This is a genomic window from Pseudoalteromonas sp. OF5H-5 (genome assembly GCF_021530695.1).
Taxonomy (GTDB): Bacteria; Pseudomonadota; Gammaproteobacteria; order Enterobacterales; family Alteromonadaceae; genus Pseudoalteromonas.
In genome coordinates this window covers 1-57,671 of record NZ_JAKGBF010000013.1, presented here as the reverse complement: position 1 = coordinate 57,671, position 57,671 = coordinate 1, and the positions used below count along the sequence as shown (strand labels likewise).

Annotated in this window: 41 protein-coding genes, 3 pseudogenes and 2 CRISPR repeat arrays (1 of these 46 running past the window's edge); of the genes and pseudogenes, 20 read left to right on the top strand and 24 right to left on the bottom strand. The window is 44.0% G+C overall.

Annotated features, from left to right (window positions below; all coding sequences use genetic code 11):
* Together L1271_RS17865 and L1271_RS17860 are read right to left on the bottom strand one after the other, a co-directional pair.
* Positions 1–801, bottom strand: the 5' portion of a protein-coding gene (locus L1271_RS17865; RefSeq protein WP_235368428.1) for an amino acid deaminase. It extends 426 nt beyond the left edge of the window; 801 of the gene's 1,227 nt are visible here — the first part of the coding sequence; it begins with the start codon at positions 799–801; its stop codon lies off the left edge, out of view.
* 106 nt (positions 802–907) lie between these two features.
* Entirely contained in the window at positions 908–4,126 is a 3,219-nt protein-coding gene (locus L1271_RS17860) for a TonB-dependent receptor (protein WP_235368427.1), read from the bottom strand.
* A 911-nt stretch (positions 4,127–5,037) separates the two neighbouring features.
* Between L1271_RS17860 and L1271_RS17855 the strand changes: the two genes are divergently transcribed.
* Positions 5,038–5,397, top strand: coding sequence for a hypothetical protein (locus tag L1271_RS17855; RefSeq protein ID WP_174169676.1), 360 nt, complete (start codon positions 5,038–5,040; stop codon positions 5,395–5,397).
* A 19-nt stretch (positions 5,398–5,416) separates the two neighbouring features.
* Here L1271_RS17855 and arfB read toward each other — a convergent pair whose 3' ends face one another.
* The 6 genes from arfB to L1271_RS17825 form a co-directional block, all read right to left on the bottom strand.
* Positions 5,417–5,830, bottom strand: coding sequence for an alternative ribosome rescue aminoacyl-tRNA hydrolase ArfB (gene arfB / locus L1271_RS17850; RefSeq protein WP_102058239.1), 414 nt, complete (start codon positions 5,828–5,830; stop codon positions 5,417–5,419).
* Positions 5,831–5,909: 79 nt separating this feature from the next.
* A complete protein-coding gene (locus L1271_RS17845) occupies positions 5,910–7,118 on the bottom strand; it encodes an ABC transporter permease (protein ID WP_102058238.1) in 1,209 nt (402 codons plus the stop codon).
* Between the two features lie 10 nt (positions 7,119–7,128).
* A complete protein-coding gene (locus L1271_RS17840) occupies positions 7,129–8,460 on the bottom strand; it encodes an ABC transporter permease (RefSeq protein WP_010603939.1) in 1,332 nt (443 codons plus the stop codon).
* 9 nt (positions 8,461–8,469) lie between these two features.
* Entirely contained in the window at positions 8,470–9,159 is a 690-nt protein-coding gene (locus L1271_RS17835) for an ABC transporter ATP-binding protein (RefSeq protein WP_010603940.1), read from the bottom strand.
* Positions 9,160–9,170: 11 nt separating this feature from the next.
* Positions 9,171–10,442 (bottom strand): efflux RND transporter periplasmic adaptor subunit, encoded by a 1,272-nt coding sequence (locus L1271_RS17830; RefSeq protein WP_010603941.1) that lies wholly within the window; start codon positions 10,440–10,442, stop codon positions 9,171–9,173.
* 243 nt (positions 10,443–10,685) lie between these two features.
* Positions 10,686–11,489 (bottom strand): hypothetical protein, encoded by an 804-nt coding sequence (locus L1271_RS17825; protein ID WP_010603942.1) that lies wholly within the window; start codon positions 11,487–11,489, stop codon positions 10,686–10,688.
* Between the two features lie 92 nt (positions 11,490–11,581).
* Here L1271_RS17825 and L1271_RS17820 point away from each other — a divergent pair, with 92 nt between their 5' ends.
* Positions 11,582–12,481 (top strand): response regulator, encoded by a 900-nt coding sequence (locus tag L1271_RS17820; RefSeq protein ID WP_010603943.1) that lies wholly within the window; start codon positions 11,582–11,584, stop codon positions 12,479–12,481.
* Here the strand turns inward: L1271_RS17820 and L1271_RS17815 are convergent.
* Positions 12,473–12,898, bottom strand: coding sequence for a hypothetical protein (locus tag L1271_RS17815; protein ID WP_010603944.1), 426 nt, complete (start codon positions 12,896–12,898; stop codon positions 12,473–12,475). The two genes, L1271_RS17820 and L1271_RS17815, sit on opposite strands and share 9 nt — an antisense overlap.
* Positions 12,899–13,024: 126 nt before the next feature.
* On the bottom strand, positions 13,025–13,330 hold the full coding sequence (locus L1271_RS17810) for a hypothetical protein (protein ID WP_227388010.1): 306 nt from the start codon (positions 13,328–13,330) through the stop codon (positions 13,025–13,027).
* A 178-nt stretch (positions 13,331–13,508) separates the two neighbouring features.
* On the opposite strand from L1271_RS17810, the gene nhaR reads away from it, so the two are divergent.
* Complete coding sequence (gene nhaR / locus L1271_RS17805) at positions 13,509–14,399, top strand: transcriptional activator NhaR (protein ID WP_010603946.1); 891 nt, start codon at positions 13,509–13,511, stop codon at positions 14,397–14,399.
* A gap of 9 nt (positions 14,400–14,408) precedes the next feature.
* Here nhaR and L1271_RS17800 read toward each other — a convergent pair whose 3' ends face one another.
* On the bottom strand, positions 14,409–15,125 hold the full coding sequence (locus tag L1271_RS17800) for a LytR/AlgR family response regulator transcription factor (protein WP_010603947.1): 717 nt from the start codon (positions 15,123–15,125) through the stop codon (positions 14,409–14,411).
* Between the two features lie 280 nt (positions 15,126–15,405).
* Between L1271_RS17800 and L1271_RS17795 the strand changes: the two genes are divergently transcribed.
* The 4 genes from L1271_RS17795 to L1271_RS17780 all read left to right on the top strand — a co-directional run bounded on the left by L1271_RS17795 (position 15,406) and on the right by L1271_RS17780 (position 21,929).
* Positions 15,406–18,249, top strand: coding sequence for a TonB-dependent receptor domain-containing protein (locus L1271_RS17795; RefSeq protein ID WP_010603948.1), 2,844 nt, complete (start codon positions 15,406–15,408; stop codon positions 18,247–18,249).
* 223 nt (positions 18,250–18,472) lie between these two features.
* The gene (locus tag L1271_RS17790) at positions 18,473–20,272 is read left to right on the top strand and encodes a tetratricopeptide repeat protein (protein ID WP_235368426.1); all 1,800 of its coding nucleotides are present in this window, start codon (positions 18,473–18,475) and stop codon (positions 20,270–20,272) included.
* 17 nt (positions 20,273–20,289) lie between these two features.
* A complete protein-coding gene (locus tag L1271_RS17785) occupies positions 20,290–21,450 on the top strand; it encodes an aspartyl/asparaginyl beta-hydroxylase domain-containing protein (protein WP_235368425.1) in 1,161 nt (386 codons plus the stop codon).
* A 203-nt stretch (positions 21,451–21,653) separates the two neighbouring features.
* Positions 21,654–21,929, top strand: coding sequence for a SelT/SelW/SelH family protein (locus L1271_RS17780; RefSeq protein ID WP_010603951.1), 276 nt, complete (start codon positions 21,654–21,656; stop codon positions 21,927–21,929).
* A 141-nt stretch (positions 21,930–22,070) separates the two neighbouring features.
* Positions 22,071–24,906: direct repeats of the CRISPR family, unit length 29 nt; unit sequence CGGTTTAGCCCCGTGCGTACGGGGAACAC.
* A gap of 156 nt (positions 24,907–25,062) precedes the next feature.
* Here the strand turns inward: L1271_RS17780 and cas2e are convergent.
* The 9 genes from cas2e to L1271_RS17735 all read right to left on the bottom strand — a co-directional run bounded on the left by cas2e (position 25,063) and on the right by L1271_RS17735 (position 37,411).
* On the bottom strand, positions 25,063–25,371 hold the full coding sequence (gene cas2e, locus L1271_RS17775) for a type I-E CRISPR-associated endoribonuclease Cas2e (RefSeq protein WP_235368424.1): 309 nt from the start codon (positions 25,369–25,371) through the stop codon (positions 25,063–25,065).
* Positions 25,368–26,297 (bottom strand): type I-E CRISPR-associated endonuclease Cas1e, encoded by a 930-nt coding sequence (gene cas1e / locus L1271_RS17770; protein ID WP_102058229.1) that lies wholly within the window; start codon positions 26,295–26,297, stop codon positions 25,368–25,370. Before cas1e ends, cas2e begins: the two co-directional genes overlap by 4 nt.
* A gap of 66 nt (positions 26,298–26,363) precedes the next feature.
* Entirely contained in the window at positions 26,364–27,041 is a 678-nt protein-coding gene (gene cas6e, locus L1271_RS17765) for a type I-E CRISPR-associated protein Cas6/Cse3/CasE (RefSeq protein ID WP_235368423.1), read from the bottom strand.
* Positions 27,034–27,705, bottom strand: coding sequence for a type I-E CRISPR-associated protein Cas5/CasD (cas5e, locus tag L1271_RS17760; protein WP_235368422.1), 672 nt, complete (start codon positions 27,703–27,705; stop codon positions 27,034–27,036). Before cas5e ends, cas6e begins: the two co-directional genes overlap by 8 nt.
* A complete protein-coding gene (gene cas7e, locus L1271_RS17755; RefSeq protein WP_235368421.1) occupies positions 27,702–28,859 on the bottom strand; it encodes a type I-E CRISPR-associated protein Cas7/Cse4/CasC in 1,158 nt (385 codons plus the stop codon). The genes cas5e and cas7e overlap by 4 nt, the downstream gene beginning before the upstream one ends.
* A gap of 14 nt (positions 28,860–28,873) precedes the next feature.
* Positions 28,874–30,961, bottom strand: a complete 2,088-nt coding sequence (gene casA / locus L1271_RS17750; protein WP_235368420.1) for a type I-E CRISPR-associated protein Cse1/CasA — start codon at positions 30,959–30,961, stop codon at positions 28,874–28,876.
* Positions 30,962–31,435: 474 nt separating this feature from the next.
* Positions 31,436–34,318: a CRISPR-associated helicase Cas3' gene (gene cas3, locus L1271_RS17745; protein WP_235368419.1), complete on the bottom strand. Its 2,883-nt coding sequence runs from the start codon at positions 34,316–34,318 to the stop codon at positions 31,436–31,438.
* A gap of 106 nt (positions 34,319–34,424) precedes the next feature.
* Positions 34,425–35,258 carry a transcriptional regulator gene (locus L1271_RS17740; protein WP_206471713.1) on the bottom strand — a complete coding sequence of 278 codons (834 nt, stop codon included), beginning with the start codon at positions 35,256–35,258 and terminating at the stop codon, positions 34,425–34,427.
* 384 nt (positions 35,259–35,642) lie between these two features.
* A CRISPR array of direct repeats spans positions 35,643–36,771; the repeat unit is 29 nt; unit sequence CGGTTTAGCCCCGTGCGTACGGGGAACAC.
* A gap of 157 nt (positions 36,772–36,928) precedes the next feature.
* Positions 36,929–37,411, bottom strand: coding sequence for a GNAT family N-acetyltransferase (locus L1271_RS17735; protein WP_010603960.1), 483 nt, complete (start codon positions 37,409–37,411; stop codon positions 36,929–36,931).
* 144 nt (positions 37,412–37,555) lie between these two features.
* Between L1271_RS17735 and L1271_RS17730 the strand changes: the two genes are divergently transcribed.
* The 4 genes from L1271_RS17730 to L1271_RS17715 all read left to right on the top strand — a co-directional run bounded on the left by L1271_RS17730 (position 37,556) and on the right by L1271_RS17715 (position 41,393).
* Complete coding sequence (locus tag L1271_RS17730; RefSeq protein ID WP_235368418.1) at positions 37,556–38,077, top strand: chalcone isomerase family protein; 522 nt, start codon at positions 37,556–37,558, stop codon at positions 38,075–38,077.
* Between the two features lie 107 nt (positions 38,078–38,184).
* Positions 38,185–38,715, top strand: coding sequence for a DUF3833 domain-containing protein (locus L1271_RS17725; protein ID WP_235368417.1), 531 nt, complete (start codon positions 38,185–38,187; stop codon positions 38,713–38,715).
* 231 nt (positions 38,716–38,946) lie between these two features.
* Positions 38,947–41,088 (top strand): prolyl oligopeptidase family serine peptidase, encoded by a 2,142-nt coding sequence (locus L1271_RS17720; RefSeq protein WP_235368416.1) that lies wholly within the window; start codon positions 38,947–38,949, stop codon positions 41,086–41,088.
* A 65-nt stretch (positions 41,089–41,153) separates the two neighbouring features.
* A complete protein-coding gene (locus L1271_RS17715) occupies positions 41,154–41,393 on the top strand; it encodes a Rho-binding antiterminator (RefSeq protein ID WP_235368415.1) in 240 nt (79 codons plus the stop codon).
* Here the strand turns inward: L1271_RS17715 and L1271_RS17710 are convergent.
* Positions 41,382–41,843, bottom strand: a complete 462-nt coding sequence (locus L1271_RS17710) for a GNAT family N-acetyltransferase (RefSeq protein WP_010603965.1) — start codon at positions 41,841–41,843, stop codon at positions 41,382–41,384. The genes L1271_RS17715 and L1271_RS17710 overlap by 12 nt on opposite strands.
* Positions 41,844–42,794: 951 nt before the next feature.
* The gene (locus L1271_RS17705) at positions 42,795–44,525 is read right to left on the bottom strand and encodes an ABC transporter ATP-binding protein (RefSeq protein WP_268831099.1); all 1,731 of its coding nucleotides are present in this window, start codon (positions 44,523–44,525) and stop codon (positions 42,795–42,797) included.
* Positions 44,526–44,650: 125 nt separating this feature from the next.
* On the opposite strand from L1271_RS17705, the gene L1271_RS17700 reads away from it, so the two are divergent.
* A complete protein-coding gene (locus tag L1271_RS17700) occupies positions 44,651–45,541 on the top strand; it encodes a TetR/AcrR family transcriptional regulator (protein WP_010603967.1) in 891 nt (296 codons plus the stop codon).
* 63 nt (positions 45,542–45,604) lie between these two features.
* Here the strand turns inward: L1271_RS17700 and L1271_RS17695 are convergent, their stop codons facing one another.
* Positions 45,605–46,054: a nuclear transport factor 2 family protein gene (locus L1271_RS17695; protein ID WP_206471703.1), complete on the bottom strand. Its 450-nt coding sequence runs from the start codon at positions 46,052–46,054 to the stop codon at positions 45,605–45,607.
* A 329-nt stretch (positions 46,055–46,383) separates the two neighbouring features.
* On the opposite strand from L1271_RS17695, the gene L1271_RS17690 reads away from it, so the two are divergent.
* Positions 46,384–49,122, top strand: coding sequence for an ATP-binding protein (locus tag L1271_RS17690; RefSeq protein ID WP_010603969.1), 2,739 nt, complete (start codon positions 46,384–46,386; stop codon positions 49,120–49,122).
* A complete protein-coding gene (locus L1271_RS17685; protein WP_010603970.1) occupies positions 49,119–49,475 on the top strand; it encodes an Hpt domain-containing protein in 357 nt (118 codons plus the stop codon). The genes L1271_RS17690 and L1271_RS17685 overlap by 4 nt, the downstream gene beginning before the upstream one ends.
* On the opposite strand, the gene L1271_RS17680 is transcribed toward L1271_RS17685, so the two are convergent.
* On the bottom strand, positions 49,472–50,245 hold the full coding sequence (locus L1271_RS17680; protein ID WP_235368413.1) for an MBL fold metallo-hydrolase: 774 nt from the start codon (positions 50,243–50,245) through the stop codon (positions 49,472–49,474). The two genes, L1271_RS17685 and L1271_RS17680, sit on opposite strands and share 4 nt — an antisense overlap.
* A gap of 232 nt (positions 50,246–50,477) precedes the next feature.
* Between L1271_RS17680 and L1271_RS17675 the strand changes: the two genes are divergently transcribed.
* The 6 genes and pseudogenes from L1271_RS17675 to L1271_RS17660 form a co-directional block, all read left to right on the top strand.
* The gene (locus tag L1271_RS17675; protein WP_235368412.1) at positions 50,478–51,446 is read left to right on the top strand and encodes a DUF4097 domain-containing protein; all 969 of its coding nucleotides are present in this window, start codon (positions 50,478–50,480) and stop codon (positions 51,444–51,446) included.
* Between the two features lie 1,470 nt (positions 51,447–52,916).
* Positions 52,917–53,819, top strand: a pseudogene (locus L1271_RS24870) (contractile injection system protein, VgrG/Pvc8 family); the annotation flags it as partial.
* 1,911 nt (positions 53,820–55,730) lie between these two features.
* A pseudogene (locus L1271_RS24975) lies at positions 55,731–55,989 on the top strand (polymorphic toxin type 15 domain-containing protein); the annotation flags it as partial.
* A gap of 164 nt (positions 55,990–56,153) precedes the next feature.
* Positions 56,154–56,525, top strand: coding sequence for an HNH endonuclease (locus L1271_RS24970; protein ID WP_442960422.1), 372 nt, complete (start codon positions 56,154–56,156; stop codon positions 56,523–56,525).
* Between the two features lie 9 nt (positions 56,526–56,534).
* Positions 56,535–56,996 carry an SMI1/KNR4 family protein gene (locus L1271_RS17665; RefSeq protein WP_102058210.1) on the top strand — a complete coding sequence of 154 codons (462 nt, stop codon included), beginning with the start codon at positions 56,535–56,537 and terminating at the stop codon, positions 56,994–56,996.
* Positions 56,997–57,064: 68 nt separating this feature from the next.
* Positions 57,065–57,671: pseudogene (locus L1271_RS17660) on the top strand (contractile injection system protein, VgrG/Pvc8 family); the annotation flags it as partial.

Genomic DNA, 57,671 nt, shown 5'->3' with positions numbered 1-57,671 from the left:
GTGAATAAGGTAGCAGCCGGGACGGATCACAAAACGAAATTGCTGAGCCTGTTCACTTTTGTTTAGTGTCTTTGTCACAACATCGTACCAAGCAGACCCCGCCCCCGTGATAATAGGTAACGCCTTTGAAAACACGTTTTTTTGTCGTAAATCTGCCGCCGTTTTTATTACTGAACTAACGAATGTGGCAATCCTTTGCTCGGCATTATCACCGTGGATCACGCCTTCATAAAATCCAATACCTGCTACCTCTAAGCTAGCATACTGTTGGCATACATTGACCAGCTGCACTATCGTTGCAAGATTGCGCCAACCAGCGCGACCACCTTCAACTCCCACCTCGAGTAAAATGGAAATGCGCAGCGAATGCTGAGTAAAAAATGTGCCTAAGGCATGGGCATTTGCAATAGAGTCAACAAAACAATAGAGCTCAACGTCAGTATCAGTAAGCATGTTTGCAACTTGCTTCATATGATATTCGCCAACAAGTTGATTCGCTAAGATCACTCGTTTTGCGCCCGCGACTATGGCTACGGAAACTTGTGGCACGGTCGCTACCGTGATAGCCCATGCGCCATGTTCAAGCTGTAGTGTAAATAGCGCTGGAGACATCGTCGTCTTGCCGTGGGGTGCCAATAATACTTGGCTTTCCTTTGCAAAATTCGCCATCCAATTCGCGTTGTGGTTGATGGCGTCTTGCTTTATCACTGCAACTGGCAAACTGACCTGCTCTGCGAGAATATCCCAGCCGCTATCTTCTAGTTGCAGTGGGTCGCCAGTGCCTTTCGCTAATATTGTCATCGTTTATTCAAATCCTTGAGTTTAAACATTAATTCTCCACGTCAAAATAGCGTATTGACTTACTGCGATTGGTATCAGGCCAAGCTGCACTTGGCCTTTGCTGACGTTAGAAAGTCGCACGGACGCTCAATGCAAAACGTCTATCCGTAGTAAAGTTGAGTGCCTGCGTTTTTGTCCCAGCTTGGTCCATCTGATACTTGGTTTTGGTTTCCGTATCCAATAAATTGCTGGCTTCAAAACCCACTTTCCAATGGTCGTTGATGGTGTAATACAAGCTTGCATCCATCATACCTGACGCCTCTGCATAGGCAGGGACGTACTCTTCAGATTCCCTAAGTGTGAGCAAATACTCAGAGCGCCAAGTGTATGCAAGGCGAAAAGAAATATCCTCGTACTCATACATACCAATGATATTAAAGTTTTGGTCAGAGTAACCTTGTAGCGGCAAACCTCCAAACACTCGGAAGGTATTCCGATTATCGGTTAGCGGGTTACCATTTTCATCGAAACCAAGCGTGCCTTTAGAGACTTCATTTGGATCTTCAAGTCCATCTTGATCGATATAGGTAAAGTTAAGTTGCAAACCTAAACCGCTCCATGCACCCGGTAACATGTCGTAGAATTGTGAGTAGGAAAACTCCATCCCACGAATGGTGCCAGAGCCCGTGTTAGCGGGGCCATAAGCAGAGACATCATAATCTTCACCACCATAAGACACATCAAGATCAAAGGCGCGGCTACGGATTATATTATCTAGCTTTTTGTGGAATAGCCCTACCGTCACGTAACCTGCGGACGCGAAATAGCATTCGGTAGTTAAGTCAGTATTGATCGCTTCTTCAGGCTCTAAATATGGATTCCCAGAAAGTGCGGTTAGACTGATATCGTCTAGCCCAACAACGGGGTTCGTTGCCTCGTCGTAATCAGCGCCGGGGGTTTGTAGCACGCGAGTGTAATCCAAGTTAAGAATACTGATATTTCTGGCATCAACTAAACTTGGGTAATACAGCGCTTTTGACGCACCAAATCGCACCACTACGTCTTCTGATACACCAAAACTCAAATTTAAGCTCGGAAGCAAAGTGCTGTAATCTGTGCCATCAACGGTACTGAGTTCGGACTCTCCTCCAGCAATGTCGTAATATCGCTTATACTCTGCTTGTTGCATCACATTATTAAGTGATGTCCCCTCTTCACCACGTTTGATGAGGGCGGGTTGCACCAAAGCGCCCGTAGACTCTAGTTGATAGTTTACATAGCGCAGGCCAACGTTACCCACCACTGGAATGTCTTGAAACTCGAAGTCAAAATCACCGCGAATGTAAAATTCAGTACGCTTCTCGTTGGTCGAACTTATATTGTGTGCGGCGAATGGGCCTTCAACGCGATTGGGTTTGTCTGCATAAGGTACATAAGTGCCAGAGCATGTACCGTTGTTTGCCGCACTGTTGGTGGCATTGTGCCAACCATCACGACAACCTTGGCGCAAAGAGTCGGCGTAGTTTTTCACCAGATCCATACTTGGGAACAAGAAGTTATTGACTGGCCCCTGTAATACCTGACCATTGTAATAATCTGAAAAATCAACGCGCTCAAATAATTCTGGACGATTTACCGCCGCGGCGGCATTTCGGTCATCTTGGATCCAAGGGGTGCCAATTGCAGACCAGCCCTCGTAAGCGGTATCTCGCACCGTTAGGTCTTTATCTGACATATAAAAACCGGAACTGACACTCGTGAAATGACCGTCTAGCTCATACTTAAAATCCAGTTTAACGCTGTCTGATTCTGCCGTATTGCGCTCAACCTGCTCCATACCGCTGCCCAAAAACAGGTTAGGCACAGGTCCATTCCAATCTTCATTGGGTGACCAACCTGCCGTTAGAATATTGTCACTGAGAAACTCTACTGTCGGCCTTGAGCCACGCATATCGAGGAAATAAGGCGAGACAACGTGGACATGGTTCCCCCGTGTTTGACCCGACATACTGTAGTTTTGCACTTCTTTGTCGGAGTCGATCCGCTGGTAATCAAAATCGACCGTCAATCTATCTATTGGTTTTAACGTTAGTTTAAATGAAGTGTCCTTCACGGTATTTTCGTTGTAATTCCAGCGACTACGATAGAAGAATGGCGTTTCGGGGCTCACGCCAAGTGCAATACCGGAAGTCACAAAACCATCATCTGTAGTTAGTGGGAGGCCACTTTCCGTATTTTCAGTCCAATTTTGTGAAGACCCCATAAAACCTTTAAACCCTTGAGCTGCTTGTCCTATTTGCCGCTCGTTCCACTCAAGAGACGCTTCTGAGCGAATGTGCTCTAATGTCGCAACTATGGTCTCATCAGCATTTGCCCACTGCAGTGAAGAGGTTAAGCCGGTACGTTCACGGTCATTAGTTGCCGTGCTCATATGGATAGCGACAGGCACATGCCATACACTGCCAGCTGGTTGCCCTGGTAAAGCGGGGCCATCCACAGGCGATGATGGATCAACACCGGTTATGCCACCCCATTGATCCAAGGTAGGAATAAAGGAATCGCCTCGAGAGTGGAAATTGCCAAGGCCAACACCATCTCCTCGAGTCTGATATTCTGATGAGGAAGCCGCAATTAAGAATCCGAACTTACCTGCACTGGTTTCCCAACTGTCGGAAAACAACGCTGAAAACGAAGGCGTCACTTCTTCTCTAAAGTCGCCATAGTTGGCCTTTGCATTGAACGAGATAAGCCGGTCGTCAGAGTCAAATGGTTTGCGGGTGATAAGGTTCACCGTGCCAGATATACCGCCTGAAATAAGATCCGCAGTTTGGTTTTTAACCACTTCTACCGCACCTAGCAATTCAGCAGGAAAGTCTTCATAGCTCAGACCGCCTGACGGATTTGCACTAAAAGCGTCTCTGCCATTCACCTCAGAGCGAACCCTGTCTAGGCCACGAACCAACACGCCTGTACCTTCATCAGCATAATGTTTAGGGTCATCGGACGATGCAAATCGCTCAATCGTAACACCCGGTACACGTTGCAGCGCTTCAGTCACCGATTTGTCTGGTAATGCCCCGATATCTGACGCCGTGATCACGTCTTTGACCGTATCAGCGAAGCGCTTGATGTTTTGGGCACTATTGATACTGCCTCGGATCCCACGAACTTCAATGACTTCAACCGCTTCGTTCTCAGTCGCAGATTTGACATCGCTGTCATTTTGACCCACAGTTTCGGCGGCAACCCAAAGTGGAGAAAACCCAAGAAGTACAGATGAAACCACAAGGCTCAGTTTGCTTCGTTTAGGGTTATGTTTACCAATACCGGTGACTAGTTTTGACATTTTTTTGTTCCTTTCTTCTTTTTAAAAACCAGTGAAAAAGCCAGCAATGCCATCTCTAGCACCACAGCCCAAAAACCTACCACACAGTGACGTGCTCTAAACGCCCCTAACACATCACATGTTACTTACTAACAAAAACCAAAGATTACACTGTTACTTTTTAACATTACAGACTAAAAAGCAAACACTTTTTATGAAAACATTGACGAAATATGCTATTGCATTGAAATAAAAAGCAATAAAATAGATTTTTCTTTGGAGGAAAGTAACGAGCTTGGGGACCACTCAGAGCGACTTCAAAGTAAATCAGCACCCCCTTCGAGACAAATAACTATGAATCTATTTAACCTGAGGTTTGGATAAGGAATGTTCCAACTCATTGTTGCTAAAGCACAACTTAGTTTTTTCCTTGTCTAGCCAGAGAGTTTTAGGGAAAACAAGGCGAATTTACGCGCCAATAGCTGGCTATTGGAAGTGAATTCAACGCAGTTAGCACTAAAACAGGCTGCTAGAAAGGCATTAATTATCCACAGCTCAGGTTATTTAACCTGAGGTTTGGAAAAGGAATGAGTTAACTCATTGCTGTTAACGCACAACTTAATTTACCTCTTTGTCTAGCCAGAGAGTTTTAGAGATAACACCGCTTCTGCGTCCTGCTCTCACTAAGGTACCTACTTCCTGTAGGCAAGACGAATTTACGCAGTTAGCGCTAAAACTGGCTACTAGGAAGGCATTAATTATCCGAAGCTCATGTTATTTATTGAGATGATCTGTCGGCAAAACATGTTTTGCCAAATTAGCACCAATAATTGTAGTATTATTCTTAGATTTAGGATCCCAGTAAAAACGCCAAACGGTGTTACTTTTGGGGAAGAGCAATCTGCTTAGCGATATACACTCAAGAGGACATTATGAGTAAATTTTTAAATTCTGTAGCTTTGTTACCGATGCTTGGTTTCATCGTAACAATGATTTACACCATTGTTGTGAAAGAGGAAGCCTTTTCAAATTATCATTGGTTTATAGTAGCGCTAATATCACTGTCAGCCTCTTCTGAGCGATTAAAACATGCTAATACAGTAGCTGTAACCATCTTTGTGTCGAGTATTCTTTCCAATATACTTCTACTAATAGCATCCAGTGTTGATTTAAAAATCACCTCATTTACTTTCATATTGTTTTTGGGTTATTTAAGTATTGGGTTTTTAATTTTGATGGCAAACCTTGCTTTTATTAGATACAAGAAAAACGAAACCATCCTCAACAACTAGGCTAAGTTCAATTAAACCCTTACCAATTGACCGACCCCCTCAATGATTTGGTTTGGCCCCGTTTGGTCTTTTGATTCAGGCGTTTCTTTTGCGAGCTTTTTGTTGGCTTGGTAGCTCTGCGTGTTTTTTCAACTTTGGTGGCCGCGAGGATCAGTGTTTTTAGCCGCTCCAGGGCATCTTCTTTGTTTTGCTCTTGGGTGCGAAAGCTCTGTGCTTTAAGCACAATGACACCTTCTTTGGTAATTCTTGAGTCTTTAAGTGCAAGTAGCCGCGATTTGTAAAAATCAGGCAATGTTGAGCGGTTGATGTCAAACCTAAGATGAATGGCACTGGAGACTTTATTGACGTTTTGTCCACCCGCACCTTGTGCGCGAATAGCGGAAATATCGATTTCCCACTCTGCAAGCGTGACGTTATTTGAGATTTTAAGCATAGTCTTTTCAAGCCTCCGTTTACCATTTTAGCAAAGTAACTGAAGGCTTGAAATAGCAGCAACGAGCACTGAAAACTGATTATGCTGTACGAGTTGCAATAGCAGGTGGTACTTTTGCAGCAACCATTGCGGGGTAAGTAACAGCTAACTGACCAGCAACGAGCATAATAATCGCACCAACAATCAAATAATCACCGGGTACACTGGTGAGCCCAAAGTAATTAACCAAGTAAATATTCGCAGTGATTGCGATGATTATACCCAGAGTAATACCAAATAAAGACACCACCGCATTTTCAATCATAAAGTAGCGTAGAATATCGGCCTGAGTCGCCCCGAGCGCGCGTCGAGTACCGATTTGCTTGCGACGTTTATGAACGGTGTATCTTGCCTGACCAAATATTCCTAATATAGTAACGCATGCCAACGCGGCAATTACCGCCTTTAATGTTTGGCTCACTGCATAATCGGCCTGCAAGTTCTCTGTCTTTATTTGTTCAAAGGACTTAAACGCATCAACCTGGCGACCAGGCTTTTTAAGTAATAATGCTTGAACTTCAGCCATTGCTGTTTCTCGCTGGTCTGGTTTCGCTCTAACAACAATAATTGTTTCTTCATAATGCTCTCTAATAGATCCAATCACAGTCATATCGTACGCATACCAGAACCGCCAAGGAGACTTCATAGTTTCAACGATACCCACAACCTTTTGCGGTACAGATTCAACATAAATAGTTTCTCCAACCACGCTACGCCAATCATTCGGGCGAATTTTATGCGCTAAAGCTTGCGAGACTAAAACACTTGCGGACTCAGAGTGACCATCAAAGTATTTGTGTATCACGTCATTATATTTAAAATTTCTTCCTGCTACGACACGCAATCCGAGTGTATCAACGATGGTGTCATCCGAACCATAGTAGCCTGCGTGAGTTATCCTTTCATCTTCCTCAGGGGTGAAACCAACATCTAGTGAGCGACCCCAATTAGTAAGCGGCATACTAGTAATCGTACTTGCACTCTCAACACTGGCTAACGCACGAATGTCTGCAAGATCAGTATCAAGCGCCGCATTTTTTTCTTCATCAGTACCTTCAAGATTAGTGCTAAAACTAAACAACTGCTGCTCCGTAAGCCCAGTAGGCTTTGTCAGTTCTTGCTCTTTAATTACCATCATATATATGGTGTTTACTAGAATGGTAAATGTCAGCGCAATCTGCAGGACGAGCAACAATGGCGATGCTTTATTTTTGCTTAAAGTTTTTAAAATTGGCAATAAATCTCTCATTGGAAGACTCCTACAGGCATTTCAGCTGACTTGATGGCTGAACTTTTGCCGCACGTAGCGTCGGTAGCAGGCCAAAAGTAACCGCACTTATTACCGCAAGTACAATCGTCATAACAACAATACTTAGTGTCATTTCCAACATTTCAGCATATAAGTGACTATACAACTGCGCAGTTATACTCAACCCAATCTGAGCCAATATCAAGCCTAACACCCCTCCCACTAAGCCAATAATGAAGGTTTCAACAGTAAATTGAGCGATAATATGTTGCTTGGAAGCACCAACTGCCCTGCGAAGCCCAACTTCGCCAGACCTAGCATGGAACTTGGCAACCATCATAGCCATACAGTTCAGTAAACAAACAATCAGAAATGCAAATGCCAACCAAACCGCCACATTGCCATCATCCTTAATGATTTTTCTTTCAATAAGCTGCTCTTTAACATTGAATAGTTGATGTAGAGGTTCTCGTAAAAACCGGCCATATTCTCTTTGTTCCATCGAATAGTTAACCAAAAAGTCCATATATTGATTTCTCGCTGCGGCTGAGCTTAACTCTACCCAATATGAGACCCAAACACATTCAGATGCCAAAATAGCCGAAAAAGAGTCATCAGCGGGTTCTTTCCAACACTGGTAAGAAACATCAGAGCTAGTCCAATGTTGATTATTTATCTGTGCCTGAAATGGAATAATAATGTCCCTTGGTTTATTAAAGGCACGGGTCCTGTTGTCAAAAAATTTGGGAACTGGATACCAATCGTCAGTCACTCCAACGACGCGGTATTGCAAATCACCTATCAGCAACGACTTACCTATTGAGTTTTCTCCATTAAATAACTTGTTATTTAATTCATTGCTTATTACAGCAACTTGCAGACCGTCTTTGTCAGCAGTCTCATCCCATGCACCTCCAAATTTAAATGGCACCTCAAACATACCGAACATGTCACGATAAGCACTTCTTATTAACGTCATCTTTGCATCAGTAATAGGCTGCTCGGTCGCTCGAGACATCATCTTGAAACTAGCAAGAGGTGTTTGCCTCACACCACGTTTAGCATTTTGCAAATTTATCGCATCTTGGTAGCTAAGAATAAAAGGTGGGACTTCCTTTCCTTGAGAAATATTGAAAGGTTTATCAGGTCCATAACTATTTAGGCGAACATTAAACAGTTTGTCGCTTTTAGAAGGAATAGGGTCTTTTGCCAATAAATAACTAACCGTATAAGTCGTCATTGCAGCACCTATTCCAACGGCAATTGTGACCACCATTAAAAATGATAAAAACGGCGTTTTTCGCAATGAAATAAGTGCCAATTTAAGATAGTAGCCAAACATAACTTATCCCTAAGCAATCGCTTTGTTACAGTGTTTACGCTCAATTATCACGCCATCACGGATCTCAATAATGCGCTGTGCTTTGGCTGCTTGATGCGTATCGTGCGTTACCATCACTACACTCGTTCCTTGTGTATTAATATCCATGAGCAATTCCATAATACTATCTGCCATTTTGCTATCTAAATTACCCGTTGGTTCGTCAGCAAGTAAAAATGAAGGTTTACCAGCTATTGCACGAGCAATCGCGACCCTTTGCTGTTGACCTCCTGATAGTTGCGATGGGTAATGCTCCTTACGTGAGGCAAGGCCCACCTTATTCAACGCATCCATGATCCTTTCATGACGTTCTTTTGAAGATAATTTACGATAGCGAAGAGGCATATCAACATTGTCGTAAAGATTGAGGTCCGGAAGTAAGTTAAAGCTCTGGAAAATAAAACCGATCTTTTCATTACGTAGTTTAGATTTAGCTTTGTCACTTAACTTTTCAACATTGATGCCATCTAGCTCATAACTCCCGTCACAAAAATCCTCTAACAGACCTGTAATGTTTAAAAAAGTCGTTTTTCCTGAACCCGATGGGCCGACTACTGAAACAAACTCCCCCTGCTCTATACGTAAGTCAAATGGCTGCAAGGCTTGAGTTTTTATTGTATCGGTATAGTAAGCTTTGGATAAGTGACGCATGGATAGCATATTACAGCTCCTTATTGAATTATTTTCACACTGGGAGCGTCTTTAAAGATTCGCGCGTCAGAGGTAATCACCTGATCGCCAACATTAAGCCCCGAAAGTACTTCTACTTGCCCAATACTTCTTAATCCGATTTGTATTGGTGTTTTTATTGCAGAACCCTCTTTTACTACGTAAGCAAACTGTCCGTTATAGGCTTCTATGTATTGCCCGTGTGGTAGATAGGCAATATTTTGCTTTTGTTCAATCACAATTCGACTCGTTAACCTTTGGTTCTGCCTTAACCCCTGAATGGTGTCGTCTTTAAATCGAATTTTCCCTTCAACTCGACCATTTTCAATTTCTGGAGAGATAGCAACTATTTCTCCGCTATACACTTCTCCATTAAGACTTATCTCAGCCAACATTCCCAGCGCAAGGTCGTCTGAATAGCTTTCTGGGATTTGCACCTCTATCTCATACTTTGAGAGATCCACCACACTAAGTAATGGCTGATTTTTGGCGACTGTATTTTTTTGCTCTACCGTCAAGTTACCAACTAATCCACCTACCGGCGAAAGTACTTTTAAAGCAGCGACTTGCCTCTGAAGCTCCACCACTTTTACTTTTTGCGCCTCAAACTCTAACTCTTTGGTACGGATCTCAAATTTTTGGCTTTCTTTTTGTAACTCCACTTCTTTAATTGCTAGGCGATATTCACGCTCTGCGTTTTCGAGATCATCTTTGGCTTTTTGATAGTCAATGTCACTTACAACTTGCGTTTTCAAACCGTTCTCAGAACGGCGCATCTCCCGCTTTGCTGCATTTAACACAACAGTCGCTTTACCTAAATAATTCTCTTGTGCTAAGTCTTGCTTTTTGGCTTGAATAATTTGCCTTTGAAGTTCCGTTTCTAACTTGTTTAACTGTGCTTGATGTTGTGCAAATTCGCTTTTCAACTCAGGACTATCTAGAACGGCGAGGACTTGTCCTTCCACCACACTGTCACCAGACTCTACCAAGTAGGTAACCGTTCCCTGAGCAGGGCTATATATAGTGGGGCGCCGCGCTGCCACGACTTTACCTTGAACAGAAATATCGCGGATGAAGTCACCTCGCTTCACTGATGCTATGTGAACTTTATCGCTAGAAACAGCTGTTTGACCGCTTGCCCACTGTGTAAAAATGGGGGTCATAAAAAAAACAGCAATTAATATAAAAATACCAATTACTATTATGAATAATCTATTTTTCTTTGGTCTTTCAACCACCGAGTCTTGAGCGCTCGTATCTGGAATATAGGCCATGAAATAATCCTTTTACCACTGCCTTAGCTATTGAGTACTATCGTATTTTTGGAGCATTATTACTAACTATTCCACCACAATCACATCTCTTCGTTTAATTATTAGAAGCCAACAATTTAATACCAAAGCATGAATTATCTAGCGAAGTAGACCTCAAAAGCTTAAAACAAATCTGGTAACCTGAGTGCCTAAACCTTACACAAAGCCAAGACTAATGTCACGAGAAATAAAACATTTTGTTAACTATTTGGTTTGATTTTTGACAACCTCTAAGTACCGACTCTCGATAAACTTTTTTTCTTTAGACAAGTGCTCTAATGCTTCTCGCGTTTGTTCCAACTCTTTTTGGATAGCCTGAAGCTTTGGCCCATCTTCTACTTCTTGCTCTTGCACCATTAGCTGTTGCAAAGCCTGATTTTGTTCGGCTATTTGTCGTTTGTATTCATTAATTGTTAGAGACATATCTTGACGCTCCTTCTCAAAGGTAGCGACCAATTGCTCCAATTCTTGCTCGGACGTACCTCCCATCGCTTTAGAAGCTTCCAACTGCTGCTTTAATGTGTCATTTTCTTTTTGTAATTCCTCTGTAGATTCATATTGGTCATAAAGTTTTCTTCTTGTTTGCTTCAGTCGCTCTAAACTCTTCGACAGATCCCCCCTAAGTTTCTTTATTAATCGATGCGATTTAAGTAGCTTACTGTTTAAATCGTCCATGCGAGTTTGTTCTTCGGTCGAGATATGATCCTGTGTAGAGCGTTTAACCTCTGCTAATTGCTGCTCTAAATGGACTTGTAAATTAGCCAACTCTTGAATGGTATGTTGATTATCTTCAACAAACTTCATCGACTTATCTATCGCTTCGCGACAATGTTGGAGTAGATACTGTTGCTCTGGGTTGGATGTCCCAGCTCCGCCAGCAGCCTTTGCAAAGAGCCTAAACTCTCGGAGGATTAACAGCAAAATATAGAACCAAAAAGCCAATATCAGCAGCCCGATATTCACCGCCATATAGATAAATACATCAATTGGTAGTTTACCTAGAAACATATTGCACACTCATTATTTTCTTACTTTCATTTTAGTATTGGTTAAAAATCGTGCCTATAATAAATCTATATTTTTCAATAAAGTGGTAATTTGTGAAGATATTGCTCGTGGATGACAGTGCGGCAACACTTGAGATTATTCGTCGCGGTTTAGTACGTTTTAGATATCGCAAGTTGTTGATAAAGAAAGCACAAAGTGCAAAAGAAGCCCTGAAAATCATCGGCTCTTGGCATCCTGATATTGTATTAACTGACTGGCATATGCCTGATATTTCGGGACTCGCATTAGTTAAAGCTATCAAACAGAAACAACTGGGTGTGACCATGGCAATGGTAACCACTGTCGACGACCGCGAGCAAATAAAGCTAGCCCTTGATTACGGAGCGGCATTTGTGCTGTCTAAACCATTTGCAGATGATGACCTCCACAATAAAATCATGCCCTTGGTCAAAGCCGCAGAGGAAAGCTCAAAAACAAGGGAAATTCATACTCTGCACAAAGGCGTTCCTTTGCCTCAAGTTGGACAACTTGAAAAACTTATGAATAAACATATCGACACTGAACTGAGGCTCTATCAGATTAATCAAATGGAGTATGATCCTGATAACCTGCCTTGCGTCATGGTTGCATACGAGGATCCTAGTAGTCAGAAGGTACGCGCAATAGGGATATTTGATGTGTATTCAGTTTGTGTGCTCGCCGCTTCCACTGGAAATTTAACAGATCAGGCAGGATTTGAAGCCATTCATCAACACCAGATCACAGAGCACATGTTAACCGCTTGCCACTCAGCATTAAACTCAACTTCTTATGCGTTTTTGGATGGAATAACAAGAAGAAGTCTAAGAGTAAAAGCCCTACAGCTAGTCACTAAACCTTTTCCTAAATTGAAGCGTCTGTATAAAACTGCTTCAAATATGAGGATAGATATATGCTGCCAACGCCCAAACATGGCGCAAGGGAAAATCCTATTGGTCGGACTTTTAAGCTAGTGCTTTTAACAAGACCCCCGGATCGCTGATCCCGGCTTCTTTTAGCGCTTCTTGAATATTTTTCGTCAACTCAACAACTTGGCTCTGCATGCGCAGTATAAATTCAAGTTTTTGTGTCACCAACTCAGCTTTCATTTCATCAGAATAAGAGTCACTTGCCTTTAATTCATCAAGTAATTTTTGTTCCTCTTTAATTTTTTCTCTTAACTCTTCGAGCTTTTCAACCATTTTTTGGATATGCGGAGGCAGTGCGGCTTCTTCTTGCTCTTCCTTTACCTCTTCTCCAGACAATTTAGACATATCTTCTTCAGATAACCTAAGAGGCCTGGGCGAGTTCGTCTCTTCAACTTTGGCTTCCTGCTCATTCTGACTCGTAGCTGATTGAATTGGGGAGTGAATTAAAAAGTTAACGTTCATTGTTGTTTGGCCAACATGATTCCTTTGACCTACATATCGGTAATTTATCGAATATCTTTAGTAAAAAATTGCGCGGCATCCTTGCCGCTGCAAGTGCTTGGGAATGGAATCACTCAGCCTCAAAAACTAACTGAGCTTAAAATAATTCTGTTTTAAGATTTGCTTACAATTGCTTAATGCACGGTTTAACGCTTGCAGCAGGGTTTTACCTTTGGTCTTAACCTTTAACGTCGGTAATCCAGGTAACAAAAGCTCAACTTGGCATAAGGTAAGCCTGCCAACCTGCTTATCCACCTGTTTTTCAATTCGTACATTTATCTTTCGAATATTGTTTGTATAACCACTTAACGCTGCATTTATCGCTTTAGTGAAAACCACTTTACTTGACACCGCTATAGGTTCATTTACACCAACAAGGTTCAGTTTCATCATTACCTCAGACAATCGCATCAAATATTACTGTATTGGAAACTTAGAATGACTCGAATATCAAAGCGTTTTCGCTACATTCTCTCAACTTATACTTGCGCCGTGAGATCAAATCTACTAATGTTCACCAAAAGAGAAAAGCTGATTATATCTAACCTAAAGTAAGATTTTTACGAACAATATGAATATAAACTTCAATCACCTTTACTATTTTTGGCAAGTAAGCAATGAAGGCAGTATTGCTGGTGCAAGCAAAGTCCTTCATTTGACACCTCAAACAATTAGTGCGCAACTATCTAGTTTGGAAGCACGCCTTGGGAAACCTCTATTCATAAGAGAAGGAAGAGGTCTCAGATTGACTGACTTCGGCATTTTAACCAAACAGTATGCGGATGATATGTTTTCGATTGCAAAAGAGTGGTTGGAGACAACACAAGATGGCGCAACAGCTATACATCGTACATTAAAAGTTGGTATTTCTGATGCGATTCCAAAATCATTGGTTTCAAAGTGGCTTGCTCCACTGATAGAAAATGAGCAAGTTGCCAATTTACATTGTATTGACGGTCAACAATCAGAATTGCTAGCTCAGATGGCCATGCATAAGCTCGATATCGTGCTTGCAGATAAGCCACTTGATAGTCACCTTCCTTTTAATGTTTTTTGCCACGAGATTGGAAAAAGTCAAATTGGCTTATATGGTTCAGCTTCAAACAGTGAGCAACTCAGTGCAAATTATCCAAAATCGTTACAAGATCAGTCGCTCATTCTTCCAGCAAAGCACAGCCCTGTAACTAACTCGATTCAATTTTGGCTCCAAGAGCAAAATATAGAAATTAAAGTGGCTGGTCATGTAGACGATAGTGCTTTAATGAAAGCATTAGGCCAACAAGGATTCGGTATCTTCCCAGCTCCGCTGTCAATCCAATCAGAATTGAAGCGCCATTATGATGTAAACCTTATAGGCACAATTGAAAGTGCATACCAAAATTACTACGCCTTCACACCAGACAGATTGATTAAGGACTCCATTTTTAACGAATTTGTAAACTTTGCGAAGGGCATCAGCTGACTTAAAGTGTCAGCTTATGTTGGACTGTAAAAGAGAAGATAAATTCTGCTTATATCGCCTTGATAGATGAAGTGAGTCGCCATTTTCCAAAATAACATCGTAATCACCATTATCTCTTGTTTTAAGTTCACTAATTGCATTCAAATTAACGAGTGAAGACTTGTGGATCCTAGAGAAGCCAAACATCTTTAAATTTTTTTCCATCGCAGACATGGTATCCCGATGAAGTATTGAGCGCTGCCTATTTATCAAATGGAGCTCAACATAATTACCGGCACCTCCAACCCAAGCCAGTTCTTCAACTTTAATAACATGAATATGCCCGGAGTCTTTCACTATTAGTCGTTGATTTGGCATGTACTCAGAGGTTAGCTCCTGAGGACTTGAGAATACGGTATGAAGTATGTTCTCAATAAGCGTATCTGTCTTATCTCGCCCTTCAAGAGACATCACTGTACAAGAACTGAGTTTGGTATCTGTAGTGATCTTTATAGTCGAAACAGATGAGAACTTTTTCGCGATCAATTCTTGCTTTTTGGGATCACTTTCAAACGAAGAATCTATTAACAAACAGTCTATTTCACCCGACTCAATAGTTTCTAAAATATCAACAAATGTTTGATAGTAAACAAACTGGGAACAAACAGCGACTTCCTTTAACTTTGTACTCATTTCAACGCCAAGCGCAGACAAATAGCAGGGAATCAAGATTGTCACTTTTTTCATTCATCACCTTAAAGACATCAGCAGGTTAACAAAGATACTAATACTTTGTATCTCATTTCACAATAGTTAACAAATAATTGTTATAGATTGTCACAGTGTAATTCGCAAATTAAATTTGATCTTTTTTTTAACTCCTGTCGTCACTACTTTCCGTCACCTTACGTATCTCAACTGGCATATTCCCGACTTCCGACATAGCCTCCTCGTGATACTAATAAGCCTTTGTGATGAGTTAGCAAGCTCGCCAAAGGTATCCAAAACAAACCTATCAGGGGATATCATGAAACAATTCAAGCGTTCTAAGTTAAGTATGCTTATTACTTCTGCGTGCCTAATCGGTGGAAGTTTGAGCATTCAAGCATCAGCTGAAGAAGCTGCTGATGGTGCTAATGACGAAGTCGAAAGAATTTCTATTACGGGCTCTCGTATTCAGCGTGTCGCGTTAACGGCAAAAACACCTGTTATCGAACTAGACGGTACTGAATTTGCTATATCTGGTAACTTAAACGTCGAGCAGAAGCTTGCCGAGTTACCACTAACAGTTCCTTCTTTCGGACCAAGCTCAAATAACCCTGGTGATGGTACCGCTCGAGTAGACTTACGTGGTCTTGGTAACGAGCGCACCCTTGTTCTTGTTAACGGTCGCCGCTGGGTACCAGCAACACAAACAGGTGTTGTCGACTTAAACACAATTCCAGCTTCTCTTATCGAAGGTGTAGACATCATTACCGGTGGTGCAGGTGCGGTATATGGCTCTGATGCACTAGCAGGTGTTGTAAACTTTCGATTGAAAGACGACTTCGAAGGCGCTGAAATTTCTGCGTTATACGACATCACCGAAGAAGGCGACGGGGAAAAGTTCAACACAGACCTCACCTTGGGTGGAAACTTTGCCGATGGTAAAGGCAACGCTACTGTGTATATCGGTTACGCCAAACGTGAATCAATCTTCCAAGGCGACAGAGACTTTACTAATGTAACGCTCACTGAAGGCGATACAGGTTTAGTGCCTGGTGGGTCATCTGGTATTCCTGGGACAAGAATATTTGCAGGCCCTACACTTCCTAACGGTACAACTCTAGGTCGTTTTGGTCCAAATGGTGAAGGCCTACCATATACATCAGCCGATGCATTTAACTATGCCCCTGATAACTACCTGCAACTGCCACAAGAGCGTCTAACACTTAACTCTTTTGCACACTATTACATCAATGATGACACACGCTTATATAGTGAACTATCTTTCATTCGCAACGAAGTTCCGCAGCAGCTAGCTCCGACTCCAGCGTTCGTAAATGGCTTGGTGGTTAACCCTGACAGTCCATACTTCGGTGCAGACGTTCAAGCCGCAATGAAAGCATTGGTGCCAGAACTCGATGATGACGGTGAACCAACTGGCAATATGGTTAGTCAACTTGACGCCGATGGTAACTTTACATTCGCTACAATCGGTCGTCGTATGGTTGAAAATGGTCCACGCCAAGCGATTGATACACGTAATGCGATGCGTTTATTAGTTGGTGTAGATGGCTTTATCGGTGACTGGGCATACAATGCTTACTACAGCCGCTCTGAGCTGGACCGCTCTAACCTACTTAATAACGACGTTTCTGAAACGCGCTTCAGACAAGCTATTTTAGTAACTGACGATGGTAGTGCATGTCAAGACACGTCAGGTGGCTGTGCACCATTGAACATCTTCGGTGAAGGCAATATTTCACAAGCAGCGATTGATTTTATCAACGTCGGGGCATCTAACGTAACAAACATTAAGCAAGAAATTTTCCACATCGATTTTGCTGGTGAGCTACCATTTACTGTACCGTCTGCTGATATGCCAATTGGTTTTGTAATTGGCTACGAAAGCCGTTTTGATGATTCAAGCTTCCGTCCTGATGAATTCTTAGCATCCGGTGATGTACTTGGCTTTAACGCTGGTGAACCAACTGTAGGTAGCTACAGCGTTGATGAGATTTTCACAGAAATTGATATCCCACTAGTAACAGACGCAGCATTTGCTGAAGACATTACACTTTGGTTTGCGGGACGTCTTTCTGACTATTCAAACATCGGCAATGCATCTTCATTCGCAACAACTTTAAACTGGAAAGTAAACGAATACGTTTCGTTCCGAGCTGGTTACCAAGAATCTGTTCGTGCACCTAACATCGCGGAGCTATTCCAAGGCGCAGCAAATGGCTTCCCAAGCGCAACTGATCCATGTAGCGTAGACGGTTTTGTAGAAGGAAAAACAGATAGAGCTCTTTGTGAGGCTCACGGCGTTTCAGCTTCTCAAGTTGGCGTATTTGAGCAAGCAAACGCGCAAATCGAAGGTAGCTTCGGTGGTAATCCTGACCTGAAAGAAGAAACATCAGAAACCGTTACTCTCGGTCTTGTTATTACACCGACCGAAAACTTTGACATTACAATCGATTACTTTGATATCACGATTGATGATGCAATCGATGTACTAGGTGGTGGCGTGAACAATATTCTAGATATTTGTTACAACCAACTTAAAGATCCTAACTCAGAGTTCTGCCAAGCAATTACTCGTCGTCCTGACGGTAACGTAGACCTTGTTACAGCGCTAAATGCGAACATCGCGTCACTAGGAACCAAAGGCTATGACGTTAACTTCAACTGGACCACAGAGCTTGGCTTTGGTATCGGTGAAAATGGTTCAACACTGAACATTAACTCTAAGAACACAATCTTGGATGAGTTCTTTAGAACGCCAAGCGTTGGCTTCACAGAAACTAATTACTGTGAAGGTAAATTCGGTAACACCTGTGGTACGCCACGCCCTGAGTTCCAAAGTAATAACCGCTTTACATGGACTTCAGGTGATTTGAGCGTAGCGGCGCTAGTTCGATATATGAGCGAAGTTGATGACGACTCAGGCACTAACGAAATCGCCCCGATTTCTAAAGCAGAATGGTATCTTGACCTTAGTGCGAGCTACCACTTCACAGATCACCTACAAGCAACATTTGGTATCAAGAATGTGTTAGACACAGAGCCAACACCACTAGGTGACGCTCAACAGCAAGCAAATACATTCCCAGAGTTGTATGACGTAATAGGTCCTCGCTACTTCTTAAGCGCTGTGTACACGTTCTAATCCACTAATACAGAAAACAAGGGAGCTTCGGCTCCCTTTTCAGTTATTTGTGTAATAGTTTTTTTATTCACAGCAGGTTACTAAGTTTTAAATCAAGCTCGCTGAAAGATTGATTAATCCTAACAAAACTTCAAGCAGCGTCACTTTGCTCGCAACTAGATAAAATTTGACTAAGATAAAGAGTATGCAGCTCAGCCTAATTGACCGTTTAAGAAAAAATAACATGAAGCAAACATCCGAAATCAATATCGCAGTTCAAGATGCTTTCAAATTGCTCCAACAAAAACAGTATCAGCAAGCGTTAACGAAGCTTCAGCCGTTTACTGATTCGCCTCACCCCGACCTACATTATCTTTTGGGAATTTGCTATAAGTCACTAGCCGAATGGCAGAGTGCAATAACCTCATTAAGTGATGCCGCTAAGCTCGCGCCACTTAAAACCGAGATCTTAACTCATTTAGCCAAATGTTATTGGCTATCGGGTGATTTGCACCAAGCAGAGTCTCATTACCTTACGCTGTATAATACTGAGCCAAAGAATCTAGATTTACTTAAAAACTTGTCGCTTCTTTATCTCGAACAAAACCGCCTCGACATGGCCTATCAGTGGGCTTTGAAAGGACAATCACTCGATACTTCTGGGCAACTCACCAAAATTCTCGGAGACATTGAAAAAACAAAGGGAAACCTCAAACAAGCGATCAGCTATTATCAATCAGTACCGCAACACTCTCAGGTTGCTTTTCGAGCAATACACAATTTAGGCCTTTGCTATAAGTTACAAGCTAAATTTGAACAAGCAATTCAATGCTTTAGGTTTGTTCACCAAAGCGCCCCTGAACACTACGAGCCGCTTTATAATCTTGGGGACTGCTTTTTTGCAAATGGTCAGTTTGAACCAGCACAACAAGCCTACACTCAGGCACTGAAGCGAGCGCCACACAACCCAACCGTCCATAAAGCACTGAACGAACTTTATTGGCAGAGCGGGCAACATCAGCTTTTTGCTAGCAGTTTAATAACAGCACTAGAGTCAGCCAATAATCAACAGCAACTTACAGAGTGTCTAGCCGAACTTTACTGGAACACCAGTCAGTACACATTATGCGAGCAATGCATACAGAAGTCGGGTTATGCAGACAAATCAGCCACGCTTCTAGCATTAAGAGGGCGTTTGGCAGCCACGAACAATGAGCTAAACACTGCCTATAAACATTTAGATGATGCCAATAAGCTAACCGTTAATTATGACAGGATCTGTGAGCAAGCAAAATTTGCAATCCAACTTGGGGAGTTTAGTACCGCACAATCCCTACTCGAGTACGTGTTGCAAGCACAGCCTAACTCACAACTTGCATTAGCTTGGCTAAGCGTAGTGTATCAAGCCACGGACAAAGAAAAGCATCGTGCTTTATGCAACCCAAACTTTGTCCTTACTACAACCTTAGACACTCCGAACGGCTATCAAAATGGTGAAGACTTTCTTAAAGAATTAGAGTCTTGTTTACTAACGCTTCATCAAGGTAAGCAAGCACCAAGTGAGCAAACTTTAGTAAATGGTTCACAAATTTCTGGTGGCTTGCTTAATAGAGATATCGAAGTCATCACCAAAGCTCGAGCTCAATTACTGCAAGATATTGAAAAATGTCTCAATAACTTAGAGTTAGTGCCTGAGCACCCATTTTTGGCTCATTTAAATAAGGATAAATTAATTACTGGTTCGTGGTCTGTCAAATTAACAGAGCAAGGCTTCCACGTGAGTCATATCCACCCCGCTGGCTGGATAAGTGTGGTTTTATATATCAACACGCCAAACGACGATAGCAACAATGGGGTAATTGAATTTGGTAGACCTCCCCTAGCACCTCCTTACGATTTTCCACCATTTAAAACTGTAAAACCTAAACGAGGACAAATCGTGATCTTCCCCTCTTATTTTTGGCATGGAACACAGCCATTTAACGCATCAGACAATAGCTATCGAATGACGTTGCCACTCGATATTGGCGTAATCAATAATTAACAAGAGATATTATTTTGATGGCAAACGAAGAGATACAACCTCTCAACATTGACACACTTTTACAGCCAATCCTAGAATGCGAATCGCAAAATAGTTGGCCATTATTACTACTAAAGTTACTCGATGCCTACCCACAGAGTGCAGAGCTAAGCTATCGTGTAGCTGTAATTTTAGAACAAATTGGGGCGTTAGCCGAAAGTGAAAAAGCCTACTTTCACTGCATTGATCTTGCGCCCAAAAATTATCTAGTTTACTTGTACCTTGGATATTTACTAGAGACTAAGGGCGAGGAGAATACGGCACTAGCATGTTATGCCCTGTGTGAAACACTGACAGGCAGCTTTAAACGGCTTCAGCTTGCCAATAGCACAGCTCCTCAAACGCTTAAACGTTTTCAAAAAGCTTGGCAATGTATGGAAAGAAACCTTGGTACTGCATCAAGCATTGAGTCTGGACGCTGGGTTCAATACAGTAGTAAGCCCTTTGAAACACCTCAAGCACCACATCTTTTTTACGTACCTAATCTAACTGCAAAACCAATCTGGCTGGCACAGCAATTTTCATGGTATGAAAGCTTTAGCACCATGATCCCCGACATCATTAAAGAGTTTCACGCTACTTTTAATACCGCATCTTCGCACCTTACCCCCTATTTATCGGGTAAAGAGTATGAAAGCGTATTCCCAAAGCTTGCAAACAGCAGCAACTGGCAAGCACTATCCATTTTTAAAGAGGGGATCGAAGACGTTTCGGTGTCAAAGCACTTTCCTATTCTAAAAAAGGCTTTAGAGAAAGTGCCTTACTACGGCTTGACGGCATCCCCATACGAAGTGTTTTACTCTAAGCTAGCAAAAGGCCAAACTATTACTCCACATTATGGCCTTTCCAATCACAGTCTAACAGTACATTTGGCTATAGATATTCCCCACGACTGTTACTTAGAGGTCGATGGTAACCGCATTTTATGGCAAGAACATCAACTCACCATATTCGACGACTCTTATTTGCATTTAGCGCACAACGGTAGTGACCGAGATCGGATTGTACTTATTTTCTCCATTTGGCACCCTGATCTATCATTAACTCAGCGCCGAGCAATCCAGTTAGAGTTTTTAAATAGGCAAAACCTCATTGACAATTTAAATGCAACTCTGAGTGAATACAGAAGCGATCACTAGTATCCCAATTTTCGTCACGGCAACCCTTCAACTTGCCACAAAAGGGGTTGTTACTATACAAATAGTCCGTAACGTTAAGACTGACCTTATAATTAAGGTCTCCCTGGATAATTTCGGGGGGCGACCCCCGTTTTTTTCAAGCTAGCCATATGATAAATCACAGTGCTAGAATCCCATCACAGCCTTCAAAAAAACGTAAATTCATGCAAAAACCGACCATCACTATCCATTACTGCGTACTTTGCCAATGGATGTTGCGAGCAACTTGGCTTGCACAAGAGTTACTTTCAACTTTCTCTGACGATTTACAACAAGTCGCGTTAGTGCCAGCAAGTAAAGGCGTATTCAAAATTTACTATAACAATACGTTAATTTGGTGCCGAAAGGCGGATGAAGGTTTTCCTGAAGCCAAAGTGCTCAAAAGAAGGGTGAGAGATTTGTTAGATCCTGAGCGTGATTTAGGTCATGTGGATAAATAACTAGCTAACAATGATGGCTATAACTTAATCCCGGGATTACAGTCGGGCCTAGAATCGCCGCTGTTTCACCGCTCAATGAGATGAGCATCTGGTGCTGCTTCACGGACGAATTCCAGCACATGGTCCAGACCTGGGTAGCTCAGATTTAGCCCCGTGCGTACGGGGAACACGGGATTGGTAGAAATCCTCGATGGTGGCAACCCGGTTTAGCCCCGTGCATACGGGGAACACTACAATCCGCAATCAGGTGCCAGAAGTAATAACGGTTTAGCCCCGTGCGTACGGGGAACACAAAATCAGTTTTAATCTAACCTATAAAATAACCGGTTTAGCCCCGTGCGTACGGGGAACACTTGGTGTGTTTATCCCGATTAAAAGAGTAAAGCGGTTTAGCCCCGTGCGTACGGGGAACACAACAAAGGAAATTAAGGAAGTTGGTGAGTCAACGGTTTAGCCCCGTGCGTACGGGGAACACGCAGGTGTCGCAATCGTTGGTATTACAATGGCGCGGTTTAGCCCCGTGCGTACGGGGAACACTCAATGCATGGCCGATGACCTATGGTAAATACCGGTTTAGCCCCGTGCGTACGGGGAACACCGTTATTCAGCATGGGGCCTAACTGCTGAAGACGGTTTAGCCCCGTGCGTACGGGGAACACAGAGGTTATTGAGTGTGAAAATAGCCAATTTCCGGTTTAGCCCCGTGCGTACGGGGAACACGACCCGCTCACCTTTATCAAGCAACCACGTTCCGGTTTAGCCCCGTGCGTACGGGGAACACATGCCATCAAGCTTGATGCAGGACTGGCTCGACGGTTTAGCCCCGTGCGTACGGGGAACACTACAACAGTGCAAATCTATTTTCATTGATGACCGGTTTAGCCCCGTGCGTACGGGGAACACGCTGAACTATTGCTGATATTTTGCATGGTTCTCGGTTTAGCCCCGTGCGTACGGGGAACACGGGGCTCGTCTCTAACGTTGGCATTAATGCTACGGTTTAGCCCCGTGCGTACGGGGAACACGACCAGCGTGCCAGCAGCCACGGCGGCTTCCACGGTTTAGCCCCGTGCGTACGGGGAACACCATTAGTTACGAGCGCAATGTTACAGAAAATTCGGTTTAGCCCCGTGCGTACGGGGAACACAGACTCAAACGGATAAAGAACCTCTAAAGCCGCGGTTTAGCCCCGTGCGTACGGGGAACACGACCTCGTTGCGATACCAAACTAAGCTTTCCTCGGTTTAGCCCCGTGCGTACGGGGAACACAGCAACTAAATCACGGTAGTTTGAATCCGTAACGGTTTAGCCCCGTGCGTACGGGGAACACGATGTTGGCAGCATAAAACTCGTCTTCCATTTCGGTTTAGCCCCGTGCGTACGGGGAACACCCTGTTACATGGAAGTCTGAGACCATTTTGTGCGGTTTAGCCCCGTGCGTACGGGGAACACATAAAAGTCGTATATTTCTTGGGCCCAGGCATCGGTTTAGCCCCGTGCGTACGGGGAACACCTCAACTTCAACAGCTTTTGGCCTCATAAGGACGGTTTAGCCCCGTGCGTACGGGGAACACCTCTCAGTTCGTGGGGGTCAGCAATGATTTATCGGTTTAGCCCCGTGCGTACGGGGAACACCTCACCGACGATTCGCGGCTTTCCCTTTTAACCGGTTTAGCCCCGTGCGTACGGGGAACACTCTATAACAATATAAAAGCGTTTTTATTAGACCGGTTTAGCCCCGTGCGTACGGGGAACACTAATAAAGGTAGCACCACAAACCAAGAGTACGCGGTTTAGCCCCGTGCGTACGGGGAACACATCACCTAAGCGCTTAGTTTCGATATTCAAGCCGGTTTAGCCCCGTGCGTACGGGGAACACATACCCGCACGGATCAGCATGGTAAAAGTACGCGGTTTAGCCCCGTGCGTACGGGGAACACGATCCGCAAAAACTAACTGATGCGCTGAACGACGGTTTAGCCCCGTGCGTACGGGGAACACTCAACCAGCATGCGAGCGTTCCCCTCAACGCGCGGTTTAGCCCCGTGCGTACGGGGAACACATCGAGATTCCAGCGCGACAAACAATTTAATACGGTTTAGCCCCGTGCGTACGGGGAACACACCCCAATGACGTTAAAACCTTGCCAACTAGACGGTTTAGCCCCGTGCGTACGGGGAACACCTATTAGTATATTTGCTGCAATTCGCTAACCGCGGTTTAGCCCCGTGCGTACGGGGAACACATCACGGCCACTTACACCCATTTGCCCGGCAACGGTTTAGCCCCGTGCGTACGGGGAACACACTTGCCTCATAAGCATAAGCAAAGATACCCACGGTTTAGCCCCGTGCGTACGGGGAACACCGGACTTGGCATCAGGTACGACAAACGCAAAACGGTTTAGCCCCGTGCGTACGGGGAACACTCAAAGTTGATGATCTCACCACCCGGCAAAACCGGTTTAGCCCCGTGCGTACGGGGAACACGAGCTAGGTATTTTTAATTCTCCTGCGCATTACGGTTTAGCCCCGTGCGTACGGGGAACACGTCAGGTATTGTTGAGTGGGGACATCATAATTCGGTTTAGCCCCGTGCGTACGGGGAACACTTCATCAACTCTGACGCGAGCCTCGATCAACTCGGTTTAGCCCCGTGCGTACGGGGAACACGGCTCTTGGGTTGTGCTTGGCTGGAAAGAGAGCGGTTTAGCCCCGTGCGTACGGGGAACACGGCACTCAACCTATCATCGATACAAATGGTCGCGGTTTAGCCCCGTGCGTACGGGGAACACCTATGTAAGTTCGGGTAATTAAGTTGATCTGGCGGTTTAGCCCCGTGCGTACGGGGAACACATCCGTGGAGATAAATGGTTTTTAATTGCTGACGGTTTAGCCCCGTGCGTACGGGGAACACTTTGCTGGTATTAAGTATGGAGTGTTTAAAAACGGTTTAGCCCCGTGCGTACGGGGAACACTCTAAAATTATATACTTGTTTTTAATAAAGAAAAATCATCTAGTAAAAGTTACCGAAAATTTTAGGTACAAAAGCACCTCTCACTATGAGGTATAAATCTTAATCACCAACTTGTTAAAGAGCATTAAATCGAATTAAAAAAACGAGGGGAGTTCGCTAATCAGCTCCCGGATTATCATTTGCTCTGGGCGTATACTTCACCAATCTCAGGCCCTGAAAATCGACAGGCATTCGAGCATTTTCACCATAGGTGATAAAGTCAAAACCCGACTCGGTGTTGGTTGCCCAGGCCATGACGACATTGCCGTCTTCCGCCAGCTCACTGACCTGAAACCAGATCATTTCACGAATGCGCTTGCTCACATCACCTACATACACACCGGCGCGGATCTCCAGCAGCCACACCGCCAGACGACCTCTTAACCTCGGTGGCACCGCCTCAGTAACAACCATGCACATACTCATAGTGACCCTCCGCTGCGATGGCCCTCGTCGCCTATGGATTCAGGCTCAGGAATAGCAGGCGGTTGTGCGTCAGCATAGGGCTCGGGCGGTGTTACCTCTCCGGCGGCTAATACTTCTTCAATCAGCGGGATAAGGCGTGGTAATACCTTGTCTTTACGGAACGCTTCGCGACAGGCGATGCGTACTTCACGATCGGGGGATTGTGGCCGCCGTTTGGCAATTTTAAACGCCACAGGCACCACGGTATCGAATTTTATAATGTCAGCAATATCATACACAAACGACAATGGCTTGCCTGTATGCAAAAAGCCAATGGCAGGCGCATAGCCAGCGGCCAGCACTGCTGCTTCGGTGACGCCATACAAGCAAGACGTAGCGGCGCTGATACATTGATTGATCACATCGCCCTTTGCCCAATCCTTAGGGTCGTAGCGTCGTCCCTGCCAGCTCACCTGATACTGTTTGGCAAGCAGCTCATAGGTTTTGCGCACGCGCGTGCCTTCAATGCCCCGAAGCTGGTCAACCGAGCGTCGCTCCGGTGCCGGTTCGCCAAAGCGTAGCTCAAACATTTTGCGCACGACTTTAAGTCGCAGGTTTTCATCCAACGCCAGCTTGGCCTGATAGAGCAACTTATCGGAGCGCGCACCACCGGGCTGACCCGCAGAGTAGAGCCTGACTCCCGCTTCTCCCACCCAAATAAGCAATGTGCCCGTGGTCGCTGCCAGTTTCACCGCCGCATGACTCACCCGAGTACCCGGTTCCAGCATAATGCACACCACAGAACCCACCGGAATAAGCATCCGCTCGCCGTTTACTTCATCAATCACAACAAATGCGCCGTCACGCACATCAATACGCCCCATACCAATAAAAATCATTGAGTTACGATCTTTAATTGGAATAGGTTTTAAAGGAAGAAATGCCATTCCCTGCACTCCTAAATTAAGTAAAAAATTAGGAAAAAGGCGAGTCACCCCGCCTTACTGATTAGATTACAAAGGTTTAATCAACATCAGCCCGCAGCCAAAAGCTTTGGAGCGGCCGATGCCGTTGAATAATGCCTGCTCCAGTTTTTGCACATCGGTGATTTTCGCCACGCCAAAATAATCCAGTGTGCTGAGCTGAATTGGCCTTGCCCCGTCTTTTTTAACCACTTTGTGCTGCTTGTAATTGCTAAACTCAATACACTGAGTCAGCAACTCCAGGCCACCCTTTTGCAGCTTTCTGTCTAGCCAGGCTTTTGCAGCAATATCAATAGCTTCATTCACATCGCTATTTGCTTTTTGAGCCTGTTTTTTGGCATGCATCAAAACATCGTGACGGCGAGTTTTCTCTCCTTTTGGCGTAATATCTACCGTCGGATTAGCTCGTAATGAGAACTGAACCAGACCCGCTTCTTTGAGCTGGCTCTGCTGTGTTTGAGTGACTATTTTCCAGCTTTTAATCGCTTCTTTTAGCTGACGTTTTGAGCGAATAAATACTGTTGGTACTGGCAGGGCCATATCCACACGAAACATAAAGTCAGCCTGAGTCAGCTCGCTTTCAACAAAACAACGCCATACCCACTGATGCTGTTTGTATAGATCATCGGGATGCAAAAACCCTAAATCCTCTCCAGCCTGATCAGGATCAAAATACAGTCGGCTTTCGTACCAAAGAGTGTCAGACATATAGCACTTCCTCCGTATTCACCAACCCCCAGCAACTTTTCACACTTCTGAATGCAAAGGTTCTGTGGTTTATCTCAAAGCTTAATGGCACATCATGCCGTTGTTCAGTGCCTTCTTGTGCCTCGCTGTCTATGATGTATTTCACCGGTGTTCCGGCTACCTTTTCGTACTCAGCTTGCATTCTTGGTGCTTGTTGCAACGCCTGTTCTAAAGGTAACTCCATACACGCACTATGGGGATCAACTAAAGGAATGCCCGGCAAATATGACTTACGCCCTAAAAACTGCGGCCAGACCGGGTTTAACAAAGCATGATGCAGTTTTTTAAGCAAAACCGCGTCGCCTTCAAAGCCTACCCAAAAGGCGGCATCTGCGAGATAAGCACGATGTGACAGCTGCGTATCCGGCTTGCCACCGTCAGCCTTTGCCACATTCAGCGCCGTTTGGTAATCAAATGCCAGATCGCCTGGTTTATCTATGCGCACGCCCATTCGCAATGCAGTAAGATCATTCAGAGGCTCATTTCGCTCACGCCCTAGTGATGCACACAGCAAACCGATCACACCACTTTTTGTCGGATCAAGCTGAGTGTTGCGCAGCTCAAAGGCACTTTTTAGCCCCCATGACTGCATTGGTCCGGCTAATCGGATCAACAAAGTGCTCATTGACACTCCAAAGCACCTTGCAGTGCATCAAGCATCTGAGCTTCCAGTTGTGCAATGGTGCCACTGTCTTTGTCCTGATACTCTTCCAGATTGTCGATATAAGTGCTGCGGCCCTCAAAAATAAAGCCCGATTCACCATACATACCTGCAAGCTTCTTAGCGAACATTTCCAGTTTTTGTGCTGACTGGTGCTCAAGCTCGGCTTCATCAGGCTTGTCTATTGTTACCGCCTGAGTAAATGCGTTGCTCAGAGACCAAGGTGCACCATCTTTGCGCACATTTACCTTGATGTAACTTGGCGGATTCTGCGCTGCAAAGCTGTTTTGTTTACCGGAAGGCACCGCTTGAACTAACGCCCTGAAAAAACCTTTTACCGCGCCAGTCACCTGTTCCTTATCCTGCCCAAGGTTAGCAGCCAGTTTATCAATATTGATCTGAGCATAACGGTAATAACAGGCACTGTTGAAGTACACACCCCCCATCATTCCGGAGCCTTGCTCACCCGCCTGCAATTCGTCATCCACAGCAGTAAAAAAGTCCATGGCTGGCGTAACGATATTGGTTGAAATTGCATGAGCAACCTGGCATGCAGCGTCTACATTGATATTGTTGTTGTCTGCGACCATACGGCCGAATAATGCGATATCTGCGGCAAAAGCCTGTTCGTGCTTACCAAATACTTCACCCACTAGTTTTGCGAGCTTTTTATCTAGCTTCTTTTTATCCTCCTGGTTTAGCTCATCAAAATTTTCAAGTGCAATATTCTTAAGCGCTTCGACTTCATTCAACCCTAGGTAAAGCAAGTATTCAGTTTTGAACTTATGTTTTTCTTCTTTTTGTACCAACTTCAGCTCAGCAAGTCCAAGTAAATTTTCACAGACTATATTACTTGCATCTTCAGGTTTGCCATTGGCAACCAAGAAATCTCTAATCTTAAAAGCTAGCTTACGAGTGCGTACAGCGCGGTCGCCCTGATGCTCTACAACAGCATCGTTAAATGCCCCATGCGTACGAATTGCGCGCTTCTGACACTGGCTTGAGATCCGCGCCCGTTGTGAACCACCAAACACACAAGATTTAGGAGTGTTGGTATCGTCGCGGTTTAAGTTGCTTGGGGCAAAGTTCTGTAATACATGAAATTCGATAAAAGACATAAGGTAACTCCTTTTTAATTTGTCGCGTCTGCTGAGTCTGTAGACTCATCGGATTGAGTTGGTTTGGCCCAGTAATCTCTGGCCCATTTAAGTTGAATGCGTTTGTCGTCGCTATCCCAGTGATAGAGATCTTCCATCAGAGTGCGGTAATCAATGGCAATATCTTTGCTTTTCAGGATCTGGACCATCTGGCGCAGTGTTTGTTTTAATTGCTCCCCTTTGGCCTCAAGCAGGCACTCAAAGCGAAAGCTCATGCCGGGGCGCTCACTGCCATCGCAGATCTGCCATGCTTTCCCAAAGCTCTGATGCTTTTCGCTAAAGTACAGCTTGTTATGACTCGCAAACAGCCCAGCAACAAAGGCTTGAGTCTCAGCTCTTGTTAAGTCGTCAGATAAAAGGTGAGCTAGATAGGGCATGACGGCAACGAGTGTGCTTTTTTGCTGGTCGAGTGACTTTTTCAGTGCAGCGAGAATTTCTCGGTTTGGATGATCTGGATTTGCCCATTTCTCCAGTTTTGCCACTAATGTCTGTGTATCCAGGCTCCAGTATTGGCTAGACTGCCATTCACGTCCATAAAGTGCCCGCTCCAGCTGCTGTGACGCAAGACCCAACCCTTTTTTAACTTTTGAGCCTCCATAACGCCAACTCACTGTCGCACCTTCAAACGCCTTCATCGCTGTGTCTATACATAGTGCACGCCATTTAGCATTGGCATCATCTGTGTTAGTGCTCAGCGCCCAAACAAACTGCTCAAACCCTTCATTTAGCCGTGGCCAGTAAAATCTGTCTGGGTTGATCGCAGACACCCTTGCATTCACATCCTGAACGCGAGCACCATCAGGCAATAAGTGCCGAGCAAATACCCTAACTGCATTTTCAAGCTGGTAAAACATGGCTTCTGCGGTTTTCAGGCCATTTACCAATAGCTCACTGTAATTGATGCCCAATTCTGTATCTTTTTGCACCAGGTTTGCAGGCAAGGGTAAGCGCTCATTGAACCACGAAAGCGGGTTGGCCTTGTTGTTGTCCAGCCCAATCAGCTGACAGTTCAGCGTAAGTGTACTTAACACACTATTATCCAATGTTGCCAGTAGCTGAACGCCCGCTGGCCGCAAGTCTTTGGTTGCTATTTTACCTTTTGTAAATTCCGCCAGTCGTAACAGGTTAGCTGTATCTCGCCAGCAACTACGTGCAAAACTCAGTCGAACAGGCAGCATTTTTTCGTCTTTGTTGAGACGGTAGGCAAAATAAGGTTCCCGAGGCATTTCTTCCGGTATTGGCAGGCCCTGAGAAAAATGCATTTCAGACACAGAACCATCTTCCTCAGCAATAAGCCGAACGTGCCTTGAACGCCATGTCAGATAATCGGTTAAGCCACGCATAGCTCTGGCTTTAGGGGCTTCCTGTTTACTATCTGTTTGCTCCCAGACAGGCAGATCAGAGTCATCCAGCAGGGCCTTATCTTTAGGCATTTTCAGGTTCAGCATCAGGGTTTGAAATAAGTTTTCCCCTTCAACCATCACCACAGCACCGCCCACTAACGGCGCATTGGTAAAGTTGGGGTGTTTCTTAAATAAGTTTGAACTACCACTTACCCCACCTCCGAGACTAAAATACTGACAAACCAATAACTGGATAGCCGCCTCACCCGCTGAAATAGAGAACTTTTTACTATCAGCCAGATGGCTCCAAAGTAGCTTATTTGAACCTGTACTATAGTCGGGCACTAACTTTTTAACCGATGTGGTCACACCATTATCTTTTTGAAATTCGGCAGTCTGAAAAAAGGGATACTGCGCACAAAACAGATCGAACTTGCTCTGGCATCGGTCAGACTTTATATAATCAAATACACACGCATCAAACTCCCCTTTTTCGAAAGCTTTGTGCCAGTTTTTACCGCTTAAATACCGGTAACTGCGGTACAGAACAGCTAACAACAGCCTTGAAATTGCGCTGACGGCCAGTGGCCTGTCATGCACAATTTGGCGCAGTTGGGGGGCAGCCTGTAGCACACCGAGTATTGAATAATGCCGGATCTCCCCCTGTAAATCTTGTGCCGGGATCCAGCACTCCTGTTCCAAAAGATCATAGTTCATCATAATCCTTTAAGTCCTCCTGTAGGTTTGTATGCAGATCCGGCCACCACACAATGCCAAATCAGTACTTGCATCTGTCTAGCAAGTTGCTAGACTCTATTTTTCTTTCTTGTTGCTGTTTTTTTTGTAAAATGCCCAAATTAAAAAAAACAACAGCGCATAAGTAGGCGCATTGGCATTCTGTAGCGCGATAATGACATCTGCCAAGCCGTTGAACATAAGTTTCGTATCCTTCTAGTTGGTTAGTCACTACAATGTATACGTTTTGCTCAACCTTGTCTAATAATTTATCTATCAATATTAAAACACTACTCTTAAAATTTAATTTTCATTTCTTGTTTCCAAGTTCGATGTTAAAATTCAAACCTTCCTAACTATCGTTGGGATGAACCGAGTAGCGTTTCAATATTTATAGATGCTGCCAACTTGTTCCCCGTACGCACGGGGCGCCTGCCGATAGCTTCAGCTATCGGCTTCTTACCTCTTAGAATGGTTGTGACTACTCCTGCATTTCTCTACTTTTAATCCCAATACTGGATCTAGTTTAAGTGTGCCAATCGAGGTCACTGAGTAGGTAAAATACTGATCCAAAATAACCGGTACACAGCTGTGTAGCTGCGAAGTTCTTTGCCATACATCCTTAGCAACAAAATTAAATTGCCAGTTGCTTTCAATCTCACGAAAGTGTTCAACCCAGTCTGCATGGCTGAGTTTCACCAAAGATTGCTTCAGCCTGCCTATATCATTTTTATTAAAACGTTTATCTGCACGCCAGTTTATCGCTTCATAGGGAGCATTTTCTCTCATGGGCGTCTGACATTGTTGCAGGTAAGGCTGATATTCAGTAATGGGCACCAACAAACCGTCTTCATTCTGGATCAGCAGAATTATCTGCACACTGAGGCTGGCAAGCCGCGTCGATAAAACCAAGTCCTCATCATCAAACTGGTCATTTAGATAATCTAGCAAATCCGACACATCTTCCTGATCAGCGTCAAACATCATATCGTTTGCCAGCCGATACACGAGTTTCTTTTCAAGCTCGAATTCAAACGCTTTCTCTTGCTCCTGATCCAACCAGTCCACCTGCTGCTCAATATCGGTGTAGACGTTATTTACCCAATCATCAACCTCTTCATCAAGGTCCAACTCGAAGCCATTATTTTGCTTTGAGCTAGCAGCCGCCTCCCACAGCAAACGGGTCGTTACCGCGAGTATATGTGGCGGGTAAATTTTAATATCGGCGTACCCTAACCACTTGGCATAGTCTTCTGGGATCTCACTTAATCCCGGTAGGTAGACATTAAGCCTCGGGCTGTTAATAAGTTCAGATCTGACAGGATTATTTATCTGGTGCCGCCAAACCCGCCCTAGCCGTTGCATGATCAGATCACTGGGTGCGACCTGAGTGAACATTTCACAAGCGTCGTAATCCAAGCTCTGTTCCAAAACTTGGGACCCAATTAGAATTAAACACTGATCTTTGACGGGTCGATTTGGATTAACCGCTTTTCGGTCTCTCGGATTATTGCCTACTAGATATTCAACCATGTCTTCGATAGCTAAGCGGTTGCCGATGGGATATCGGGCATGAAAAACCAGACACTGTGTATTTTGACTTTTTTTCTGATCGCAGTATTCAAGAACAATTTCACTGAGTGCCTGCGCCGCATTCACTGTATTCAGGATACACACGAATACACCGCACCCCGCTTCCTTTACACGTGCCAAAACATCGCTGGCCATCTGTTCAACGCATTGTTGTGGCGTGGTTTTATGCAACTGAACCCAAAACTTTTTGGGAGGAGAAGCAAGCTTATCAGTATCAGCACACTCCTTCACCTGAACAGATGTCGCTAACTGCCCTCCGCTATAAGTTGTAAGCCTCGGATAGGCTGCCTCTTTTAGCTTAATAGTATTACCGAACTCTTGGCCATAAGCCTGTACTAACTCTCGGAGCATCAGCTTAGGTAAGGTAGCAGATAAGATGATCACCCTGACTTTGAGTTTTGCCATCCAACGCAGCGTATTTTTTAGCAAAGAAAGTTGGAAGTAATCCAGTGCATGCACCTCATCCAATATGACGGTTTTATTTGCAATGGCGAATAACCGCACAAAGTTATGCTTGTAAAGCATGGCAGCCATAAGTAGCTGATCAATAGTACCAACAGAGGCTCCGGCCAATAACCCTCTTTTTTTAGCGGTAAACCATAAGTTTGCCTTTACCGAATTTTGCTCATTCAAATCCTCAATGCTGAACAACAACAAGTCCTCATAAGCTGGGTTAAACTCCGCGTTGCTGTGCTTTAAATGGGTTTCAATGTCTTTATAGCCCAAAGACTCATTTTGCAGAAACTTTAGTGTCCGCTTATAAAGTTGGTTCGCCGTAGCCTGAGAAGGCATAGCCACATACAGACCGGAATGATCTAGGTTACGAATAAAATGGTCAGCCAATATGAGTGCGGCTTCTGTTTTTCCGCTCCCCATACCGCTTTCAATCACTGTCAGCCAAGGCTGCCCTTGAGAGTTAAGTGAGGCTAATATGCTTTGCTGTAATGCGTTAGGTTTAAAGCCAAATACTTTGTCGAATTCAATAATACTTTGTGCAGCTTTAATATGTTTGATGCTTAGCGTATCTGCCAACCGTTGCGCCGCATCAATACGCAGTGCAATATCAGAAAAATACGCTTCTGCACTGATATAGGTAAAATGGTAAGGGTCAGAGCCAATCCAATCTGAAACGGAGCACAACCCCGCCATATAGGCATACCAGATAGGAGTAAGTAATTCATCATCAATCTCACAAAGCTGTGATACGTCAACCTGAAAGTAATCGAGTAACCAGTTTATTGCATGAGTCTGGATTGTTTCCCACGCCGATTTTCGCCCCCAAAACCGACCGTTATTTGAGCCAGTTACAAATTCTCCATGATGACTAGCAACGGAAGAGACTAAAGGTTTAACAGCATAGCGGTTCTGGCCAGTCTTTGTGGCCCAGTTTAATAAAATCTCGTAACCAGAAGTACCGTGCTGAGTCTCATCCGCACCTTTTTGACAATAAACCTCGGTATCAAACAAATCCTTTACCCGATCCTGCAACTTATACTGAAACCCAGGTGTGATCTTGCCAATATCATGCAGGGCAATAAGCAGCACTACCATAGCAATCGCGGTATCCTCATCAACGCCTTCAATAGATAAAAACGGCTTTAGTAAGATAGCCCGCTCCTGAGCTGCCAGCTTGAGGATAATAGCCCGGGCCACAAAGGCCACGTCTAACATGTGACACACTGCAGGAAGAATCTTATGCTCGTCGGCCTTGCCCCAGAACTGGAAAATATCGCTGTTAAAATCACTCACACTATTACTTCCTTGCTTTCAATACACTCAGCTTACGACGCGGATAAAATACCGACAATCCTGCGATTGCAACCAGTAAAAAAATTACCCGGTCTGGTGCGTTTGTTTAGCTGTTCCATAACAACCTTCTGGCCCTCAGCTCTCTATAGCAGGCTGGTTCCATCACAATTTGCTGTGCTTCCGGGTGTGGGTGCTGAACATCTAACCTCAAAATGCTGATCAGGTAGTTGATCAGTGCAGCGTTGGTTTTAATTTGCTTTTGGTGGTTGTGCATATCAAAGTCGTGAGCGATAACTTGCTGGGCGTACTCGCTGAGTCTTGGGTCGGGGATTATGGTTAAAGTGACTTCCTGCTGCCAGGCTTCGTCGTCTTTTTTGTACTTTTGCGCTTTGCTGATAAATTCTGGGGAGGCAGAGACGATACGCGATAATGAAAAGTCTCTAAAGCCTTTGGCTTTTTCACAGTAGGCTCTCAAATGATAGCGCAGTCCAGAGTTAATCAGCGTGTGAGGGCGGATCACGCGCTCGGTTTCACCGCCTTCTTTTATAGACTGATAGCGAATATCCAGCACGCTTTGTCGCCGACAGGCATTCAATATGGGCCGCAAAATGGTGGGATTAAGCTTTCTGTGTGGTAATGCCAGCGAAGTAATCGTTGAGGAACTCAGATTGTGTATGTACTGTTCCCCAGTGAGACTAGTATACTCAGTAAAATCCTGAGAGATATAATTAGGTGTAAAGGGGCTTGCCAGCACATAGGCTTTCTCAGACTCATTATAGCTTGCGGCAATCTGATAACGCTCAATAAAGTCGGTGACATAACGCCGTGCGCTGGGCCTTGAAAGCTTAAATTTGCTCTGGAAAGTACCGGTCTGGATTTCTCCCTGCCAAAACAATACCGCTTCAATATATCTAAAATACAGCTCTTCCTTAGCCTGCATAAAACACTCTGGTAAAATTTTCGTAAAATAAATGTATCAGAACAAACAAAGTAAGTCATTGACCTGAGACAAACTGACAGAGAGATCACGCTAGCATTTTTTTGATGATAGATTAATAATCAACTATGGCGGCAGTGTTTCCAATGGGTAACGGTTATATGCAGTTTATATATGATGTGAGTTCGAGTCTCACCCTGCCACCACTTCCAGCCAAGCTGTCCACCGCCTCTTTCCTACTAAAATGTCCTATTGGTTAGCCCCGTGTGTACGGGGCCGAAGTAAGACCGAAACACCGTTTCGCAGCCTGCTAAGGTGAGCGCATGGATGCGTGAGGGATGCCGCTTCACGGACGAATACAGCACATGATTCAGACCTGAATAACTCAGGTTTAGCCCTGTGCGTACGGGGAACACCAGATCACCTCTTTCAGCGCCCTAACCATGACCGGTTTAGCCCCGTGTGTACGGGGAACACTCATGCCCTACATGGTCAACCAACGTTCGAGTCGGTTTAGCCCCGTGTGTACGGGGAACACTTGGATGGTTTCGTTATTCGCAGGTACCAAAGCGGTTTAGCCCCGTGTGTACGGGGAACACACCCAGCAGTCTCGGCTGTGTGGTAACAGGTGCGGTTTAGCCCCGTGTGTACGGGGAACACAAACGTTTCGTGGTGGCGGTTCCTGAATTCAGCGGTTTAGCCCCGCGCATACGGGGAACACCCGCATTCACGGACTCATAAATGACGCCACCACGGTTTAGCCCCGTGCATACGGGGAACACGATGCAGCACCTGATTTTTTTGAAAACATAACCGGTTTAGCCCCGTGCGTACGGGGAACACGCTTGTTTTGCTCGATGGCCATCGCCATTTGACGGTTTAGCCCCGTGCGTACGGGGAACACTGGGGGTTGCCTAAAATACAACAGACGTTTAAGCGGTTTAGCCCCGTGTGTACGGGGAACACGCGTTGCCAAAATCCCCAGGCGATTAATTGGTCGGTTTAGCCCCGTGTGTACGGGGAACACACGATATCGCCAACTCATACATTGCTGGCTCGCGGTTTAGCCCCGTGTGTACGGGGAACACGCGTCACTATGAAAGTTTGGGTTTTTTTCTGCCGGTTTAGCCCCGTGTGTACGGGGAACACCTTCGATTGTTGGTATACCTTCCGCATTGTCACGGTTTAGCCCCGTGTGTACGGGGAACACATTAGAAACAATCAAAATAATATTACAAAAAACGGTTTAGCCCCGTGTGTACGGGGAACACGCAGGTGTCATCTCACACCCCAAGCCCGGCATGCGGTTTAGCCCCGTGTGTACGGGGAACACTTGCTGTGCGGCCCCCACTCCTGTTAAAAATGCGGTTTAGCCCCGTGTGTACGGGGAACACACTGCCTTGGCCTTCATCCTGTTGGCCCTGAGCGGTTTAGCCCCGTGTGTACGGGGAACACATGTGAGGGTAAAGTGATTCATCGCCTGAAAGCGGTTTAGCCCCGTGTGTACGGGGAACACTCTAAAGATATATCACTGTTTCTATTAACAAAAATCACCATTGCAATTTTCACCAAAAATATTGGGTACAAATTCTACGTATGTTTACTCGGCTAAATTGTTAAAGATCGGGGATTTCTCTTGAAATAATGTATAGCCAACAGACTAATAAACTTCACTATACTTGCTCAGCAAAATCGATGAGTTCCTGTCCTGTTAGGCGATAAATAATCCACTCGTTTTGTGCTTTAGCACCGATGCTTTCATAAAAGTCGATTGATGGTTTGTTCCAGTCAAGTACCACCCACTCAAAGCGACCGCAATCCTTTTGTAGTGCAAGTCTTGCGAGATATTTCATGATCCCTTTACCTGCACCAACACCGCGCTTATCTTGTGATACATATAAGTCTTCAAGATAAAGACCGTGCTTGCCAAGCCAAGTAGAATAATTAAAGAAATACACTGCAAACCCGATTGCTTCGCCATCTAGTTCACAAATAACGCTGTGTGCTCTGGCTTCTTTACCAAACAGTTTCTGTTCTATTTCTTCCACGGTATTGAGCACGGCATCTGGCTCTTTCTCATAAATTGCAAGTTCGTTGATAAAGTGCAGTATCGTCGCGGCATCAGCTACTTCTGCTGGGCGAATTGAAAGGCTCATAATGGCTCCTGTATGTAGGTTTTAGTCAGCTTAACAAATTGTAAAGGGGGATGACAGCACCTTTCAGGCAGCAGCAAAGTGAACAAATTCTCCAGCTCGCTCGTATAACAAGCCAACTGATTTTTATTATAGGACGAGGTTAGTATGCAAAGGGTCATCTTTGCCTTTTTGATGTTGCTATTCAGCACTCAGGGGTTCGCAAGCACCAGTACTCTTGTCAATCAATTTATAGAAAACCCTCAACAAGTCGGCAAAACAAGTCGAATGACCTATTTGTTTTGGGATGTTTATGATGCCAGCCTTTATGCCCCCCAAGGAGTCTACTCTCAAGATCAGCCTTTTGTGTTGGCATTAAGATATTTACGCGAGCTAGACGGCAAAGAAATAGCAAAACGATCACTGAAAGAGATAGAGAAACAAGGGTTTACTAACTCAAGTCAAGGTGAGCAATGGCTGGCAGAAATGGAAAAAATTTTTCCCAATGTCTCTAAAGGCACAATGCTATTTGGCGTAAGAACACCCGAGGGAACTACGCAGTTTTACCAAGATAAAAAGCTTATTGGCGAAGTGAAAGATTCGGAATTTACGACCCGCTTTTTCAATATTTGGCTCGGTAAAAAAACCTCCGAACCTGCCATGCGAACTGAACTTTTGGGCCTGAAATGAGAATAGTTAATGCTCCTTTTCCCTCAATTTCAACATCAATACTTTGTTCAACAAGACATAATAGAAGCAATCGCACTCAAAGAGGCCTCAAGCCTAAGGAGAAAACAATGCGCATCACTCTTGCAGTACTCACCTTACTTTTATTGTCGGCTTGCAGCTCCGGGATTGACGGTAAAAAGTACGCTACACTTAAACCGCAATTTGACCCCTACGAGTTTTTTGTTGGTGATGTAAAAGCGTGGGGAATAGTCCAAGACAGAGATGGCAACTTAGTTCAACAGTTTACTGTCGATATCAAGGGCTCTATTAACAACAAATCTGAACTTATTTTAGATGAGTCCTTCAACTATTTGCTCGGCGACGGGGTTCAAACGCGAGTTTGGACTATTACAAAAGCTGCAGGCAATAAATATACCGGCCGCGCCGACGATATCCTCAACTCAGCATCAGGCGAAACCTTCGGCAATGCAATGAATTGGCAGTATAGAATGGACCTACCCGTTGATGATACCAGTTATGAAGTACACTTTGATGATTGGATGTGGTCTTTTGACCAAACCACCCTTATGAACCGCTCTTATATCGAAAAGTTTGGTATTGTGATGGCCGAAGTAACAATATTTATGCAAAGGCAATAATAATTACGCCAAATCAACTTCAATTTAACCTTCTTACTCGTGTATTTGTCTACAATTTGTAGACAAATACACCGACTCCACTAAAATCCACACTATTCTCGTAGCACGACTAGTGCCCAACACTGAGAAGTGCTCAATAAAAAATGCCGCACCAAAAAGTTTTATTGCTGAGTAAAGCGCAAGAAACTGCGGCAAGATCGTAGCTAATAAGAACCAATAGGAACCCCCACCATGATAAAGAAGATACTAGCTGGAGCCGTAGCGCTTGCGCTTGTCGGATGTGTTAATACCGAAAATGAACAATCCAATAATGCGGTATTGACACAATCTGTGAAATATCCAATCACTAAAACAGGCACTGTTGTAGACAACTACTTTGGCACGCAAGTAGCGGATCCATATCGCTGGTTAGAAGACGATAAAAGTGCAGAAACCGCAGCGTGGGTAAAAGCACAAAACGAGGCAACGCAGGCATATTTATCGCAAATTCCATATCGTAAAGACATCGAAAAGCGCCTCACCGAACTACTTGATTACGAGCGTGTTTCTCAACCTTTTAAACACGGCAACTATACCTATTTCTACAAAAATGATGGATTGCAAAACCAAAGTGTTTTGTACCGCCAAAAAGAAGGTGGAGAGGCTGAGGTATTTTTAGACCCAAATACCATGAGTGAAGATGGCACAACATCGCTTGCAGGATTAAGTTTTAGTAAAGACGCCTCATTGGTGGCTTATCAAATTTCCGAAGGTGGAAGTGACTGGCGTAAAGTGATTGTGCTAAACGCCGAGACTAAAGAGCAGGTTGGTGAAACGCTGGTAGACGTTAAGTTTAGTGGTATTTCGTGGTTTGGTAATGAAGGCTTTTACTACTCAAGCTATGACAAACCTAAAGGCAGTGAACTTTCTGCAAAAACTGACCAACATAAGGTGTATTACCACAAGATTGGAACACCTCAAGTTCAAGACAAGGTCATTTTTGGTGCCACTGATGCGCAAAAACACCGCTATGTTTATGGTGGTGTAACAGACGATAAAAAATATTTGGTGATCTCTGCTGCGGTATCTACCTCAGGTAACAAGCTATTTATTCGTGACTTAAGCAAACCAGATAGTGACTGGGTAACAATTTTAGATCATACCAACTCTGATACCAGCGTGATCCACAGTGAAGGCGACACATTGTTCCTAAGCACGAACTTAGATGCGCCGAACCGTCGTATCGTTAAAGTTAATGCGAAACAGCCACAACCAAAAAACTGGCAAGATGTGGTCCCAGAAACCAACAATGTACTATCGGTTTCAACAGGTTCAGGTTACCTATTTGCGACTTACATCAAAGATGCAATTTCATTGGTAAAACAATATGACTTCACAGGTAAACTGATCCGTGACATTGCGCTTCCAGGTGTAGGCACTGTGAGTGGCTTTAGCGGTGAGGAAGAAGATAAAGTACTTTATTACTCATTCACTAACTACAACACCCCGAGATCTATCTTTGCTTTCGATGCAAAATCTGGCGTCAGCGAATTATATAGCTCAGATAAAGTAGATTTTGATTCAGATGCTTACGTGTCTAAACAGGTTTTTTACACCTCGAAAGATGGCACCCGCGTACCGATGATCATCACCCATAAAAAAGGGCTGAAACTGGATGGTAACAACCCAACTCTGTTGTACGGTTATGGTGGGTTTAATGTCAGTCTTAAGCCTTACTTTAGCCCTACACGTGCAGCTTGGTTGGAGCTAGGTGGTGTTTATGCTGTAGCAAACTTACGTGGCGGTGGCGAATATGGCAAAAAATGGCACAAAGCAGGTACTCAAATGCAGAAACAAAACGTCTTTGATGACTTTATTGCTGCAGGCGAATACTTAGTATCTGAAAATTATACTTCAAGTGAAAAGCTTGCAATTAACGGTGGTTCGAACGGTGGTTTGTTAGTAGGTGCAACGATGTTGCAACGTCCAGATTTATTCAAAGTGGCTGTACCTGCGGTTGGGGTACTTGATATGCTGCGTTACCACACTTTTACTGCAGGAGCTGGCTGGGCTTACGATTATGGTACAGCGGAAGACAACAAAGAGATGTTTGAGTACCTGAAAGGTTATTCACCTGTACATAACGTAAAGGCTGGCGTAGATTATCCAGCAACCATGATCACAACAGGTGACCATGACGACCGCGTAGTACCTGCACACTCTTACAAGTTTGCAGCTGAGCTACAAAGCAAACACACAGGTCCGAATCCGACGCTTATTCGTATCGAAACCAATGCCGGACACGGCGCAGGCACACCAATAAGCAAGACGATTGAACAGTATGCCGATATTTATGGCTTTACGCTTTACAATATGGGAATTAAGTCTCTTTAAGCATAAGCCAAGCTTGAAAAGCCATCTGTACAAGCAGGTGGCTTTATTCAAATAAGAACTTATCTATGATCAGTTGCCAACAGTATGATTATATCGAGCTGGCGTGCCTAAAACGCCTAGTGGTTACTATTGAGATGAAAGGTGGTGAAGTTGTGCGTGGCAGCTGCAAAAACACGACTATAGTCGACGCTCAGGAGTGTTTAGTTTTAGAACAAGAAAGCCAACCAGTCACCGTGGTGCTGACAGAAATTGCCAGTATCTCGGCCGATACTGACAATCCCTATTTTACTACATTAAGATTTTAGTGATAACGCCATAAAAACACTTAACGGGTTGTCGCGGTACATACCAAAGCGTTCACATCGCTCAAATCCCAAGCTCTCATAAAGACTTATCGCACTGGCTTGCTTAGAGCCGGTTTCCAGCCGAATAAGTGGGATCTGCGCTTCACCCGCATAGTGAAGCAAAATTTGCATAATACGTTTAGAAAGCCCTTTACCTCGATAGCTAGGTTTTACGTATAAGCGTTTAATTTCACCGTATAAGGTTTTATCAAACTGCTTTACAATCGCACCACACGCTACAATGCCCTCTTCATTTTGTAAGCCAACGGCATACACGTTAGGTTGGTTAATTTCTTCTATTGATAAAGACTGTGCACTTGCGATTGGATATAAGCTGTTCATAAGCTTATCGATTTCAGAAAACACCGCGACTACTTGTGGGTCATCTGACTTTAACTGAATTAATTGCATACCTGCCTCTGAGAAGTAAGGCCAATTTGTCCTGCGCCCATAAACTGAGCAATATTATTACTATTCTGACCGACGTCAAACTATACCGAGTTAGAAATAATAAGCAAATTATCGAGGTGAGATGATAAGCTGAATGCCTGCGGAAATTTGATAATATCGCTATAAAAATAAAGTAACAATCTGTTTTAAATAAATAAAATATAAGAACTCTGAACTGTTACAAAGTGTAAGGTGATGGTATGAATTAGATACTTTTAGGTAAATAAGAATTTTTCATTCTTATTCTGTCTGGCGAGCATCATGCTTTATCGCGCCGCTCTTAAGTATTGTTACTTTGGTTTCTACAGACTGTTTGCTCTTGCTTGGAAAGCTCAGTAAAGTCAGTAATAACAACACGCTTGTTAGCGCTACAATCAGCGGAATAGAGGTATGCGAACTTGTGTGTGATGCTCTATGGGGCATAAACAAACCTACGAAAATTAATTTGTCTTCCCTAAAAACCAATCCTTTTTAACCAAAAACAAAAATAGCACTTAGTTAAATATGATTACTTTTTATCACACCTAAACTTTTAGTGCTATATCACTTAAAAAAAACATCAAAAAGTATTAGGGCCTGTTTATCTTTCAAGTTTGTTTTTGCAGCAGTTTGATTGGTATTTATACAAGGCAGAGCCTGCGTAGCATAGTTGTTCTATGTGAGTCAGGCGATAACACAGTAGAAATGCCAATCAAGCGCTGCCCTTTGGGTTCACCTGAGTGCGCTTTGTTCATTGTTGCTCAACTTTTGCCTAGATTACTAGGCGGCAAGTCGAGCGTCGCGACCAAAACACACTCAGGAGAACAAAAATCAAACAGCAAAGGTCAACAGGCCCTAATTCAATCTTTTACCAATGACATTACTGTTCATTCACTTTCCACCTATCCAACTAACGGGCCTCAACCAAAGTTATTAGCTTGCAGCTTGAAGGTTGAACTGTTTATTCACTAAGCTTTGGTAAAGCGAAGAGTGTTGCATCAAATACTGATGATCTCCCTGTGACTCAATCTCACCTTTGTTAATGACGATAATATTATCAGCATCCATAACCGTACTGAGTCGATGCGCGGCGATAATTGTAGTACGACCTTTTTTTGCATTTTTCAGGGCAATTTGAATAGCTGCTTCACTTTGTGAATCAAGGCTTGCCGTTGCTTCATCCAACAGCAGCAATGCAGGGTCTTTTAATAGTGCTCGCGCTAATGCAACTCGTTGCCTTTGTCCGCCAGACAAAGTAATGCCACGCTCACCAATTTGAGTATTCAACCCATCAGGTAGTGTCGCTATAAACTCTGCTAAATCGGCCGTGGCAATGGCATGCTGTAATTGTTCATCATCTATTGCCTCATAAGCACCGTAGACCAAGTTTTCATATAAGGTGCCGCACAACAGCGGGCTCTCTTGCGCAACGTAGCCAATTTGCGCTCTTAAATTGGCTCGGTCTAACTCTTCAACATTAAGCCCAGCAATTTCAATGTAACCACGTTGCGCCTGATAAAAGCCCTGCAACAAAGCAAAGAGTGTAGACTTACCAACTCCTGATGGCCCAACTATAGCGGTCGTTTTTCCACTTAAGAATTCACAGCTCAAGCTTTTAAATACCGGTTTATCATTAGCATAACTAAAAGATAAATTGCGAAAATAAATTGACTTATCAGTCAGGCTAATCGTATGACCACTTTCATTTGGTGGTGTCGTTGCTAAGATCTCATTAATACGAACGGCCGCTCCTTTTGCTTTATTAAAAGCGGCTACCACCATGCTTAACTGCCCCATCGGCAACACAATGTTCAGTAAAAACATAATAAACGCAACAAAAGCGCCTAGGGTCATCGCACCGTTGGCAACCCTTGATGCGCCAAACCCTAGTACTAACACTATCGAAGCCATGATCACTAAATTCACCAATGCGCCCATGGTAGCTAAGAGCGTATGTTCTGACATTGCGGTTTTATAGAGTGACTTCAATTCATTGTTATTATTTTTAGCTTCTGTTTTCTCTGCACCTTGTGCTCTTATTAAGCGGATATTAGCAAACAGCTCGGTTAACCTTCCTAGCATAGAGGCTTCAGTATCTTGTAATGACTTAGACAGATCCGTCAGTCTTACGGAAAACGGTAAGATAATCAGAAAACTAACCGTAACTGCACTGAGCATCACGAGTGTCATTTGCCAGTCTAAAAACCATAGAATAATAAAAGAACCAAATAATGAAACTACACCAGATATAAAAGATACAGACTGCTCACTCACTAGGTTTTCAATAATTTCAGTGTCTTTTACGATGCGATTCGCCGGCTCCCCAGCCCTTGTGTTATCAAAGAAAGAAACAGGCAAACGAATGAGGTGCTGAAAAAGGTCTCCGCGTAATTTAAGCTTTTGCTCATTGCCAATTTTACCCATGATATAAGTCATCAACCCTGTTAGCACAGCGGAAAATACTAATACCATAATTAATATGACTACCTGTTCATTTGAAAAATGACCATTTTCTCCAAGTTCTTCCAGCAGATTTTTCGTTTGCAAAGGCACTAATAAACCTAAAATACTAGAGATCAGTGTAAACAAAACCAGAGTTGATAGTAATAGGCGACTTGGCCGCGTACGCCTGACTAGTTGAATTAAAGATGATGTATTGTTCATAATTATTATGTCCCCGTTGAATAGACAACATAATAATTGACCAAACTTTAAATTTAGTCAATTTAAAATTGACCTATTGGTCATTTTTAAATTGACTGTATACTGCAATGTGAACAGGAGGAGCTATGTCTGATAAGCGGAAATTAATACTAGCATGCGCGGAGCAGTTACTTTTAGCTGAGGGCGATAGTGCCTTTAGCATGCAAACTATCGCCAATAAGGTGGGCATTTCGAAAGGTGCTATCTACTTACACTTTAAGTCAAAAGACGAACTACTATTAGCCGTTTTTGAGAGTCAAACAGCGGATCTGCTGGATAAAATAAGAGCGATATTAGAAAGTGATAAATTGACTCCAATTGCCAAGTTAAAACAACAAATCCGCTTCCAGCACGAAGATTTACAGCAGTACCAAGCGATGTTTCAACTCTTATTGCAGGAGGAGTCACTGAGCTTTTCAAATAACTTGATCATGTTCTATCAAGAGTTTCGCTTAACGTGGCTTACGCTACAAGAAGGCTTTTTACTTGAAAACTATGGCGAGCAAGTTCGTCCATGGAAAACCGATCTCGCGATGACGCTTGATGGCATTATAGCTAACTACCTTTCGCTTCCCGTGATCGAAGGTATTGATTTCGACACTGAAAAGCTGGTTAATTGGGTAGTCTCATGTATGGACTCAATTTGTACAGCGCTACCAAATCAAGCACTGTTGCCGGTATTAACCGAGCAGGACTTCCCGTCCCAAAAAGAGATCGAAGCCAAAAAACGACAACTCCACGAACAAAAAATCCAACAAGCTTTTATACAGCTCCAAGAAAAGTCTCAGAAGCTAAAACTCACACCACAAAAGCGTGAGATCGTAGACCACACAATCGCTCTATTGGAAGCTCAACTACAAAGTAAAAACCCCGATACCGTATTAATCAGGGCACTTATCGCAGGACTTAGAGACTACAGGGGGTTAAATACTCAGCGCCAGCTACTCGCAGAAAGACTCAATGTAGAGGCGGTGTAATCCACTGAGTAATGTGGTACTCGTACGGTTAGAGGAAAGCAAAATCTTGCTTTACACTGCTGACTATTTTTCTTTTAAGAATAAGACTCTCTTAATCAATCCATCGACGACTTCATAGGTCGCGATGGCTTTATAATTTGATTTATATTCCTCACCATCACGCATTAGACAAAACTCTATAACCTCAGTATCTACAACAAAGCGCCCTTGGATCTCTCTGTTACTTATTTTGGCGCTCAGGCAAGTGACCCTATTAAAAAGCTGTGTATAGGTTTTCTTCAGTTTTTCTTTCCCGGAATACGCTATTCCACCAGGAAAGTAGTGAATTTCTACATCATCGTGATACGTTGCGACGAATGCATCTATATCTCGCTTGTTATAGGCCGCTACCTGTTGCTCAACAATCGCGGTGATATTCTCCTCATTAGTCAGGTCTTGCTGTGCATAAGCTTGGCCACTATACGTAAGTGCGTTGAGTGAGCCTGCGATGACCACTGATAAATAACGTTTCAACTTGGAATCCTTTTATTATTTTTAACCATATCACCCTTTTTGGGGTACAAAGACATATTACAGTTTATAGACTTGATATAGCAAATCGCTTAGTCTCAACGTGAAATTGGTCATCGTTTATAGCCGATTCTTTCTAAGCCATTCGCTCAGTTCAGTATTACCGTGCGCATAGGTATGCCTGTGGGTCTCATGAATATGGTACTTAGACTCGAACTTCTACGATCTACAAGCTTTACACATTCTCCTAAACCTCTCTAGATTGACCACAAATCCAGCAAGTTAATCATGAACTGCTATATTGTTTTATGAGGATATTATGGGGGGATACGATGCTAACAGCACTAAAAGACAGTATGCCAATTTTGATTGTTACATCTGAGTGGTATGTCAGTCACACAACCGCCGTTGCGGAAAAATTGTTCGCTCCCGTCGATAACGTCATCAATAAACATCTTGAAGACTTATTCATCTTTCCTTTATGTGTAGAAGAACAGCAAAAGACGATTGCTGATGGTTCTTTGATACAAGTGTCGTTGCGCACATCACCAAACGTACAATTTTTGCTGTCGTTTTATGATGTTCGCAGTAACGAAATATTTGTACATATTGCCGAGCTCTCTACTTATTATTGTCAAAATCCATTAGAAGACGAACAAACTCGAATTTTGCGCCACGCCGTTAACAGCGCAAACCTAGGTGTTTGGTGCTACGACCTCCTAAACAAGACTGCGTATTTTTCTCCTAAGTTCAAATCACTGATAGGTCTCCCGGCCTCAGCAGAGCTTGACTGGGACACCTTAAAAAGCATGATTTACCAAGAAGATCAGCCGCTATTTGCCGAGCTACTCGCTCACCATATTGAGCAAGGACTTATGCTGCATTTTGAGTTCCGACTTGAGGTTAGAGGAACAATTCATTGGTTTGAATTTAAGGGAGAGCAAGTTAAGTATTGTATTCGCACACACAGTGTTTATGGGATTTTAGCTGACTGTACTCACGAAAAAGATATGTTAGTCGCATTACATGATGCAGAAGAAAGTAAAGAACTTGCGATGCAAGCGGGGAAAATAGGTACTTGGCGAGCAATACGAGTAGCGAATCAATGGATCTGGAATTGGGATCATCAGGCCAATGATATTTTTAAACTTTCGGAAGACGATATTGGCAATTTACACCTCTGGGAAGCAAGCCTTCACCCCGACGATAAAGTACGTGTTACGCAAGCGCTAGAAGCCTCATTGAATTCAGGCAAAATCTTTGAACAGCGCTATCGCGGCCTGCTTAACGACCAGGACATTGTTGTAGTGTATGCCAAAGGTGTTGTAGGACTTGATGAACAGGGTCAGCCAGCACGTATTGATGGTGTTGTTATCGATCAAACCGATGTATATATTGCCCAGAAAAAGCTCCAACACATTAATCAAGAGTTAGAACAACGCGTCGCAGAGCGCACCGCCGATCTTGAAGCCGCGATTATTAAAGCCGAGCAGGCCAATCGCACTAAATCAGACTTTTTGTCCATGATGAGCCATGAACTCAGAACCCCAATGAATGGTATTATTGGCTCCTTAGATCTCATGGCGCTCTCAGATCTAGATGAAGACAACCAAGAACTCTTAGAAACTGCGTCTATTTCAGCCAATAATTTAGTCTCAATATTGAACGACATTTTAGACTTAGCCAAAGTTGAACAAGGGAAAATGGAGCTTGAAAGCTACCCATTCTCCCCTTCCAAAATGCTCAATAACATTATCAAAACCTTCGAAGCCCACGCGCGCGACAAATCAGTAAAATTAACGGTGCATGAGGACATAAAGCTACCGCTAGAAGTGATTGGCGATGAAAATAGAGTGCGGCAAATTATCTTTAACGTTGTCAGCAATGCCATCAAATTTAGCGTTGCAGATAGAGAAGGCGGCGCGAAAGTCACCATCAATGTGCACTGGGCGTGCGAGGGCGTAGCCTTATCTCACTTGATATTTAAGATAGAAGACAATGGTATTGGCATTGCACCGGAAGTCCAAAAGAAACTGTTTACCCCCTTTACACAAGCCGAACGCTCTATCACGAGAAAGTACGGCGGCACCGGATTAGGGCTTGCAATATGTGGCAAGCTTATTGACTTAATGGGTGGCAAGGTCGCCTTAAAAAGCAAATCAGCTGAAGGCTCAACTTTTACCATTACCATTCCTATTTGGCGTCCAAGAACACAGCAGCAACCCAATATTATATTTACTACGCTTTATTGGTTAAGTGATGCGCCTTGGCAGAGTTCGTTGGCGCTGACTCAGTTGTACAATGCCTGCACGCATTTTTGCGATGAGATCAAAGTCATCGAGTCACCCAGTGAAATCAAAGAGACTGACGATACTGCACTTGTTCGTGCTGTCACAACGCAAGCCGCCCCCTCTGCAGAGCAAATACGCTCACCTATTCCAGAGTTAGTATTTGTTGATGAAAAGGCGTTTGCTAACTTGAACAGTACAGCGTTAACCACACCAAAACCAATTGCACCGCAGACTCAATACGCTATCGGCCAATTATTGAGCAAACTGAAAGTAAGTCAGCAAAGTGACGAGACTGATTTAGGTGAATTAAACGATCTCAGTGAACTAGATGCGCTCCTTTCACTAGACGATAAAGTATCTAGCCCTACCGATGATGAATCGGATACTAGTGGTAAGCAGCATATACTCCTTGCCGAGGATAACCCCTTTAACCAAAAACTCATCGTCAAACAGCTTTCTAGACTTGGAGTTTCCTGTGATATCGCCAATAACGGCAAAGAGGCCTTGGCGATGTATAAAAGCCAGCAATATCAGCTTTTGTTGACGGATTGCCATATGCCGGAGATAGATGGCTATGAATTAACTAAGTTAATTCGCGCATTTGAGTCCAAAGAAGAGCGCAGCGCCATTCCTATTGTTGCCGTCACAGGCGCTGCTATGAAAGGGGATAAAGAGCTTTGTTTAGATAGTGGCATGAATGACTATGTTAGCAAACCGGTGCGATTACAAGAGCTTAAAAACACCTTAGGTAAATGGTTAGATATGGACTTTACACAATGAGCAAAACCCTCAACCCTCAGGTGCTTATCGATTTAATCGGTGATGATTTTGCTACGGCGAAAAAGTTTTACACCGACTTTCTAGTACAATCGAAATCTAGTTGCGCAAAAATTAAAACTGCATACCAAACCCGTGCTTTTCAAGCTTTAAAAGACGAAGCCCATTACCTCAAAACCTCCGCAAAAGCAGTGGGTGCAGAGGTACTAGCTGAACATCTACAGGCGTTAGAGTATTCGGCACTTGATAACAACACCACTGAGTGCGCCGAAAAAATAAAAGCGATACACCATGAGATCGGCAGCGAGTTTGTTCGAGAATTAAAAGCCTATTTAACCTCTCAGTCGCAAAATTAAAGCGCAATCGGCTGCTCAGCGATAGCCGCTTTGAGCCCTGCGCGCTCGAATTTCACAACATCTTCTTGATGCTGGTAGTGATAGACCCAAATATTTTTAATGATGTCTTCACGATAGCTCATCAACAACTCATTAAGGGAGCAGTGACTGGGATTGTTTGCAAGACCGCAATCATGAAAAATAACTTCGCCGTTACTGACATAGTGATGGAGCAGCTCAGGAATAGCTTTGGTATCACCACTGTAAAACAAGCTACCTGGGAGATGTAACGAAAAAGCGCTATTGGGCTCATGATGACGAACGGCATAACTATGTATACGTTGCCCACGATGAAGAAAGCTTTCTGAAATTGGATATAAACGGAAAACCTGCCATACACCGCAAGTCCCTTCGCTCAGTCCGGTGTACGCGAGCATATTACACAACCCAACGATTAACTCTGCTGGGGCATATAACGTGATTTGGTGCTGACTCAATGCAGCCTGAAAGTAAAGCTGCTCCAATCCACTAACATGGTCATAATGAAGGTGGGTGATAAACACAGCATCGGGTAATGACGAAAAATGCTTTTTATAACGCGACACCGTATCAAAGCCACAATCTATCAATAACCAAGGTAGGCCTTTATGGGTCAATACACAGGCAGAGCACCCGAGAGTTGCAGCGCTGGCGGCACTTCCAACTCCTAAAAAGACTGCTGCGTCTGGTTTACAGTGACTATCAACGAATGATTTCGGATTGACAGCGTGTAGCTTGGTCGTGTCTTTCATTGCACTGTTAGGAAAATAAACAAACAATAGTGCCAGACTACATTGTCGAATTTACAACCACATGACAGTCATATCTGCAAACTTTTGGTTCAGCTCACTATTTGATTTCGCTATTTTGACCACTCAAAAGTTCGCTACCTTCTTAATCTATTGATTTTTTTATATCTTCATTCTGGTATAACTATTGCTGGATGATAACATCATGTCATCACCACTATGGAAAATAACAACAATGAAAAAGCTCTTCACCAGTTTAGCTGCACTTAGCCTTTTATCTGGCTGTGTTGTGCATATCTCTCCAAGCGCAGCAGCAACCAAAACACTCCATAAATCTTTGCAACTCAACGCTGCAGACATCAGCAAACTTGATGCAAATACCACCTCGGGTAATATCCAGATCATTGGATACGACAATCAACAAGAGATCCAAGTGGAAGCCTCCGTGTTAACCACAGAAGCAGAAAACTACCAACTTACACTGGAAAAATCAGGTGATACCGCCATATTGGTGGCCGACTCAGATACAAGTTCTGGTGTACAATGGTATCGCAATAATAGCCCTAGAATTGACTTAACCATCACCATGCCAAGCCAACTTGCGCTAACACTTGATGACAGTTCGGGGGATATAGCCATCAAAAATATCAAAGGTTTTATCAAACTAGATGATGGCTCTGGCAATATCACGTTGGAAGGTATTCAAGGTGCTGAAATTGATGACGGCAGTGGCAATATCCATATCACTAACGTCCAGCAACTTGTTATCGACGATGGTTCTGGCGACATAACTATAAAGGGATTAGTCGATACACTAGAGTTGGAGGATGGCTCGGGTAATATTGATGTGACTGGCGGCACAGATATCAAAATAGAAGATGAGTCTGGCGATCTAACCCTTCGCGGTTTTAGCGGTAACGCAGATATCATCGATGGCTCTGGCTCACTGGTTGTTGAAGGCGGACGCAATATTAAAATCGATGATGAATCCGGTAATATTCGAGTTCGTCACGCCCAAGGCGATGTCACTATCGTTGATGGTTCGGGCAATACGGATATCGAAGCAGTTAAGGGCCATGTTCAAATAGAAGACGGCGCTGGAAATATTCGTGTGGTAAATGCCGGCTCCTTGACCATTACCGAATCAGGCTCAGGCTCGGTGAAAATAGATAGGATAGCTGGAGCCGTAAAACTAGATGACTAGGCCTGCTGAATGATTCTAGTGTGGAGCAATATACGATTGCTCCACAGTCAGTAAAGTTCAACATTAACTCGAGACTATGTGTAAAGTCAGCCCGTCTTCCTGACAAGTGTCGACGCCCATCCATGGGCTTCTTTGATGCCTAATGACAAGGCACTCTCTCATCCCCCAACAAACTTAACTTCTCGGCGGGTGAACCGTCTCCTACAACACTATTTGCACTGTGAATTAGGAAGCATTCTGCGATGATAGCTTTTGCAATGCTTTAAAGCAGCTTAATCGCTAAAATCGTAGACGATCTCACAAGCAACTTATTCCCCCTCCATCACAACCGAAAAGCATAAGTCGATATGCAATGTGCCGACAGGATGTCGGCCAAGCCTTGTCTGGCACAGGGACGTGCCTTACAAGGCGGTTGCGATACCAATTGTATTAGGTAAATGAGCAATTTGAAGCGGAGAAATAGCTTTAGTAGCTAGGCAAAAATTTTGCTATTTAGTTGTTCTAAATGAGAAATTTTTAACGACGCTAATATGGTATTTCACCCTTCAAATTGATTGGAGACTTAGTGCAATTGGTATTATATATCGGCTTAGGGTTTGAGGATTAAGTGTGATGCTGGGGCGACGTTTTCTTGGTTCGTTCTTTTTCGTCGTTTAAAAAGAATGAACGAGAAGCGCATGGATGCGCTTTGATACGAGCCATGGAGGGTAAGGCTAATATGTCCTCCTGACGGATTTCGACGCCCATCCATGGGCTACGACTATCTTTTCTTTGCTTGCCCAAAGAAAAGGTAGCAAAAGAAAAGGCACTCCCAACATCACACTGACTCCTCAAGTAAATTACCAATATGAACGTCACCACGGTGTAAGGGCCATCCTTGGCCCTGTCACCGCTTTTCACGCATCCATGCGTTGAAATGACTCATTGGCAATTTACTTTCAGGTGTGATGAGGGAGATACAAGGCGCTGATAGTTTTGTTTGGTGCTTGCAGGAAAATTAGCTGCTTTTGAGAGAAAAACTAGTGCACACGGCCAATACCACACCAGAAAAGCATAAGTCGATATGCAATGTGCCGACAGGATGTCGGCTAAGTCTTGTCTGGCACAGGGACGTGCCTTACAAGGCGGTTGCACTATGTCGGCTTAGGATTTGAGGATTAAGTGTGATGTTGGGGCGACGTTTTCTTGGTTCGTTCTTTTTCGTCGTTTAAAAAGAATGAACGAGAAGCGCATGGATGCGCTTTGATACGAGCCATGGAAGGCAAACTGACACCGTTTCATTTGGCTTGAGATTTAAAAACCACCCGTTATGCCAAAAGATAAGCATTCGAATGCTAAATAAAAAAATGAGTTAAAAATGCTTGCCTTTTATGTAACAATAGCGCGCAAATAAAAACCAATCGCAGCACACTAGGAAGTAGTACCGCGTATTGGTGGCACGGCTTTAACCAACAACAGTGGACATAAAAAATGCAAACAAGGATTGTGGTGTATGGTACTAACCATCCTGTACATGTCGTCGACTTTGAACTCACGACATGTATTAATAGCGGCTTTTTACTCAAAGCGAACCTAGAATCCCAATTTGACCTTGCTGATGAATTACTCGTCGGCAATATGCTCACGTTTGAAATTGAGTCACCAGATGCAATATCAACATATTTCACTGGGACTTTGTTTGATATCCAATCTGGTTTTGTGTCTGAGCACACCTGTAGTGCAGAGGTGGTCTTAAAGCCTCGCCTTGAGTTACTTAAGCAAACAGAAAAAAGCCAAATCTTTGTACAAGCCAATGTTCAGTCTGTCCTCAATAAGCTGATACAAAAAGCCGGCTATTCACAAGACCGGATAAAATGGCGAGTCACTAAAGATTTACCCACGCTACCGCAGTGCGTACAAGCACTAGAAAACGACTACACCTTTTTCACCCGACTATTAGCAAAGTACGGCTTAATTTATTGGTTTGAATGCCATGATTTTATTGAGTCGATAGTGATTGCCGAGGGGAATCTTGCAAGCCCCTATATTGAGCGAGGCTTGCTGTCGGTAACGGATAAAGATGGCCTGGTGCACGAACATGAAACCGGCTTTGTTGGGTTTACGCAGTGCCAAAGCCGCCATCGTTTTAAAATGGGTGGCTCACAAGTGCATATGAATGCCCATCCACCAACCTCGGTCAGCTCGGCGCAGCGTAGCTATTTTGAGCCTGCTGCACAAAATCCTGCTGAGCAATTTGAGCGCACTGGCAATCTCGAGCTTGCCTATCAACAAGGTAAAAATGAAGTCACGCTGGTAGGGAACGTAGCCGAAGCCAATGCCGGTTATTCGTTTTCGTTAAATGGTAAATTGGGCACAGCAAAAGGTGGCGATTATACCTGTATTCGCAGTAAACAGGTGTATAAGCAAGGCAGTGCCAATGACCCTAAGCAAGTTGCGCATCATAGCGAGTCGGTGTGTGTACCACGGGGTGAGCCAATACGTATCGCGCCCCCAGAGCATAGCCCCAAGCCGATGGTGTTTACCGCCACAGTGCGCTCGCTGTCGGGGTCAAAGGCTAATCCTCACTTAGATGCACAAGGGCAATATGCCACGCAAGTACATTTTGATAGTCAGGTGACTGAATCGGTAAAGCGCCTCACACAATATGCCTGTCGTGGTCAAAAGCAACCGACAGGGTTACACTTTCCACTGCTGCCAGACAGTAATGTGCTCATCGGTTGTATGAACAACGACCCTGACCAAAGTTACTTGTTAGGGTTTGCCCTTAACGACACCCAACCATCTGTTGTTACTAGCGCCAATAACGCCCAAAACGTGTTGTGCTCTCGCGGCCAAAACCTGTTGATGTTTGATGACACCCCAAAAACCCCGCATATTGTGTTGCAAACCCTAGCAGGCAACCAGCACTTGGTGTTACATGGGGATAAAAAGCAGCCTTATATTCACTGGCTTGCGCAACTTGGCGCAATGAATATTTTTGCAGCCAAAGACATACAACTTGGCAGTGTTAAAAGCGCAATTCGACTACTCACCAATAAAACCTTTATTGCCAGCGCCAAACAACAACTGGCACTGGAGAGTAAAAAGTCGGTGATTATTGATGCAGCAACCAACCTAGACGTCACCGCCAATCAAATTGACGTCAGCGCCACACAAAATATCACCCTTAAGGCGGGTCGCAGCCATCGCAGTGTTATCCAAAGTGATATAAACCTCAAGGCAGACAATAATCTCACCATTACCGCCCCAGCGGGAAGTCAAATCATTCAAAGCCAAGGCAATATCACAGTAAAAGGCAGTGGCTCTGGCAACCTCACCCTTGCCAATGGCGGCAGTGAAATCAGTATTGACTCAAGTGGTAACGTCAACATCTTTGCAGACAAGTTACTGACCTTAAAAGGCAAAGCCATGACCGTGTTTGACGGTAGCATGGAGCAAGATATTGGTGGTAAACAAAGCGCCATGATGCCGAGTGTACCGCAAATTCAAGCGCTCTCTGAGAATGCTCGACTCTCACTGGCCGCCGATGGCATTGCCACCATGATGAGCAGTACCATTGAGTTGTCTTATACTTATCAAGATGGCAGCCCAATTATGGGCGCACCTTATACCATTCGATTTGCAAACGGCACAGCGCTGACTGGTAACTTAGATGACAGCGGTAAAGCAAAAATTGAGAATGCCCCGCCCGGTCAATATACCGTGCAATATGGTGAGGATAAACGCGATTACCTGCCAGAAGATAATCGCCCTAAAAATCCACTGTATGGACAAATCACCCCAGCGCGAGCGGCTGAAATGGTACGCAGCGGCAATACCGCACCACTGATAGAAGCCAATGGCATTGCAACCCAAGCAGGTGATTGGTTATGGGGCACACTGCAAGGCGACTTTAATCAAAACCCCTCTACGTCACAAATCGTGGTCGGCACCTTGATTTCCATGATACCGATTATCGACCAAGTCATGGATTTACGAGATATCATTGCCAATGTCATGTTACTGACCGACGATGATGAAGCCAACGACACCGACGCTTGGCTTGCCTTTACCCTCACCGGCATTGGTTTAGTGCCAGTTGTGGGGTCAGCAGTCAAAGGCGTGGGAAAGGTTATCTTAAAAAATACCGGAGAATCTCTCTCTGCTGCGCTTGCCGTTTTACGCAAGCTCGGCAAAGGCGACCCAGTTAAATACCTAAGAGACATCAACTGGCAAGACCTAGGAAAACAATCCGCCACGGAAGTTAAAAACATCGTCAAAGGCCTGCGCGATTCACTTGATGAAATGTCTACCAGTTGGCACTACGACCTACTGCTTCCAGACGCCGCCATCGAAGGCATGCAAGCCACGGTAAAACGCCTAGACGATGTCACCCCAAAAATCGACCAGCATATGCAACAAGCCGCCCAAGAAATCGGGCAGCGAGTTAATAAAGCACTGGATGAGTATCAAGGCCAACCACCAATTCGAGGCGTTACCGATAAGCCCACCAAAGCCAAGGCCGATGAATTGGAGCCACCAAAAGGGAATGAGTTGCCGGGGGCTGGAACAACTCAAACTGATAAAACAAAACCCAAATTAACTAACCGTAAAGACAATAAATTACAACTTATTGATGGAAAGCCCCCTCGGAACGCAGAATTTGCAGGACAAAACTACAGTTTAGATATACATAAAAATACGATCTTGAAACAAAGGCTAGATGCAATGCAGCCAAGAAAAAGGAAAATCAGAGAGTTAAAATTAAAAGAGCTTGCTGAAAAGTATCCTGATGGTGTTAACTTTACCGAAAAAGGTTTTGCGGATTTCAGACCTTATATTATGAAGTATAAAGGTTATCTTGTAGAGGTTGATATAAAAAAATTAAACCCAGACCCTACATCTGGTAGAGGAACATCAGGTTCACAGCTGGACATGAGAAACGCGAATCAATTGATGGAAAATATAGATCCAGCTTGGAAGCAACCGTCGACACATACCTGGCATCATGTAGAGAACTCCACAAAGCTGCAATTAATTCCAAGTGACTTACACTCAACAGTAGGTCACTCTGGCGGTCGAAATACTTACTCATTTTAGGAAATTAGAATGAACTTTGAAAACAGTTATCCAAAAACAAGCTTACTTGAGATTCAAGAGCTCTGTCATGAGCTTGAACTTCAGTTCCCCAAAGAATATGTTGATTTTCTTCTAAAGTTTAATGGTGGTCAGCCTACTAAAAATCAGTTTACTAAACAAAATTCTGACGGTGAATTACTTTTTGACTTTGACATTAATGTTTTATTTGGAATTGGTAAAAATGATACTAGCTTTGATTTGTTAACTATGTTCTCTATTTATTGCGATAGGATTCCTGAAGAGCTACTGCCTATTGGTAATGATGGTGTTGGTAATGTTATTTGCATTGGTGTAGATGGCGCGCAGAAAGGAGGAGTATTCATATGGTGGAAAGATAAGCAAGTTGATGAAGGTGCCGATCCCGATTATGAAAATGTAGATATACTTGCTCCATCATTTACTGACTTCTTAGCAGGCTTTAACGTTTCCTAATTTTCTAACTGAGTTGTAAAGCTAGTAGTTAGCTTTACAACCCTTCCCATCTAAATAGTAAAAAGTCGGTGATTGCTGATGCAGCAACCAACCTAGACGTCACCGCCAACCAAATTGACGTCAGCGCCACACAAAATATCACCCTTAAGGCCGGTCGCAGCCATCGCAGTGTTATCCAAAGTGATATCAACCTCAAGGCAGACAACAATCTCACCATCACCGCCCCGGCTGGAAGTCAACTCATTCAAAGCCAAGGCAATATCACGATTAAAGGCAGTGGCTCTGGCAACCTCACCCTTGCCAATGGTGGCAGTGAAATCAGCATTGACTCAAGTGGTAACGTCAACATCTTTGCAGACAAGTTACTGACCTTAAAAGGCAAAGCCATGACCGTGTTTGACGGTAGCATGGAGCAAGATATTGGCAGCAAACAAAGCGCCACGATGCCGAGTGTACCGCAAATTCAAGCGCTTTCTGAGAATGCTCGACTCTCACTTGCCGCCGATGGCATTGCCACCATGGCGAGCAGTACCATTGAGTTGTCTTACACCTATCAAGATGGCAGCCCAATTATGGGCGCGCCTTATACCATTCGATTTGCAAACGGCACAACGCTGACCGGCAACTTAGACGACAGCGGTAAAGCAAAAATTGAGAATGCCCCGCCCGGTCAAT

What these genes read in the sequence shown, in the direction of transcription:
- L1271_RS17860 (WP_235368427.1), bottom strand. Translation starts at nt 4,126, where the DNA reads ATGTCAAAACTAGTCACCGGTATTGGTAAACATAACCCTAAACGAAGC.
- L1271_RS17855 (WP_174169676.1), top strand. Translation starts at nt 5,038, where the DNA reads ATGAGTAAATTTTTAAATTCTGTAGCTTTGTTACCGATGCTTGGTTTC.
- arfB (WP_102058239.1), bottom strand. Translation starts at nt 5,830, where the DNA reads ATGCTTAAAATCTCAAATAACGTCACGCTTGCAGAGTGGGAAATCGAT.
- L1271_RS17845 (WP_102058238.1), bottom strand. Translation starts at nt 7,118, where the DNA reads ATGAGAGATTTATTGCCAATTTTAAAAACTTTAAGCAAAAATAAAGCA.
- L1271_RS17840 (WP_010603939.1), bottom strand. Translation starts at nt 8,460, where the DNA reads ATGTTTGGCTACTATCTTAAATTGGCACTTATTTCATTGCGAAAAACG.
- L1271_RS17835 (WP_010603940.1), bottom strand. Translation starts at nt 9,159, where the DNA reads ATGCTATCCATGCGTCACTTATCCAAAGCTTACTATACCGATACAATA.
- L1271_RS17830 (WP_010603941.1), bottom strand. Translation starts at nt 10,442, where the DNA reads ATGGCCTATATTCCAGATACGAGCGCTCAAGACTCGGTGGTTGAAAGA.
- L1271_RS17825 (WP_010603942.1), bottom strand. Translation starts at nt 11,489, where the DNA reads ATGTTTCTAGGTAAACTACCAATTGATGTATTTATCTATATGGCGGTG.
- L1271_RS17815 (WP_010603944.1), bottom strand. Translation starts at nt 12,898, where the DNA reads ATGAACGTTAACTTTTTAATTCACTCCCCAATTCAATCAGCTACGAGT.
- L1271_RS17810 (WP_227388010.1), bottom strand. Translation starts at nt 13,330, where the DNA reads ATGATGAAACTGAACCTTGTTGGTGTAAATGAACCTATAGCGGTGTCA.
- nhaR (WP_010603946.1), top strand. Translation starts at nt 13,509, where the DNA reads ATGAATATAAACTTCAATCACCTTTACTATTTTTGGCAAGTAAGCAAT.
- L1271_RS17800 (WP_010603947.1), bottom strand. Translation starts at nt 15,125, where the DNA reads ATGAAAAAAGTGACAATCTTGATTCCCTGCTATTTGTCTGCGCTTGGC.
- L1271_RS17795 (WP_010603948.1), top strand. Translation starts at nt 15,406, where the DNA reads ATGAAACAATTCAAGCGTTCTAAGTTAAGTATGCTTATTACTTCTGCG.
- L1271_RS17790 (WP_235368426.1), top strand. Translation starts at nt 18,473, where the DNA reads ATGAAGCAAACATCCGAAATCAATATCGCAGTTCAAGATGCTTTCAAA.
- L1271_RS17785 (WP_235368425.1), top strand. Translation starts at nt 20,290, where the DNA reads ATGGCAAACGAAGAGATACAACCTCTCAACATTGACACACTTTTACAG.
- L1271_RS17780 (WP_010603951.1), top strand. Translation starts at nt 21,654, where the DNA reads ATGCAAAAACCGACCATCACTATCCATTACTGCGTACTTTGCCAATGG.
- cas2e (WP_235368424.1), bottom strand. Translation starts at nt 25,371, where the DNA reads ATGAGTATGTGCATGGTTGTTACTGAGGCGGTGCCACCGAGGTTAAGA.
- cas1e (WP_102058229.1), bottom strand. Translation starts at nt 26,297, where the DNA reads ATGGCATTTCTTCCTTTAAAACCTATTCCAATTAAAGATCGTAACTCA.
- cas6e (WP_235368423.1), bottom strand. Translation starts at nt 27,041, where the DNA reads ATGTCTGACACTCTTTGGTACGAAAGCCGACTGTATTTTGATCCTGAT.
- cas5e (WP_235368422.1), bottom strand. Translation starts at nt 27,705, where the DNA reads ATGAGCACTTTGTTGATCCGATTAGCCGGACCAATGCAGTCATGGGGG.
- cas7e (WP_235368421.1), bottom strand. Translation starts at nt 28,859, where the DNA reads ATGTCTTTTATCGAATTTCATGTATTACAGAACTTTGCCCCAAGCAAC.
- casA (WP_235368420.1), bottom strand. Translation starts at nt 30,961, where the DNA reads ATGATGAACTATGATCTTTTGGAACAGGAGTGCTGGATCCCGGCACAA.
- L1271_RS17740 (WP_206471713.1), bottom strand. Translation starts at nt 35,258, where the DNA reads ATGCAGGCTAAGGAAGAGCTGTATTTTAGATATATTGAAGCGGTATTG.
- L1271_RS17735 (WP_010603960.1), bottom strand. Translation starts at nt 37,411, where the DNA reads ATGAGCCTTTCAATTCGCCCAGCAGAAGTAGCTGATGCCGCGACGATA.
- L1271_RS17730 (WP_235368418.1), top strand. Translation starts at nt 37,556, where the DNA reads ATGCAAAGGGTCATCTTTGCCTTTTTGATGTTGCTATTCAGCACTCAG.
- L1271_RS17725 (WP_235368417.1), top strand. Translation starts at nt 38,185, where the DNA reads ATGCGCATCACTCTTGCAGTACTCACCTTACTTTTATTGTCGGCTTGC.
- L1271_RS17720 (WP_235368416.1), top strand. Translation starts at nt 38,947, where the DNA reads ATGATAAAGAAGATACTAGCTGGAGCCGTAGCGCTTGCGCTTGTCGGA.
- L1271_RS17715 (WP_235368415.1), top strand. Translation starts at nt 41,154, where the DNA reads ATGATCAGTTGCCAACAGTATGATTATATCGAGCTGGCGTGCCTAAAA.
- L1271_RS17710 (WP_010603965.1), bottom strand. Translation starts at nt 41,843, where the DNA reads ATGCAATTAATTCAGTTAAAGTCAGATGACCCACAAGTAGTCGCGGTG.
- L1271_RS17705 (WP_268831099.1), bottom strand. Translation starts at nt 44,525, where the DNA reads ATGAACAATACATCATCTTTAATTCAACTAGTCAGGCGTACGCGGCCA.
- L1271_RS17700 (WP_010603967.1), top strand. Translation starts at nt 44,651, where the DNA reads ATGTCTGATAAGCGGAAATTAATACTAGCATGCGCGGAGCAGTTACTT.
- L1271_RS17690 (WP_010603969.1), top strand. Translation starts at nt 46,384, where the DNA reads ATGCTAACAGCACTAAAAGACAGTATGCCAATTTTGATTGTTACATCT.
- L1271_RS17685 (WP_010603970.1), top strand. Translation starts at nt 49,119, where the DNA reads ATGAGCAAAACCCTCAACCCTCAGGTGCTTATCGATTTAATCGGTGAT.
- L1271_RS17680 (WP_235368413.1), bottom strand. Translation starts at nt 50,245, where the DNA reads ATGAAAGACACGACCAAGCTACACGCTGTCAATCCGAAATCATTCGTT.
- L1271_RS17675 (WP_235368412.1), top strand. Translation starts at nt 50,478, where the DNA reads ATGAAAAAGCTCTTCACCAGTTTAGCTGCACTTAGCCTTTTATCTGGC.
- L1271_RS24970 (WP_442960422.1), top strand. Translation starts at nt 56,154, where the DNA reads ATGCAGCCAAGAAAAAGGAAAATCAGAGAGTTAAAATTAAAAGAGCTT.
- L1271_RS17665 (WP_102058210.1), top strand. Translation starts at nt 56,535, where the DNA reads ATGAACTTTGAAAACAGTTATCCAAAAACAAGCTTACTTGAGATTCAA.